Source organism: Streptomyces sp. HNM0574 (assembly GCF_012726235.1).
Lineage (GTDB): Bacteria > Actinomycetota > Actinomycetes > Streptomycetales > Streptomycetaceae > Streptomyces.
Window position 1 is genome coordinate 1 of the sequence record NZ_JAASAH010000024.1, and the last position, 56,850, is coordinate 56,850.

Annotated in this window: 49 protein-coding genes (1 of these 49 only partly in view); 15 read left to right on the plus strand and 34 right to left on the minus strand. The window is 73.8% G+C overall.

Features of this window, described 5'->3' with window-relative positions; all coding sequences use genetic code 11:
- The coding region (locus HCC30_RS27065) for a serine/threonine-protein kinase (RefSeq protein ID WP_346776833.1) at positions 1-1,021 on the minus strand (1,021 nt) is incomplete at its 3' end.
- Between the two features lie 320 nt (positions 1,022-1,341).
- Complete coding sequence (locus tag HCC30_RS27070) at positions 1,342-2,139, minus strand: VOC family protein (RefSeq protein WP_169445545.1); 798 nt, start codon at positions 2,137-2,139, stop codon at positions 1,342-1,344.
- Positions 2,140-2,399: 260 nt separating this feature from the next.
- Between HCC30_RS27070 and HCC30_RS27075 the strand changes: the two genes are divergently transcribed.
- On the plus strand, positions 2,400-3,047 hold the full coding sequence (locus HCC30_RS27075; protein ID WP_169445546.1) for a TetR family transcriptional regulator: 648 nt from the start codon (positions 2,400-2,402) through the stop codon (positions 3,045-3,047).
- A 78-nt stretch (positions 3,048-3,125) separates the two neighbouring features.
- Here the strand turns inward: HCC30_RS27075 and HCC30_RS27080 are convergent, their stop codons facing one another.
- Positions 3,126-3,596: a nitroreductase/quinone reductase family protein gene (locus HCC30_RS27080; RefSeq protein WP_206324388.1), complete on the minus strand. Its 471-nt coding sequence runs from the start codon at positions 3,594-3,596 to the stop codon at positions 3,126-3,128.
- On the minus strand, positions 3,596-4,849 hold the full coding sequence (locus HCC30_RS27085) for an acyl-CoA dehydrogenase family protein (protein ID WP_169445547.1): 1,254 nt from the start codon (positions 4,847-4,849) through the stop codon (positions 3,596-3,598). The genes HCC30_RS27080 and HCC30_RS27085 overlap by 1 nt, the downstream gene beginning before the upstream one ends.
- Positions 4,850-4,995: 146 nt before the next feature.
- Here HCC30_RS27085 and HCC30_RS27090 point away from each other — a divergent pair, with 146 nt between their 5' ends.
- A complete protein-coding gene (locus tag HCC30_RS27090) occupies positions 4,996-6,171 on the plus strand; it encodes an acetyl-CoA acetyltransferase (RefSeq protein WP_169445548.1) in 1,176 nt (391 codons plus the stop codon).
- Between the two features lie 88 nt (positions 6,172-6,259).
- On the opposite strand, the gene HCC30_RS27095 is transcribed toward HCC30_RS27090, so the two are convergent.
- Both HCC30_RS27095 and HCC30_RS27100 read right to left on the minus strand, forming a co-directional pair.
- Positions 6,260-6,667: a Zn-ribbon domain-containing OB-fold protein gene (locus HCC30_RS27095; protein WP_169445549.1), complete on the minus strand. Its 408-nt coding sequence runs from the start codon at positions 6,665-6,667 to the stop codon at positions 6,260-6,262.
- A complete protein-coding gene (locus tag HCC30_RS27100; RefSeq protein WP_169445550.1) occupies positions 6,667-7,116 on the minus strand; it encodes a DoxX family membrane protein in 450 nt (149 codons plus the stop codon). The genes HCC30_RS27095 and HCC30_RS27100 overlap by 1 nt, the downstream gene beginning before the upstream one ends.
- 101 nt (positions 7,117-7,217) lie before the next feature.
- Here HCC30_RS27100 and HCC30_RS27105 point away from each other — a divergent pair, with 101 nt between their 5' ends.
- From HCC30_RS27105 to HCC30_RS27115, 3 genes are all read left to right on the plus strand, one after another.
- Positions 7,218-8,360: an NAD(P)/FAD-dependent oxidoreductase gene (locus HCC30_RS27105; protein ID WP_169445551.1), complete on the plus strand. Its 1,143-nt coding sequence runs from the start codon at positions 7,218-7,220 to the stop codon at positions 8,358-8,360.
- Positions 8,361-8,523: 163 nt separating this feature from the next.
- Positions 8,524-10,746, plus strand: coding sequence for an acetate--CoA ligase family protein (locus HCC30_RS27110; RefSeq protein WP_169445552.1), 2,223 nt, complete (start codon positions 8,524-8,526; stop codon positions 10,744-10,746).
- 50 nt (positions 10,747-10,796) lie between these two features.
- Complete coding sequence (locus tag HCC30_RS27115) at positions 10,797-11,576, plus strand: enoyl-CoA hydratase (RefSeq protein WP_169445592.1); 780 nt, start codon at positions 10,797-10,799, stop codon at positions 11,574-11,576.
- A 41-nt stretch (positions 11,577-11,617) separates the two neighbouring features.
- On the opposite strand, the gene HCC30_RS27120 is transcribed toward HCC30_RS27115, so the two are convergent.
- Positions 11,618-12,025 carry a hypothetical protein gene (locus HCC30_RS27120; protein ID WP_169445553.1) on the minus strand — a complete coding sequence of 136 codons (408 nt, stop codon included), beginning with the start codon at positions 12,023-12,025 and terminating at the stop codon, positions 11,618-11,620.
- Positions 12,026-12,175: 150 nt separating this feature from the next.
- Here HCC30_RS27120 and HCC30_RS27125 point away from each other — a divergent pair, with 150 nt between their 5' ends.
- Complete coding sequence (locus HCC30_RS27125; RefSeq protein ID WP_169445554.1) at positions 12,176-12,826, plus strand: flavin reductase family protein; 651 nt, start codon at positions 12,176-12,178, stop codon at positions 12,824-12,826.
- Here the strand turns inward: HCC30_RS27125 and HCC30_RS27130 are convergent.
- Complete coding sequence (locus HCC30_RS27130; protein WP_169445555.1) at positions 12,779-13,603, minus strand: NAD(P)H-dependent oxidoreductase; 825 nt, start codon at positions 13,601-13,603, stop codon at positions 12,779-12,781. The genes HCC30_RS27125 and HCC30_RS27130 overlap by 48 nt on opposite strands.
- Positions 13,604-13,674: 71 nt before the next feature.
- On the opposite strand from HCC30_RS27130, the gene HCC30_RS27135 reads away from it, so the two are divergent.
- Entirely contained in the window at positions 13,675-14,703 is a 1,029-nt protein-coding gene (locus tag HCC30_RS27135) for a helix-turn-helix domain-containing protein (RefSeq protein WP_169445556.1), read from the plus strand.
- Here the strand turns inward: HCC30_RS27135 and HCC30_RS27140 are convergent.
- The 4 genes from HCC30_RS27140 to HCC30_RS27155 are packed head-to-tail and all read right to left on the minus strand — an operon-like array spanning position 14,693 to position 19,432.
- Positions 14,693-15,775, minus strand: coding sequence for an alcohol dehydrogenase catalytic domain-containing protein (locus tag HCC30_RS27140; protein WP_169445557.1), 1,083 nt, complete (start codon positions 15,773-15,775; stop codon positions 14,693-14,695). The genes HCC30_RS27135 and HCC30_RS27140 overlap by 11 nt on opposite strands.
- Before the next feature lie 34 nt (positions 15,776-15,809).
- Positions 15,810-17,300, minus strand: coding sequence for an aldehyde dehydrogenase family protein (locus HCC30_RS27145; RefSeq protein WP_169445558.1), 1,491 nt, complete (start codon positions 17,298-17,300; stop codon positions 15,810-15,812).
- A complete protein-coding gene (locus tag HCC30_RS27150; RefSeq protein WP_169445559.1) occupies positions 17,297-18,490 on the minus strand; it encodes an acyl-CoA dehydrogenase family protein in 1,194 nt (397 codons plus the stop codon). Before HCC30_RS27150 ends, HCC30_RS27145 begins: the two co-directional genes overlap by 4 nt.
- A gap of 30 nt (positions 18,491-18,520) precedes the next feature.
- The gene (locus HCC30_RS27155) at positions 18,521-19,432 is read right to left on the minus strand and encodes an SDR family oxidoreductase (RefSeq protein WP_169445560.1); all 912 of its coding nucleotides are present in this window, start codon (positions 19,430-19,432) and stop codon (positions 18,521-18,523) included.
- A gap of 153 nt (positions 19,433-19,585) precedes the next feature.
- On the opposite strand from HCC30_RS27155, the gene HCC30_RS27160 reads away from it, so the two are divergent.
- A complete protein-coding gene (locus HCC30_RS27160; RefSeq protein ID WP_169445561.1) occupies positions 19,586-20,539 on the plus strand; it encodes a cyclase family protein in 954 nt (317 codons plus the stop codon).
- A gap of 301 nt (positions 20,540-20,840) precedes the next feature.
- Here the strand turns inward: HCC30_RS27160 and HCC30_RS27165 are convergent, their stop codons facing one another.
- The 4 genes from HCC30_RS27165 to HCC30_RS27180 all read right to left on the minus strand — a co-directional run bounded on the left by HCC30_RS27165 (position 20,841) and on the right by HCC30_RS27180 (position 25,112).
- A complete protein-coding gene (locus HCC30_RS27165) occupies positions 20,841-21,332 on the minus strand; it encodes an ATP-binding protein (RefSeq protein ID WP_346776834.1) in 492 nt (163 codons plus the stop codon).
- Positions 21,333-21,781: 449 nt separating this feature from the next.
- Positions 21,782-22,747: an acyl-CoA dehydrogenase family protein gene (locus HCC30_RS27170; protein WP_169445562.1), complete on the minus strand. Its 966-nt coding sequence runs from the start codon at positions 22,745-22,747 to the stop codon at positions 21,782-21,784.
- 5 nt (positions 22,748-22,752) lie between these two features.
- Entirely contained in the window at positions 22,753-23,922 is a 1,170-nt protein-coding gene (locus HCC30_RS27175; protein WP_169445563.1) for an acyl-CoA dehydrogenase family protein, read from the minus strand.
- Positions 23,922-25,112, minus strand: coding sequence for an amidohydrolase family protein (locus HCC30_RS27180; protein WP_169445564.1), 1,191 nt, complete (start codon positions 25,110-25,112; stop codon positions 23,922-23,924). Before HCC30_RS27180 ends, HCC30_RS27175 begins: the two co-directional genes overlap by 1 nt.
- A 148-nt stretch (positions 25,113-25,260) precedes the next feature.
- Between HCC30_RS27180 and HCC30_RS27185 the strand changes: the two genes are divergently transcribed.
- Positions 25,261-26,859, plus strand: coding sequence for an AMP-binding protein (locus tag HCC30_RS27185; RefSeq protein ID WP_169445565.1), 1,599 nt, complete (start codon positions 25,261-25,263; stop codon positions 26,857-26,859).
- 26 nt (positions 26,860-26,885) lie between these two features.
- On the opposite strand, the gene HCC30_RS27190 is transcribed toward HCC30_RS27185, so the two are convergent.
- On the minus strand, positions 26,886-27,269 hold the full coding sequence (locus HCC30_RS27190) for an STAS domain-containing protein (protein ID WP_346776835.1): 384 nt from the start codon (positions 27,267-27,269) through the stop codon (positions 26,886-26,888).
- A gap of 432 nt (positions 27,270-27,701) precedes the next feature.
- On the opposite strand from HCC30_RS27190, the gene HCC30_RS27195 reads away from it, so the two are divergent.
- Positions 27,702-28,277 carry a sigma-70 family RNA polymerase sigma factor gene (locus HCC30_RS27195; RefSeq protein WP_169445566.1) on the plus strand — a complete coding sequence of 192 codons (576 nt, stop codon included), beginning with the start codon at positions 27,702-27,704 and terminating at the stop codon, positions 28,275-28,277.
- Entirely contained in the window at positions 28,274-29,653 is a 1,380-nt protein-coding gene (locus HCC30_RS27200) for a zf-HC2 domain-containing protein (protein WP_169445567.1), read from the plus strand. Before HCC30_RS27195 ends, HCC30_RS27200 begins: the two co-directional genes overlap by 4 nt.
- A 23-nt stretch (positions 29,654-29,676) precedes the next feature.
- Here the strand turns inward: HCC30_RS27200 and purU are convergent, their stop codons facing one another.
- Both purU and HCC30_RS27210 read right to left on the minus strand, forming a co-directional pair.
- Positions 29,677-30,558, minus strand: coding sequence for a formyltetrahydrofolate deformylase (gene purU, locus HCC30_RS27205; RefSeq protein ID WP_169445568.1), 882 nt, complete (start codon positions 30,556-30,558; stop codon positions 29,677-29,679).
- A gap of 87 nt (positions 30,559-30,645) precedes the next feature.
- Positions 30,646-31,143 (minus strand): hypothetical protein, encoded by a 498-nt coding sequence (locus tag HCC30_RS27210; RefSeq protein ID WP_169445569.1) that lies wholly within the window; start codon positions 31,141-31,143, stop codon positions 30,646-30,648.
- A 123-nt stretch (positions 31,144-31,266) separates the two neighbouring features.
- Between HCC30_RS27210 and HCC30_RS27215 the strand changes: the two genes are divergently transcribed.
- On the plus strand, positions 31,267-32,607 hold the full coding sequence (locus HCC30_RS27215; RefSeq protein ID WP_169445570.1) for an ABC transporter substrate-binding protein: 1,341 nt from the start codon (positions 31,267-31,269) through the stop codon (positions 32,605-32,607).
- A gap of 37 nt (positions 32,608-32,644) precedes the next feature.
- On the opposite strand, the gene HCC30_RS27220 is transcribed toward HCC30_RS27215, so the two are convergent.
- Complete coding sequence (locus HCC30_RS27220) at positions 32,645-34,981, minus strand: hypothetical protein (RefSeq protein WP_169445571.1); 2,337 nt, start codon at positions 34,979-34,981, stop codon at positions 32,645-32,647.
- A 133-nt stretch (positions 34,982-35,114) separates the two neighbouring features.
- Complete coding sequence (locus HCC30_RS27225; RefSeq protein WP_169445572.1) at positions 35,115-36,506, minus strand: transcriptional regulator; 1,392 nt, start codon at positions 36,504-36,506, stop codon at positions 35,115-35,117.
- Between the two features lie 261 nt (positions 36,507-36,767).
- Between HCC30_RS27225 and HCC30_RS27230 the strand changes: the two genes are divergently transcribed.
- Positions 36,768-37,448: a bifunctional DNA primase/polymerase gene (locus HCC30_RS27230; protein WP_169445573.1), complete on the plus strand. Its 681-nt coding sequence runs from the start codon at positions 36,768-36,770 to the stop codon at positions 37,446-37,448.
- Between the two features lie 78 nt (positions 37,449-37,526).
- On the opposite strand, the gene HCC30_RS27235 is transcribed toward HCC30_RS27230, so the two are convergent.
- The gene (locus HCC30_RS27235; protein WP_169445574.1) at positions 37,527-38,450 is read right to left on the minus strand and encodes an alpha/beta hydrolase; all 924 of its coding nucleotides are present in this window, start codon (positions 38,448-38,450) and stop codon (positions 37,527-37,529) included.
- 513 nt (positions 38,451-38,963) lie between these two features.
- Entirely contained in the window at positions 38,964-39,659 is a 696-nt protein-coding gene (locus HCC30_RS27240; RefSeq protein WP_169445575.1) for a metal-dependent transcriptional regulator, read from the minus strand.
- A 197-nt stretch (positions 39,660-39,856) separates the two neighbouring features.
- Here HCC30_RS27240 and HCC30_RS27245 point away from each other — a divergent pair, with 197 nt between their 5' ends.
- Positions 39,857-40,609 carry an SIS domain-containing protein gene (locus HCC30_RS27245; protein WP_169445576.1) on the plus strand — a complete coding sequence of 251 codons (753 nt, stop codon included), beginning with the start codon at positions 39,857-39,859 and terminating at the stop codon, positions 40,607-40,609.
- On the opposite strand, the gene HCC30_RS27250 is transcribed toward HCC30_RS27245, so the two are convergent.
- Positions 40,600-42,060 carry a PAS domain-containing protein gene (locus HCC30_RS27250; protein ID WP_277348093.1) on the minus strand — a complete coding sequence of 487 codons (1,461 nt, stop codon included), beginning with the start codon at positions 42,058-42,060 and terminating at the stop codon, positions 40,600-40,602. The genes HCC30_RS27245 and HCC30_RS27250 overlap by 10 nt on opposite strands.
- Positions 42,061-42,571: 511 nt before the next feature.
- A complete protein-coding gene (gene pdxH / locus HCC30_RS27255) occupies positions 42,572-43,195 on the minus strand; it encodes a pyridoxamine 5'-phosphate oxidase (protein ID WP_169445595.1) in 624 nt (207 codons plus the stop codon).
- 816 nt (positions 43,196-44,011) lie between these two features.
- Between pdxH and HCC30_RS27260 the strand changes: the two genes are divergently transcribed.
- On the plus strand, positions 44,012-45,112 hold the full coding sequence (locus HCC30_RS27260; protein ID WP_169445578.1) for a citrate synthase 2: 1,101 nt from the start codon (positions 44,012-44,014) through the stop codon (positions 45,110-45,112).
- A 131-nt stretch (positions 45,113-45,243) separates the two neighbouring features.
- On the opposite strand, the gene HCC30_RS27265 is transcribed toward HCC30_RS27260, so the two are convergent.
- The 9 genes from HCC30_RS27265 to HCC30_RS27305 all read right to left on the minus strand — a co-directional run.
- Complete coding sequence (locus tag HCC30_RS27265) at positions 45,244-45,846, minus strand: TetR/AcrR family transcriptional regulator (protein WP_169445579.1); 603 nt, start codon at positions 45,844-45,846, stop codon at positions 45,244-45,246.
- A complete protein-coding gene (locus HCC30_RS27270; RefSeq protein WP_169445580.1) occupies positions 45,834-46,592 on the minus strand; it encodes an enoyl-CoA hydratase family protein in 759 nt (252 codons plus the stop codon). The genes HCC30_RS27265 and HCC30_RS27270 overlap by 13 nt, the downstream gene beginning before the upstream one ends.
- Positions 46,593-46,669: 77 nt before the next feature.
- Entirely contained in the window at positions 46,670-48,409 is a 1,740-nt protein-coding gene (locus tag HCC30_RS27275) for an AMP-binding protein (protein ID WP_169445596.1), read from the minus strand.
- A gap of 132 nt (positions 48,410-48,541) precedes the next feature.
- Positions 48,542-49,705 (minus strand): acyl-CoA dehydrogenase family protein, encoded by a 1,164-nt coding sequence (locus tag HCC30_RS27280; protein WP_169445581.1) that lies wholly within the window; start codon positions 49,703-49,705, stop codon positions 48,542-48,544.
- 48 nt (positions 49,706-49,753) lie between these two features.
- Positions 49,754-51,712, minus strand: a complete 1,959-nt coding sequence (locus HCC30_RS27285; protein ID WP_169445582.1) for a biotin carboxylase N-terminal domain-containing protein — start codon at positions 51,710-51,712, stop codon at positions 49,754-49,756.
- Positions 51,713-51,768: 56 nt separating this feature from the next.
- A complete protein-coding gene (locus HCC30_RS27290) occupies positions 51,769-53,385 on the minus strand; it encodes a carboxyl transferase domain-containing protein (protein WP_346776836.1) in 1,617 nt (538 codons plus the stop codon).
- On the minus strand, positions 53,382-55,115 hold the full coding sequence (locus HCC30_RS27295; RefSeq protein ID WP_346776837.1) for an acyclic terpene utilization AtuA family protein: 1,734 nt from the start codon (positions 55,113-55,115) through the stop codon (positions 53,382-53,384). The genes HCC30_RS27290 and HCC30_RS27295 overlap by 4 nt, the downstream gene beginning before the upstream one ends.
- The gene (locus HCC30_RS27300) at positions 55,112-55,912 is read right to left on the minus strand and encodes a TIGR03084 family metal-binding protein (RefSeq protein WP_169445584.1); all 801 of its coding nucleotides are present in this window, start codon (positions 55,910-55,912) and stop codon (positions 55,112-55,114) included. The genes HCC30_RS27295 and HCC30_RS27300 overlap by 4 nt, the downstream gene beginning before the upstream one ends.
- A gap of 336 nt (positions 55,913-56,248) precedes the next feature.
- A protein-coding gene (locus HCC30_RS27305) for an FAD-binding and (Fe-S)-binding domain-containing protein (protein WP_169445585.1) crosses the window boundary here: on the minus strand, positions 56,249-56,850 show its 3' end. 2,242 nt of this gene lie beyond the right edge of the window; only the last 602 of its 2,844 coding nucleotides appear in the window; its start codon lies beyond the right edge, outside the window; the stop codon is at positions 56,249-56,251.

Below are 56,850 nucleotides of genomic sequence, written 5' to 3' on the forward strand. Positions count from 1 at the left end.
CGGGCGCCTGCCCGCCGGGGCCGGGGGCGTGCGCGCCGGGCCCGGCGGCCCACGACTGCCCGCCCGCGCGTGCCGGTGCGCCGTCGGGGTGTGCGGACTGGTCGGCGGGGCGCTTGGGGACGGGCCGTACGCCGCGCTTGCGCTCGATGAGCGCGACGGCGCCGCCGGGCAGCCAGGCGGAGGCGGTGCCGCTGTCGTCGCTCCCGGAGGAGAACAGGTGCGGCGCGAGCTGCGACTGGAGGTCGGCGGGGCTGGGGCGTTCGTCGGCCTCCATCCGCATGCAGGACTCGATCAGGGAGCGCAGGTCCTCGGGCATCCCGCTGAGGTCGGGTCCCTCGCGCAGCAGCATGAACACCGTCTCGACGGGGTTCGCTCCGTGGAAGGGCGCGTGCCCGGTGGCGGCGAAGACGAGGGTGGAGGCGAGGGAGAAGATGTCGCTCGCGCCGGTGACGCTGCGGGAGTCGCGGGCCTGTTCCGGCGACATGTAGGCGGGTGTGCCGACGGCCACGTTGGTCATCGTCAGGCGGGTGTTGGAGGCACCGGAGGCGATGCCGAAGTCGATGACGCGGGGGCCGTCCTCGACGACGAGGACGTTGGACGGCTTCAGGTCACGGTGCACGAGTCCGGCGCCGTGGATGGACTGCAGGGCCTCGGCCACGCCCGCCGCGAGCCAGCGCACCGCCTGCACCGGCAGCGGACCGCACTCGTTGACTATTTCCTCGAGCGAGGGGGCGGGGACGAAGGCGGTCGCCAGCCACGGCACCGCGGCGCGCGGGTCGGCGTCGACGACGGCCGCCGTGTAGAAGCCGCTGACGGCCCGTGCGGCCTCCACCTCGCGCGTGAACCGGACCCGGAACAGCTGGTCCTCGGCGAGCTCGGTCCGCACGGTCTTGATCGCCACCCGGCGTCCGGACGCGGACCGTGCGAGATAGACCAGTCCCATGCCACCGGCGCCGAGTCGGCCGAGCACCTCGAACGGGCCGATCCGCCGCGGATCGTGCTGCGTCAGCTGCTCCACCACTTGCCTGCCACCTCCCCGTAGGGGCTCGTCGACTTCCGCCCCGTGCAGCTTCTCACTGCCGTGCCGGACCCGAGGTCCAGAGGTTGATTCTTCCTGGCGGAGCCGCCGGTTGCGAACCCGGGGGCTGTACCGACGTGTCTCGGTCCTCCCGGTCGGCACGCCAACAGCGGATAATCCGGATAAAACCCCCACCCCGTACGGCAGTGCCGCGCCGCTGTCCCGGCCGCCTCCGTCACGCCTGCCCGCGCTTGACCCACCTGACCCCTCTCCTCGGGCTCCCGGGGCCGCCTCCTGCCACACTCCGGCGTGACGCTCCGGCCTCACACCTCGGCGGCCCCCGCTGCTCCGAGGACGGCGAAAGTGGCTCCCTGGTTGTCCGAGAGCACCGCGATCCTTCCGTACTGCCCGTCCTCGGGCTCCCGCTGGACGCGGCCGCCGAGCCGCACGGCGGTGCGGACGGTGGCGTCGCAGTCGGTCACGGCGAAGTACGTGAGGAAATGCGCGGGGAGTTCGGCCGGGGCGTCGGGGCCGATGACGTCGCGGCCGCCGATGGCGTGGGCGTCGTCGCGCGGTTCACCCTTCGGGGTCCACACCGTGAAGTCCAGCCCGTTGTCGCGCAGATCACGCATTCCGTAGCCGAACACCTCGGCGTAGAAGATGTCGACGTCCTCCTTGTCGCGGGTGCGGACCTCGGCCCACACGTACGCTCCCGCGCGGTCGCGGGCGCCGAATCCGCTGACCTCTCCGGGCTGCCACAGTCCGAACACGGCGCCGCCCGGGTCGGCGGCCATGGCGCTCACCCCGAGGGCGTCGACGTCCATGGGGCTCATGAGGACCTGGCCGCCCGCCTCCGCGATGCGTTCGGCCGTCGACGGGGCGTCCTCGGTGGCCAGATAGACGGTCCAGACGGTGGGGAGCCTGCCGTCCGGTTTGGCGAACAGCCCGGCGACGGGCCTGCCGTCGAGGTAGGCGGTCACATAGCCGTCGCCCTCGGCGGGCGGACCGAAGCTCCAGTCGAAGAGCTCCCCGTAGAACCGCCGGCCCGCCTCCACGTCGGACAGCATGACGTCGACCCAGCAGGGCTCTCCCTCGGCGAATCCGAGACTGTGCAGGTCCATGTCCCCATACCTCCAGGGCGTCGCGGTCCCTACAGGCACGCTAAGTCCGCCGCCCCGCTCCCGCTCTTCCGGCGGCGCACGGCGGGAGGGACGGGGCGGCGGCGAAGTTGGCCGGAACTGTGCGCCCCTGCGGGGCCGGAAGGGGCGCGCGGGCGGGCGTACGACGGGCGCGGGGCCGCGCCGGAGCGGGCGTGCGCGGCGCTCACCCCGTTTGCAGGCGGCCGAATCGCGCGGCTATTCGGCCTCGGTAAGCTGACGGCATGACAGGACAAGTTCGAACCGTCGACGGCCGAGTAGCCGGGCGCCGTGGGCAGGCGACGCGGCAGAAGCTGCTCGACTGCCTCAGCGAAATGCTCAGCTCGTCGCCGTATCGCGACGTCAAGGTCATCGATGTCGCGCGGAAGGCGGGCACGTCTCCGGCGACCTTCTACCAGTACTTCCCGGACGTCGAGGGCGCGGTCCTGGAGCTCGCCGAGTCGATGGCGAAGGAGGGCGCCGGGCTCACCGAGCTGGTCGAGGGGCGCTCCTGGTCCGGCAAGTCCGGGTGGCAGACGGCAGAGGAACTGGTAGACGGTTTCCTGTCGTTCTGGCGCCGGAACGACGCCATCCTGCGCGTCGTCGACCTGGGTGCGGCGGAGGGCGACAAGCGCTTCTACAAGATCCGCATGAAGGTCCTCAACTCGGTCAACAACTCCCTGACGGACTCCATCAAGGAGCTCCAGTCGAAGGGGAGGGTCGACAAGGACGTCAACGCGGCTGCCATGGCGGGGTCGTTGGTGGCGATGCTGGCCTCGGTCGCCGGCCACCAGAAGGGCTTCCAGAGCTGGGGCGTGAAGCAGTCCGAGCTGAAGCCGAGCCTCGCCCTGCTGGTGCACCTCGGTGTGACCGGCAAGAAACCCACCAAATAGTCCCCGCCAAGTCGTCGCCCCCACCGGCCACTTGGCGGGTCGCACACCGGGCGGGACCGGCTCACCGGCGCGGCGTCGTCACCGCCGCTCCAGGCGGAAGAGCCGGATCTCCCGTTCCACGCGGGCCTGGTAGGCCGCGTACGGCGGCCAGAACTTCAGCGCCGCCGCCCACGCCTCCTCTCTCTCCTTTCCGGTCAACTGCCGTGCCCTGACGGGGATGTCCCGCCCGCGCCAGCTGATCTCGGCGTCCGGATGGTGCCGCAGGTTCGCCGTCCAGGCGGGGTGCCCCGGTCTGCCGAAGTTGCTGCCGATCAGCAGCCAGCTGTCGCGTTCCCGTTCCGGCATGCAGGCCAGCGGGGTGCGCCGGGGCAGCCCCGATTTCGCGCCGGTGGCCGTCAGCACCACTCCGGGCAGCATGCGGTCGCTGACCATCACGCGTCCGCGGGTGAGCCGGTGCACCACGCTGTCCAGCCGGGGGATGACGTGCGGGGCGACCCGGGCGAACCCCTTGGTGGACGACACCTTCTGGACGAGCCTCATGCCGCGCATCAGACGGTCACCTCTCCCCTGCTGCCCGTACCGTTCACCTGCGCCGTCTCCCCCTGTGCGCCGAACAGTCCGGCGCGGAGGGCGGCGTGTTCCCTGAGCCGGTGCACGGGGCCGAAGAGCAGCTCGTCCCCGGCCGCGCGCTTGAAGTAGAGGTGCGCCTCGTGTTCCCAGGTGAAGCCGACGCCGCCGTGCAGCTGCACCGCCTCCCCCGCGGCCAGCCGCAGCGCCTCCAGCGCCTGCGCCAGCGCGACGCCCCCGGAGACGCCGTGCCCGCCCTCCGGTCCGCAGGCGGCCTCCCATGCCGCGTAGTACGCGGCGGAGCGCGCGGACTGCACCTGCACGTACACGTCCGCCAGCCGGTGCTGCACGGCCTGGAAGGAGCCGATGGGGCGCCCGAACTGCTCGCGCAGCGTGACGTATTCGACGGTCCGCTCCAGTGCGCTGTCCGCGGCGCCGACGGCCTCGGCTGCGATCAGCGCGGCGGCCCCCGCGCCCGTGCGGGCGAGTGCCGCGGTGACGTCCGCGTCCTCGTCCTCGCCGAGGAGCGTGGCGGGGGTGTCCCGCAGTTCGACGCGGCCGACGGCGCGGGTCTCGTCGAGCGCCGTCTGGCGGGCCCGGACGAGCCCTTCGGCGCCGGCCTCGACGAGGAAGAGCAGGGTGCGGCTGCGGGCGTAGCCGCCGGCGTGCGCGGCGACCAGCAGCAGTCCGGCGCTGTGCGCGGCGAGGGCCTGCCCGGCTTCGCCGTAGAGCCGCCACCCGCCGGCGCCGTCCGGTCCGGCCTGGATGCCGCCCGCGCGTCCTCCGCCCGCCCAGTCGGCGGCCGGCGTCCCGGGCTCCCCGGTGAGGCCGAGGGCGAGGGGCAGGGTGCCCTCGGGCAGGACGAGGGACGCGGTGAGCGCGCCGGTGGCGAGGCGGGGCAGGTGGGCCGCGCGCTGCGCGGGGGTGCCGAGGGCGAGCAGCAGCGGGGCGCAGAGTGCGCCGCCGGCGAGGAGGGGTGAGGGCAGCAGGGCCCGTCCGGTCTCCTCGTGGGCCAGTGCCTGCTCGACGAGGGTGCAGCCGGTGCCCGCGTACTCCTCGGGCAGGGCGAGGCCGGGGAGGCCCAGGGTGCCGCCGAGCCGCTGCCACAGGTCCTCGTCGTATCCGGGTCCGGTGAGGACGGCGGTGCGGACGGCGTCCGGGGTGCAGTGTTTGTGCAGCAGCTCGCGTACGGTGCGCCGGATCGCGTCCTGTTCGCCGGTGAGCGCTGTGTCCATGTGTGCCGACTCCCCTCACTTCTGACGGGGCGTCATGTTAGGGACGCGGGGGCGAGATGCACAGAGGTGCGCGGCAGGCTCCGCGGGTTCACCGGCCCGCTTCCGACCCGTACGCAGAACCAGGTATCTGATGTACCGTCAGATTCATGTCTGCTGCTGGTCACCGCAAGGTCGCCGTCGCCGGGGTCGCACTGTCCGACACAGGGCGCGTGGACGAGGCGACACCGTACGCACTGCACGCGCAGGCGGCCCGGAGGGCGCTCGCCGACTCGGGCCTGGACCGCTCCGTGATCGACGGCTTCGCCTCCGCCGGGCTGGGCACGCTCGCCCCCGTGGAGGTCGCCGAGTACCTGGGCCTGCGCCCCACCTGGGTGGACTCCACCGCGGTCGGCGGCTCCACCTGGGAGGTCATGGCCGCGCACGCCGCCGACGCCATCGCCGCCGGCCACGCCAACGCCGTCCTGCTCGTCTACGGTTCGACGGCGCGGGCCGACATCAAGGCCCGGCGGCGCACCTCCAACCTGTCCTTCGGCGCGCGCGGCCCGCTCCAGTTCGAGGTGCCGTACGGGCACACGCTGATCGCCAAGTACGCGATGGCGGCCCGCCGTCACATGCACGAGTACGGCACGACGCCGGCACAGCTCGCCGAGGTGGCCGTCCAGGCGCGCGCCAACGCGGCCGCCAATCCGGACGCGATGTACCGCACGCCCGTCACCGTCGACGAGGTCCTCTCGGGGCCGATGATCGCCGACCCGTTCACCAAACTGCACTGCTGCATCCGCAGCGACGGGGGCTGCGCCGTGCTGCTCGTCGCGGAGGACCTGCTGCCCGACACCGCCAAGTCGCCGGTGTGGGTGCTGGGTTCGGGCACGGCCGTCTCGCACACCACCATGTCGGAGTGGGACGACTTCACCGTCTCCCCGGCCGCGGCGTCCGGGCGGGACGCGTTCGCGCGCGCGGGCGTCTCCCCCGCCGAGATCGACGTCGCGGAGATCTACGACGCCTTCACCTACATGACGCTGGTGACGCTGGAGGACCTCGGCTTCTGCAAGAAGGGCGAGGGAGGCGACTTCGTCGCCGACGGGCGGCTCACGCTGACCGGCGGCCTGCCCACCAACACCGACGGCGGCGGCCTCTCGGCCTGCCACCCCGGCATGCGCGGCCTCTTCCTCCTCGTCGAGGCCGTACGGCAGTTGCGGGGCGAGGCGGGCGAGGGGCGCCAGGTGCGCACCCGCGACGGCGGGACGCCCCGGCTGGCCGTCGCCTCCGGCACGGGCGGCTGGTTCTGCTCCTCGGGCACCGTCGTCCTGGGGCGCGACTGAACGGTGCCTCAACTCGCCCGGGAGGACTGCCGGCCGGGGAGGGGAGGGCCGGCCGGTGGACGCGCGTCCACCGGCCGGCGCCATGCGGTCAGGCTCCCGCCGGGCGGAAGACGGGGACCGTCACGTCCTCCTCCGCGCGGAAGGTCACCCTCAGCTCCATTCCGACACTCAGGTCGCGCTCCGGGCAGTCGACGACCTCCGTCATCATGCGCGGCCCCTCGGGCAGGTCGACCACGGCGGCCACGTAGGGCACCCGCTCCCCGAAGGGCGGGAGGTCGTTGCGGTGCACCACCGACCAGGTGTAGAGCCGCGCGCTTCCGCTCGCCTCGGCCCACTCCCCGTCCTCGCTCCAGCAGTGCGGGCAGAACTCGCGCGGATAGTGGTGCGTCCGCCCGCAGCCGGCGGCGCGGCAGCGGCGGAGCAGGAGGCGGCCGTCCGCCGCGGCGTCCCAGTAGGGGCGGGTGAAGGTGTCGACGTCCGGGGTGTTCGCCGCCATCAGAAGACCCCCCACAGGCTGTCGAGCGACCAGGTCTGCCAGCTCATCGCGAGGAGGGCGACGAGGGAGATGAGCGCCATCATGGCGTTCTGCCCCTGCTCGGCCCAGTCGTGGATCATCAGCACCAGGTAGAGCAGGTTGAGCAGCAGCCCGCCGACGAGGGCGACGGGTGTGAGGAATCCGAGCACCAGCCCGAGCCCCAGGGCGAGTTCGGCGTAGACCACCGTGTAGGCCATGAGCCTGGGGCGTGGCGCGACGACGGCGTTGAAGCCCTTGGTGACCGCCCGCCACCGGTGCTTGCCCGCAACGTCCGTCGCCCAGGCGATGCCGGTGCCGCGCTCGAACCACCCCTTCCTGTCCTTGTGCCGCCAGCTCTCCAGCCACCACAGCCCCAGTCCGATGCGCAGCACGGCGAGCCACTCCGCGCCCGTGAGCCAGACGGTGTTCATGGGTGCACACCCTTCCCCAGCCGTTATCTGACGAGCCGTCAGTTCAGCGGATGGTCCCGTCTGCACGCAAGAGGCGGCGGTGAGTTACTACGCTCGTTGTCATGCCCGTATCCGACGAGGGAACCCCCGTCCACGTCATCGGCGCGGGGCCGGCAGGACTGGCCACGGCGGCGGCGCTGCGCGAACGCCGGATCAGCTCCGTGGTCCTGGAGAAGTCCCCTTCGGTGGGGGCGACATGGCGCGCACAGTACGACCGGCTGCGGCTGCACACCACCCGCCGCTGGTCCGCGCTCCCCGGCCTCCCGATACCCCGCCCGGCCGGCCGGTGGGTGCACCGGGACGACTTCGTCGCCTACCTGGAGCGCTACACGGAGCACCACGGCATCGAGGTGGCCACCGGCGTCGAGGTCGACACCGTGGAGCGCCGGGGCGAGCGGTGGACGCTGCACGCCAACGGCGGCCGGCGGCTCACCGCACCCGTCGTCGTGATCGCCACCGGGCACAGCCACACGGCGCACCTGCCGCCGTGGCCGGGCCGCGAGAGCTTCACCGGCGACCTGCTGCACGCCTCCCGCTACCGCTCCCCCGGGCCGTACGCGGACCGGGACGTCCTGGTCGTCGGGGCCGGGAACACCGGCACGGAGCTGGCGCTCGACCTCGCGGAGGGCGGCGCGTCACGGGTCCGGCTGGCGGTCCGTACGCCACCGCACCTCACCCGGCGGTCCACCCTCGGCTGGCCCGCACAGGCGAGCGGCGTCCTGTGCCGCCGCCTGCCCGCAGCCCTCGCGGACGGGCTCGCCGCGCGGGCGCCCCGCTCCTCGGCCACCGACCTGTCGGCGCACGGACTGCCCCGGCCCGGGACGGGGCCGTACACGCGCGCCGGACAGGGGGCCCATCCGGTGCGGGACACCGGTTTCGTCCGGGCGGTGCGGGAGGGGCGCGTCGAAGTCGTCGCCGCCGTCGAGTCGTTCGAGGGGCCGGCCGTGCGGCTCGCGGACGGTGAGGAGATCAAGCCGGACACCGTCGTGGCGGCGACCGGCTACCGCAGCGGCCTGGAGGAGCTGGTCGGCCACCTGGGCGTGCTCGGCGACGACGGGCTCCCGCTGCGTCCCGGCCCGCGCGCCCACCCGGCCGCGCCCGGACTGTTCTTCACCGGGTTCACCCACCCCGTGAGCGGCCTCCTGCGCGAGATCGCCCGTACGGCGCCCCGCGTGGCCCGCGCCATCGACCGGGCGACGGCTTAGCCCCCGGGACAGTGGGCCGGTTTCGGTCCGGACAGCGGGGCGGTACGGGCCGGACAATGCGAGGCGTGCGGGTGCGTGCACACCTCTTCCTGACACATCGTCAGTTCAGTAATCTGACAGTGCGTCAGTTGTGTTGGCCACCACACAGGAGTGGGCGAGATCGATGCTTGGATCAACTCACGGCAGCCTGACCACCACCCTCGCCCCGGCCCGCGTCGTGGCCTGCGGGGAACCCGGCGCACCCGCCGTGCACGGCCGCGCCGAGGAGCACGATCCGGACGTCGGCGGACGCCCTCTGTACGCGCCGGTGCCCGACCTGGACCGGTTCTTCCGGCCCGAATCCGTCGCCGTCGTCGGCGCCTCGGACAGCGAGGGGCGCCCCAACACGGGGATCACCCGCCAGCTGATGGCGTGGGCGGAACGCGTCGGCGCGCGGCTCCACCCCGTGCACCCCACCCGGGAGACCGTCTTCGGCCTGCCCTGCGCACGCACCGTGACGGAGCTGCCCGAGACGGTCGACCTGGCCGTGCTGCTCGTCGCCGACCCGCTGCCCGTGATCGAGCAACTCGGCGAGACCAAGACGCCGTTCGCCGTCGCCTTCGCCTCCGGCTTCGCCGAGACCGGCGAGAGCGGGGCCGAGGCACAGGCCCGGCTCGCGGAGGCGGTACGCCGCTCCGGGCTGCGGCTACTGGGCCCCAACACCAACCTCAACGCCTTCGAGCACTTCCGCGACGACCTGGAGGGCCCCGCGGTCGCCCTGATCACGCAGTCCGGCCACCAGGGGCGCCCCGTCTTCGCCATGCAGGAGCTCGGCGTCCGGCTCTCCCACTGGGCGCCCACCGGCAACGAGGCCGATCTGGACACCGCCGACTTCCTCTCCTACTTCGCGGGGCGCCCCGAGGTCGGCGCCGTCGCCGCGTACGTGGAGGGGCTGAAGGACGGCCGCGGGTTCCTGCTGGCCGCCGACCGCGCCGCCCGCAACAAGGTGCCCGTGGTGGCCGTCAAGGTGGGCCGCACCGAGACCGGCGCGCGCACCGCGGCCTCGCACACGGGGAAGCTCACCGGCGCCGACGCGACCGTGGACGCCGCGATGCGGCAGTTCGGTGTGATCCGCGTCGACGGGCTGGACGAGCTCCAGGACACCTCCGCGCTGCTCGCCCGGGCCCGCCCGCCGCTGGCCGAGGGCGTCGCCGTGTACTCCATCTCCGGCGGAACCGGCGCCCATTTCGCCGACCTGGCCACCGCGTCCGGACTGCGGCTCCCCACCCTCGGCGGGGAGAAACAAGCGGAGCTGCACCAGTGGATACCCGACTACCTGAACGTCTCCAATCCCGTGGACAGCGGCGGCCATCCGGTCGGTGACTGGCGCGGCCGGAAGATCATCGACGCGATCCTCGCCGACCCCGACGTCGGCGTCCTGATCTGCCCGATCACCGGCCCCTTCCCGCCGATGAGCGACAAGCTCGCGCGGGACCTCGTGGAGGCGGCCGAGGAGACCGACAAGCTGGTGTGCGTCGTGTGGGGCTCCCCCGTCGGCGACGAGGACGCGTACCGGCAGACCCTGCTGGGCTCCTCCCGGGTGGCCACCTTCCGCACCTTCGCGAACTGTGTCACCGCGGTCAGCGCCTATCTGCGCCACCACCGCTTCGTCCGCGACTACCGCTCACCCTTCGACGACGCGCCCCGCACTCCCTCGCCCTCCGCGCACAAGGCCAGGGGGCTGCTGCGGGAGGGCAGGCAGCTGAGCGAGCACGCGGGCAAGCAGCTGCTGCGCGCGTACGGCATCCGCGTCCCGCGTGAGCAGCTGGTCAACAGCGCCGCCGGGGCCGTGCGGGCCGCCGCGCAGGTCGGCTACCCGGTGGTGATGAAGGCGTCGGCGCCGCAGCTGGCGCACAAGTCCGAACTCGGCCTGGTCAAGCTGAACCTGACCTCCGCCAGCCAGGTCCGGGACGCCTACCGCGAGCTGACCGACATCGCGCACGACGAGGGCGTCGAACTGGACGGGGTCCTGGTCTGCCAGATGGTGCGCCAGGGCGTCGAAATGGTGGTCGGCATGACCCAGGACGCGCTCTTCGGGCCCACCGTCACCGTCGGGCTCGGCGGCGTCCTCGTCGAGGTGCTCCAGGACGCCGCGGTACGCGTCCCGCCCTTCGGCGAGGAGCAGGCGCACGCGATGCTCGACGAGCTGCGCGGCCGCGCCCTGCTCGACGGGGTACGCGGGATGCCGGCCGCCGACACGGACGCGCTCGTCGAGACCGTCCTCCGCGTCCAGCGGATGGCGCTCGAACTGGGCGACGATCTGGCCGAGTTGGACATCAACCCGCTGGTGGTGCTGCCCAGGGGTCAGGGCGCCGTCGCGCTCGACGCGCTGGCGGTGTGCCGGTGACCCCGGCCGGGCCGGAGCGGGCCGACGCCCCGGACGAGAGCCCCGAGCACGTGGTGCGGCACCGCACGGAGGGCGGGACGGCGTGGATCACGCTCGACCGGCCGCACGCCATGAACGCGCTCACCTGGGACCACCGCGAGCACCTCATCGCCCTCCTGGACGGCTTCTCCGCCGACCCCGGCGTCCGCGCCGTCGTCCTGACCGCGACCGGGCGGGGCTTCTGCGCGGGCGCGGACCTGAAGGGCGGCGGGGGCGGCGGGGAACGCGTCCCCGGCGATGTGGCCCGTACGATCCGGCGGGGTGCGCAGCGGCTCGTCTCCGCCGTGCTGGACTGCGAGAAGCCGGTCGTGGCCGCCGTGAACGGCACCGCGGCCGGGATCGGCTCCCATCTCGCGCTGGCCTGCGATCTGGTGATCGCCTCGGACCGGGCGAAGTTCACCGAGGTGTTCGTGCGCCGCGGGCTCGTGCCGGACGGCGGCGGGGCCTATCTGCTGCCCCGGCTGGTCGGCCCGCAGAAGGCCAAGGAGCTGATGTTCTTCGGCGACTCGCTGCCCGCCGCAGAGGCGGAGCGCATGGGCCTGGTGAACCGCGTCGTCCCGGCCGACGAGCTGGAGAAGACGGCACGCGAGTGGGCGGACCGGCTGGCCTCCGGGCCGACGCGGGCCCTCGCGCTGACCAAGCGGCTGGTCAACGACTCGCTGGACGGCGGCCGTTCGGGCGCCTTCGAGGCGGAGGCGCAGGCCCAGGAGATCAACATGACGACGGCGGACGCCGCCGAGGGCGTCACCGCCTTCGTGGAACGGCGCGCTCCCCACTACCGCGGACGGTAGCGGGGAGCGGCCGGGCGTGGTGCGTCGTACCCGGGAGGGCGTCAGCAGTCCGGGATGCCCTCGATCTTCTCGCCGCCGACCAGGTCGACGTTGCTGATGAACAGGGTGTCGCTGCCCTGGGGCAGGTTGGCGTACGTCCACCAGTCGCTCTTGCCCCGCCCGGGCTGATCGACCATGTCGCCCTTCTTCTGGCAGTGGCCCTCCAGCGTGCCCGGGCCGAAGGACGCGGGCGAGTGCGCGTTGAGCCTCGGCTCGACGCGGAGCGGCGCGTTGGCCGCCCAGACCTCGACGGGCTTGCTGAAGCTCGCGGAGGGGCCGGCGGCCTTCGGCGCGGCGTCCTGCGCGCCGGCGCCGGCCGGGGCCGCCAGGGCGAGCCCGGCGACGGCGGCCGTGGTGAACGCGAGGCGGGCGGTCCTGCCCGCCGTCCTCCGTGTGCGGGTGCTCTTCATGTCACTACCCCCGTAGTGGTTCGCTTCGGTTGGCCGTGCGGGGAGTACACGCACGGGGGCGCGGTCTCGTATGACACCGCGTCCGGACGATTTCCGCAGGGGCCCGCACCCGCCGCACAGGGCTTCAAAACTGACGCTGCATCAGATTCAATGGGGAGCATGATGGGACACGCGGGCATGGCAGCGGCGGCGGTGCGCTATCTGCGGTCGGCCGGGGCACCGACCTCCTCGGCCCCGGCCGCCCCGGCGTACGAACCGCACCCCCGGCCCGACCTGCGGGCGGTGCGGGAGGACGAGCGGGCGCCCGTCGACCCGGCGGAATTCCGGCGCGTACTGGGCTCGTTCGCGTCCGGAGTCACGGTGATCACGGCCATGAGCCCCCCGGAGGGCGACGAGGAGGCGCGGCCCGTGGGCTTCGCCTGCCAGTCGTTCGCCTCGCTGTCCCTCGATCCGCCGCTGGTCACCTTCATGGTGTCCCGCACCTCGACGACCTGGCCGCACATCGCCCGCGCCGGACGCTTCTGCGTGAACGTGCTGGGGGCCGGACAGGGGGAGATGTGCCGCGGGTTCGCGGTCAGCGGCGGCGACAAGTTCGCCGGAGTGCCGCACCGTCCGGCACCCGTGACCGGCTCACCGCTCCTGGACGGGGTGCCCGCGTGGGCCGACTGCACGATGCACGCCGTGCACCCGGGAGGCGACCACCTGATCGTCGTCGGCCGCGTCCGCGCGCTCGACGCGCGCGAGGACGGCGGCTCACCCCTCCTGTTCCACAAGGGGACGTTCGGCACGCTCGCGGACTGAGCACCCCTCGCCCGCGAGGTGGAGCGAGGGTCCCGCACCCCGCCGCGCCAGGTGCGGCTTGAGCACCAGATCGTCGTCGTAGTCGCCGCCCCGCTCCGTCCGGTACGGGACGGGGCGCTCCTCGGGGAGGCCGCGGAGGCGCTGCCCCAACTCGTGGGCGCGGTGGGCGTATTCCGTGTCCGTCAGCCGGTCGGCGCCGTAGACGACGAAGGGCTCCAGGGGCGCCATTCCGGTGTACCAGAAGGTGCCGTGCTGGAGCGGGAACAGGATGTCGTCGATGTGCCCGTGGATGCCGCCGGGCCCGAACGACGCCTCCCGCGCGCCGACCGAGGTGACGATCAGGGAGCGCTTTCCGGCCAGGCCACCGTCCCCGTACCGGCGGGCGCGGCCCTCGGCGTCCTTGACGCCGAAGGCGAAGCCCTTGGTGAAGACCCGGTCGAACCAGCCCTTGAGGACGGCGGGCGGACCGTGCCACCACAGCGGGAAGTGCAGCACCACACCGTCCGCCCAGCGGAGCTTGTCCTGCTCGGCGCGGATGTCGGCGCCGAGCTCCCCGGCGTCCCAAGCGCGCTCCTGTTCGTCGCCGAGGTACAGGCGGCGGTCCGAGGGGGTGCGGCGGACGTCGGGAGCGTCGAGCACCGGGTTCCAGCCCATGGCGTACAGGTCGCTCACGCGGGTGTCGTGGCCCTCACCGGCCAGGACGCGCAGTCCGTCGGCCATGAGGGAGGCGTTGAGGGAGCGCTGTTCGGGGTGCGCGAATACCCAGAGGATCTTCATGCCTCCGATGCTCCTGCGCGCCGGACGCTCCGCCCAGTGGCCGGATGGCCATGACGTGAAAGAATCTGGCCATGGGACATTCCGCCGTCTTCTCCCGCCCCGGGGCACACCGGGTCGCCGTGCTCGCCCGGCACGGCGTGCTGCCGCTGGAACTCGGCCTCGTGCACCAGCTGTTCGGCTCCGCCGCCGGCCGGGACGGCGCCCCGCTGTACGAGGTCGTCACCTGCGCGACGGAGCCGGGGCCGGTACGGACGGACGCCGACTTCGCCGTCCACGTCACGCACAGTGCGTGGCAGGCGCTGGCCGAGGCGGACACCGTGCTCGTCCCGGCCAGCCACGAGGAGGACGTCCCGGAGGCCGGCGGGTACCTCGCCCCGCCCCTCCGGGACGCGCTTGCCGCAGCGCTCCGCTCCGGGAAGCGGATCGCCTCCGTCTGCACCGGCGCCTTCGTGCTGGCCGCCGCCGGGCTGCTGGACGGCCGGCGGGCCACGACGCACTGGCGGTCGGCCGAGGGGTTCCGGCGGCTCTTCCCCTCCGTGGCGCTCGACGCCGACGTGCTCTACACCGAGGACGGCGGCGTGCTGACCTCGGCGGGGGAGGCCGCGGGCATCGACCTGTGCCTCCACATGATCCGCCGCGACTTCGGTGCCGCGGTGGCCAACGAGGTCGCCCGCGCGACCGTCGTCCCGCCCCACCGGGAGGGCGGGCAGGCCCAGTTCATCCGGCGGCCCGTCCCCCGCGCCGAGACGGCGTCCTCCACCTCGGCGGCCCGCGCCTGGGCGCTGGAGCATCTGGATCAGCCACTCAGCCTCCGGCAGCTGGCGGCCCTGGAGTCCATGAGCGTACGGACCTTCACCCGCCGGTTCCGCGAGGAGGCCGGGGTCACGCCCGTGCAGTGGCTCACCCGGCAACGTGTCGCCAGGGCACAGCAGTTGCTGGAGGAGACGGACCTTCCCGTCGACCGGGTCGCCGCCGCCGCGGGCTTCGGCACGGGTGCCTCGCTGCGGCAGCACATGCAGGCGTCGATCGGCGTCTCCCCCAGCGCGTACCGGGCCACCTTCCGTGGCGCGGACGGGCCGGACGGTTCCGTCAGAAGGTGAGGACGGCGCGGGCGACCCGGCCCCGGTGGGCGTCCTCGGCCGCCTTCGCGAAGTCCTCCACCGGGTAGACCCGGGTGACGAGTTCGTCCAGCAGCAGCCGGCCGTCGCGGTACAGGTCCGCGTAGAGGGCGATGTCGCGCTGCGGGCGGGAGGAGCCGTAGCGGCAGCCGAGGATCGCCTTGTCCAGGTACATGGCGGAGACCTGGAAGGACGCCTCCGCCTCGGCCGGGGGCACGCCCAGCAGCACCGCCTGCCCGTGCCGGTCCAGCAGGTCGACGGCGAGCCGGATCAGTCCGGTGCTGCCGACGCACTCGAAGGCGTGGTCGGCGCCGTCCGGGAGGATCTCCCGGACGGCGGCGGCGGTGGCCGCGGCGTCCGCCGTGGCGGAGGCGTCGACGAAGTGGGTGGCGCCGAACGCGCGGGCCGTCTCCTCCTTCGCCGGGTTGGCGTCGACGGCGACGACCGTGCCCGCGCCCGCGATGCGCGCGCCCTGGAGCACGTTGAGGCCCACTCCGCCCGCGCCGATGACGACGACGGTCTCGCCCTGCGCCACCCGCGCGCGGTTGAGCACGGCGCCGACGCCGGTGACCACGCCGCAGCCCATCAGGCAGGCCGAGGTGAACGGGATGTCCTCCGGTATCGCCACGGCCTGCACGGCCTTGACGACGGTCCGTTCGGCGAACGCCGAGTTGGAGGCGAAGTTGTACAGCTTCCCGCCCGTCCCCGCACGCGAGAAGGGGGTGCCGGGGCGGCCGATGGCCTTGCGGCACATGGTGGGACGGCCGCGGTCGCACTGTGCGCAGGTTCCGCAGTTGGCGAGCGTGGACAGGGCCACGTGGTCGCCGGGTGCCACGTGGGTTACGCCCTCGCCGACCGCCTCCACCACGCCCGCGCCCTCGTGCCCCAGCACGACGGGCCGCGGATAGGGGATCGTTCCGTCGGCGACGGACAGGTCGCTGTGGCACAGTCCGGCGGCCCGTATCCCGACCAGCACCTCGCCGGCCCCGGGACCGCGCACCCGGAGGTCGTCGACGACCTCGGGCCGCTGTCCCTCCAGGACGACACCTCTCATCATCGCTCTCCTCGCTGCTTCGAAGCGGACCGGTTCAGGACGGCCAGACGACGGACTGGAGCTCGCTGTACGCGTGCAGCCCGAACGACCCGCCGTCCCGGCCGACTCCGGACTCCTTGAAGCCGCCGAACGGCGTCTCCGGGTGCCGCTGCGCTGTGTTGATGCCGACGTTGCCGCTGCGCAGCCGGGAGGCGAGGGCCCAGGCGTGCCCGGCGTCCGCGCCGAAGACGTAGTCGTAGAGGCCGTACGGCGTCCCGTTGGCGATCCGGACGGCGTCCTCCTCGTCCTCGTACGGGAGGGCCACGACGACGGGGCCGAAGATCTCCTCCCGCGCGACGGTCATCTCCGGGGTGACGTCGGCGAGGAGCGTCGGTGCCACGTAGTGGCCCGGCTTCAGGTCGGGGCGCGTGCCGCCGGTGACGACGCGGGCGCCCTGTTCGCGTGCCCCGGCGACGTACCGCTCCACCCGGTCGCGCTGTGCCGCGGAGACGAGGGGGCCGACGACGGTGGCGCGGTCCGTGGGGTCGCCGACGGTCATCGCGCCCGCCAACTGCGCGAGCCGCTCGACGACTTCCTCGTAGCGGGAGCGCTGCACCAGGACCCGGGTGGGGGCGGTGCAGATCTGGCCGCTGTGGAACGCCCAGGTGGAGGCCACGGCGCCCAGGCAACGGGTGAGCGCGGCCTCGTCGGCGTCCGCCAGGAGGATCGCGGCGCCCTTCCCGCCGAGTTCCATGAGGGTGCGTTTCATGCCGCGCCCGGCGGTCTCGGCGATCCGTTTGCCCACGGCGGTGGAGCCGGTGAAGCTCACCATGCCGACCCCGTCGTGCTCGACGAGGGCCTCCCCGGCGGCCGGGCCCGAGCCGGTGACGACGTGGAACAGCCCGTCGGGCAGCCCGGCCTCGCTCAGCAGCGGACCGAGCTCCAGACAGGTCAGCGGGTCCTGCGGCGCGGGCTTGCACACCACCGCGTTGCCCATGGCGAGCGCCGGTGCCACCTTGCCCGCCAGGTTGGCGACGGGGAAGTTGTACGAGGTGATGCAGCCGACGACGCCGAGCGGCCGGCGTACGGCGGCGCCGCCGATCAGGCCACCCGGCGCCAGCGCGCTCGCCCGGACGGGCTGCGGCGCGAGCGGGACGGTGTCCGGTTCCACGGCGCCGCGCGCGTACCGGCGGAACCGGTCGGCGGCCGGGGGCAGTTGCATGCCCCTGGCCACCTTGGTGGTGGCGCCGGTCTCCGCCTGGAGCAGCGGGACGAGGTCCGGGGTGCGTTCCTCCAGCAGCGCTGCCACGCGCTCCAGGACGGCGGCCCGTTCGGCGGGCGCCGTGCGGGCCCACTCCTCCTGTGCGGCGCCGGCGGCGCGTACGGCGGCGTCCACGTCCGCGCGGCCGCCCTCCGGGGCGAGGCCGACCCGCTCCTCCGTCGCCGGGTCGGTGACGGGATAGTGGCCGCCCTCCGGTTCCCGCCACTCACCTCCCGCCCACAGTCCGTACGCGCCCCTGCCCGCCGGACGGTCGGTTCCGCTCATGCGCGTCGCTCCTTCGGGAGGCCCAGCACCCGCTGGGCGAGGATGGTGCGCTGGATCTCGTCCGAGCCGCCGTACACGGTGTCGGCCCGGGTGAAGAGGAACAGGCGTTGCAGCGCGTCGAGTTCGTAGGGGTTCTCGGGGGTCCAGTCGTGCGGTCCGAGTGCGGCCGCCGCGCCGCGTACCCGCATGGCCAGTTCGCCCAGCCGCTGGTGCCAGCCGCCCCACAGCAGCTTCGCCACGCTGGGCGCCCCCGGGTCGCCGGTGCCGCCGAGGGTGCGCAGGGCGTTCCACCGCATGGTGCGTAACTCGGCCCAGGCGCGCACCAGTTGCTGCCGCAGCACGGGATCGGCTCCCGCGCCCTCGCGCAGGGCGAGGGCCACCACGTCGGACAGTTCGGCGGCGAAGCCGATCTGCTGCACCAGGGTGGACACGCCGCGCTCCAGCGCGAGCAGCCCCATGGCGACGCGCCAGCCGTCGCCCTCGGCGCCCACCCGGTGCTCCGCGCGGGCCACCGCCCCGTCGAAGAAGACCTCGTTGAACTCCGAGGTGCCGGACATCTGCCGGATGGGCCGCACGTCCACCCGCCCCGGCTGGTCCATGGGGACGAGCAGGAAGGAGAGCCCCTCGTGGCGGGCCGACGCGGCGTCCGTCCTGGCCAGGACGAAGCACCAGTCGGCGTCCTGCGCGAGGGAGGTCCAGATCTTCTGTCCGGTGACGCGGTAGCCGTCGCCGTCGCGGACGGCGGCGGTGCGCACGGCCGCGAGGTCGGAGCCGGCGCCGGGTTCGCTGTAGCCCTGGCACCACAGTTCGTCACCGCGGGCGACGGCGGGGAGGAAGCGCTTGCGCTGTTCCTCGTCGCCGTACGTGAGCAGGGTGGGGGCGAGCAGGTTCTCGCCGATGTGGCCGACCCGGGCCGGTGCGCCGGCCCGCGCGAACTCCTCGGCCCAGACGACCTGTTGGGTGAGGCTCGCGCGGCGGTTGCCGTAGCCCCCGGCCTCCCAGCCGAGGCCGATCCAGCCGTCCCGGCCGAGCTCCCGCTCCCACTCCCGGCGTACGGGGCCGGCCTCGTGCTCGCTGCCCGGGCCGCCCTGCCCGGCGGCCCGGGCGAACTCGCCGGTCAGGTGCGCCCGCAGCCAGGTGCGCGCCTCCCGGCGGAACGCCTCGTCCTCGGGCCCGAAGCCGAAGTCCACGTCACTCTCCTCTCGGGGTCACGGGCGGTCTCAGGCGTTCGGGCGGTCCTTCCTGGCGGCCGCCTCGGCCATCTCCTTGAGCTTCCCGAGCATCGGCATCGGGTCCTGGCCCACGCCGCCGGGCAGCGATTCGGCGATGCTCTCGGGCGTCCACGCGCCGTCGGCGTACGCGCTGCGCAGTTCGCGCGGCTGCGCCCACACGGCGATCTTCGGTCCGGCGACGGTGTAGACCTGCCCGGTGATCTCCTGCTCCTTGGCCTGGTCGCTGAGCAGGTAGACCACCATCGGCGCCACGTCCTCCGGCTCGCCCATCTCCGCGAGTTCCATGGGGACGTTGGCGGACATCCGGGTACGCGCGACGGGCGCCACGCAGTTGGCCGTCACGCCGTACTTGTTGAGGCCGAGCGCGGCGCTGCGGACGAGGGAGATGATTCCGCCCTTCGCGGAGGCGTAGTTGGCCTGCGCGACGGATCCCTGGTGGTTGCCGCTGGTGAACCCGATGAGGGTGCCGGACTTCTGCTTGCGCATCACGGCGGCGGCGGCGCGGAAGACGGTGAAGGTGCCCTTGAGGTGGGTGGCGACGACCGGGTCCCACTCCTCCTCGCTCATGTTGAACAGCATCCGCTCGCGCAGGATTCCGGCCACGCACACGACGCCGTCCAGCCGTCCGTACTCGGCCAGTGCGGTGTCGACGATGCGCTGTCCTCCGGCCATGGTGGACACGTCGTCCGCGACGGCGACGGCCGAACCGCCCTCCGCCACGATCTCCTTGACGACGCCCTCGGCTATCCCGCTCCGCGGCTCGCCGCCCTCCATGGAGACGCCGTAGTCGTTGACGACGACCTTCGCCCCCTCGTGCGCACAGGCGAGGGCGACGGCACGTCCGATGCCGCGCCCGGCACCGGTCACGGCGACCACCTTGCCGGCCAAGAAGTTCCCCACGTCGGCCCCTTCCCGCAGTTTCTGACGGACCGTTAGATTTTTGAGCACGCGGGAGACGAACACAAGACCCGTACGCCATTCCGTCCGCCGAACCGCCCGCCCCCGCGCCCCGTACCCCCGCACAGTCCGTACGCCCACCGCGAGGAGACCCGGATGACCCTGCCAGCGGAGTTCCAGAAGCTCGCCGAACGCGTCAACAACTGGGGACGCTGGGGCCCGGACGACGAGAGGGGCACCCTCAACCTGATCACCGACGCGGTGGTGCGGGACGCCGCCGCGGGCGTGCGCACCGGCCGCCGCGTCCCCCTGGCCCTGCCGCTGCGCCACGACGGGGTGCAGACCGGGATGATCCCCGGACGCGTCAACCCGCTGCGCACGATGGTCGCCCTCAACCTGGAGCTGTTCGGCCCCGGCACCGTCGCCACCAGCGACGACGCGGTGACGATGGGCCTCCAGGCCGGCACCCACTGGGACGGCCTCACCCACGTCTCCCACTCGGGCAGGCTCTACAACGGCCGCCCCGCCGACACCGTCACCGCACACGGCGGCGCCGCCTTCAGCGGCATCGAGAAGGCCACCCACGTGGTCTCCCGCGGCGTCCTGCTCGACGTGGCCCGCGTCCACCAGCTGCGGAACGGGACGGCGGACGAGGACACCGAGGCCCTGCCCGGCGGGCACGCGGTGACGCCCGAAGACCTGGAGGCGGCCGAGGAGTTGGCGGGCACCCGGGTCCGCGCGGGCGACATCGTGCTCGTGCGGACGGGCCAGGTGCGGCACTACCTCGGCGGCGACCGGGAGCGCTACGCGCACCCCTCGCCCGGACTGTCGATCCGGACGCCGGAGTGGTTCCACGCGCGGGACGTCGCCGCCGTCGCGAACGACACCCTCACCTTCGAGGTCTTCCCGCCGGAGATCGACAACCTGTGGCTGCCCGTGCACGCCCTCCATCTCGTCGAGATGGGGATGCTCCAGGGTCAGAACTGGAATCTGGAGGAACTGTCCGCCGCCTGCGCCGAGGAGGAGCGCTGGACGTTCCTGCTGTCGGCCACGCCCGAGCCGTTCACCGGAGGGGCGGGAGCGCCCGTGGCCCCGGTGGCCGTGCTCTGAGCGGCCCCAGTCGGGTGGCGGTGCGCTCATGCGCACCCCGAGCACGGCACGGCGACCGCCACCCGGCTCCGGTGCTCAGGCCCTGCCTCGCACGGAGGCTGACACCGGACGACGATCCGCACTCGCCGAGGCGCCTCACGGCCCTCGACGTCCCCTCACAGCGAATCGCCCCACCCAAGGGTGATCACCCAGACACGAGACGTCAACACCTGGTCTGGACTTAGGGAGGTGTGCGGCTGTGGTGTGCGTCTCCGCCGCGCGCCTCGCGCGCACCGCACGCGCCCGAGCCCTCCGCGGGGGGTCAGCCGAGAGCGCCGACGGCTCCCATGGCCAGCTTGCCGCCGCGTGCCTCCGTGAACGACTCACCGTGACGGCCCGCTCTCGCGACGGGCGGCGCCGCGCGGTCGAGTTCGCACCAGATGCTCTTGCCGGTGCCCTCGCGCTGCCAGCCCCAGCGGTCGGCCAGTCCGGAGACGAGCTCCAGCCCCCGGCCGTTGGTGTCCTCGCCGTCCGCGCGCCGCTGGCGCGGCGGGCGGTGACTGGCGTCCGCGACCTCGACCCGCACGGCCCCCGGAGCGTGCCGCTCCGGCAGCCGCATCCGCAGCACCGCCGGGCAGCCCGTGTGCAGGACCGCGTTGGTGACGAGCTCCGAGATCAGCAGAATCAACGTTTCCGTCAGCTGTTCGTCGTCGCCGACCCCGGACCCGGCGAGCCTCGACCGGGCCCAACGCCTGGCGCGGCCAACCTCCATGGGGTCGGTCCCGATCTCCATCTGCACCTGAAGTACCTGCACTGCTCACACCGTCCGAACTGGCAGACACATCGCCTCGCGTCGTGACGAGATCACGGACTGTGATCCCGACGCGGAACAGCATGGTTGACGCATAGTCACGACAACAAGCGCTTCAGGCATATTCCGACGCAAAGGAGTAGACGTACTGCATACTGTGCGACCGCCGCTCGGCGGGCAGGTACGGACGTCGCATCAGGCTCGGGAGCCGCGTTTGTCACGCCCGGGTACCACTCGCACCCACAGGAGCGTACCCGAGCGGATTCATCTCACTCCGGCGACCTGAGTCACATCCGGGACACAACCCGATATCGACCCTGCGTGATGACGCAAGGGCGGATCGGCCCACGGATCAGGGCACAACGGCGCTGTTCACCGCAGACGTACGGGCCTCCGGGCCGACTCCCAAGTGGTCACCCCGCGTAGGCAGTACGCGACAGTTCCGGACCGGCTCACAGCGCCGCCGCCAGCCGCTCCTCCAGCTCCTCGCGCGCGGGCGGGACGCGCTCCAGCACCCACGCCCGCTTCAGATGGAGATGGACGTCCGCCTCCCAGGTGAACCCCATGCCGCCGTGCACCTGGAGACAGTCCCGCGCATTACGCACCGCTGCCTCGTCGGCCAGCAACTTCGCGGTGGCGCAGTCACTCTCCGTGCCGGTCACCGCTGCCGCGTACACCGCGGCGCGGGCCGTCTCCAGCCGGACGAGCATCTCCGCGCACAGGTGCTTGACCGCCTGGAAGGCGCCCACGGGGGAGCCGAACTGCTCCCGGTGGCGCGCGTGTTCCACGGCCGTCTCCACCGTCCGTCCCGCGCTGCCGAGTTGCTGTGCGGCGGTCAGCACCGCGGCCTCGCGGCGCAGCCGCCGCGCGTCCGCCCCGTCGAGCACCGGGCCGTCCGCCACGGCGTCCGCGTCCACCCGGTGCAGCGGTGTGGCCGGGTCGACGGAGCGCAGCGGCCCGGCGGCGACGCCGGTGGTGTGCGGCGCCCGTACCGTGCCCGCGCCGTCCTCGTCGTCGAGGCGCAGGAGCCGGTGCGCGGCGGGGAGATGGGCGACCAGGGCCGTGCGCTCCCCCGGCGGGAAGCCGGCCTCCGTGACGACGCAGGTGCCCTCGGCCGCGCCGGGGACGAGGCCGGCCGCGAGGTGGGTGGCCACCAACGGGCCGGGGACGAGGGCGCGTCCGGCCTCCTCGAAGAGGAGGGCCGCCTCGGGCAGGCCGAGCCCCACCCCGCCCTCCTCCTCCGGGAGGCGCAGGGCGAACAGCCCGGCCTCCGCCAGCTCCTTCCAGAGCGGGGCGTCCCACGGCGGGCCGGTGCCGTCGGCGGCGCGGCGGAGTCCCTCGCGGCCGAAGCGGCCCTCCAGGAGGGCGCGCATGCCGTCGCGGAGCGCGGTCTGCTCGTCGGTGAGCCGGAAGTCCACGGCTCTCACCGTCCCTTCGGCAGGCCGAGCACCCGCTCGGCGACGATGTTCCGCTGGATCTGGGACGTCCCGGCGGCGATGGTGTACGACAGCGACGAGAGCCGGTCGGCCGTCCATTCCTCGCCGGTGTCCAGCGCGCCGGGGCCGAGCACGTCGGCGGCGGTGTCGAAGAGTTCCTGCCGGGCGTGCGAGTAGCGGAGCTTGAAGACGGAGCCGCCGACGCCGGGGACGCCGGTGCCGCCCGCGGCCAGGTCGCCCTCGGCCTGGCCGACGTTCCACTGGGTGAGCCGCCACAGTGCGGTGAACTCGGCGTTCAGCCGCCCGAGGCGGCGGCGGAGCACGGCGTCGTCCCAGGTGCCGTTGGCCCGTGCGGTGCGGGCGAGTTCGCCCAGGACGCGCCGGCAGGCGACGACCTCGCCGACGAAGGCGGTGCCCCGCTCGAAGGAGAGGGTCACCATGGTGACGCGCCAGCCGTCGTTCTCCGCCCCCACCCGGTTGGCGACGGGGACGCGCACCTCGTCGAGGAAGACCTCGGCGAACTCGGTGGAGCCGGCCAGCGTGCGCAGCGGCCGCACGGTGACGCCCGGCGCGTCCATCGGCATGGCGAGCCAGCTGATCCCCCGGTGCCGGGGCGCGTCCGGGTCGGTGCGGACGAGCAGTTCGCACCAGTCGGCGACCTCGGCGTGCGAGGTCCAGATCTTCGTCCCGGTGACCACGTACGCGTCGCCGTCCCGTACCGCGCGGGTGCGGAGCGCGGCGAGGTCGGAGCCGGCCTCCGGTTCGCTGAAGCCCTGGCACCACACCTCCTCGCCGCGCAGCACGGGAGGGAGCCAGCGGCGGCGCTGCTCCGCGGTCCCCTCGGCGGCGATGGTGGGTCCCGCGTGCAGCAGGCCGACGAAGTTGGCGCCGACGTAGGGGGCGCCGGCCCGTTCGGTCTCCTCCAGGAAGATCAGGTGCTGGGTGGGGGTGGCGCCGCCGCCGCCCGCGTCGGCGGGCCAGTGCAGCCCGGCGTAGCCCGCGTCGTACAGCGCGCGCTGCCAGCCGAGGTCGTAGGCCCGGCGCCCCGGCCAGTCGAGCGGGTCGGGGCGGGGCGGCAGCTTCGGCAGGGTCTCGCTCAGCCAGGCGCGCAGTCCGTGGCGGAACGCGTCCTCCTCTGCGGTGCCGGAGAGGTCCATCAGACGAGGTCCAGTCCGAGCATCCGGATGGCGTTGCCCCGCATCAGCTTGTGCACGGTCTCGTCGTCGAGCCCCTGGACGTGCTCCAGGGCGACGTCCTTGGTGTGCGGGAAGGTGGAGTCGACGTGCGGGTAGTCGGTCTCGAAGGTGGCGTTGTCGCGTCCCACCGCGTCCAGCGCGCTGACGCCGTGCTTGTCGCGGAAGAAGCAGCAGAAGATCTGCCGGTAGTAGTAGCTGGAGGGCGGTTCGGGGACGAGGTCGCGGACGCCGCCCCAGGCGCGGTGCTCCTCCCACACGTCGTCCGCGCGCTCCAGCGCGTACGGGATCCAGCCCATCTGGCCCTCGCTGTAGGCCAGTTTCAGCCGGGGGAACTTGACCAGGACGCCGCTGAAGAGGAAGTCCATCATGGAGGCCATCGCGTTGTTGAAGGACAGCGACGCCTGGACGGCGGGCGGTGCGTCCGGGGACGCGGCGGGCATCTGGGACGAGGACCCGATGTGCATGTTGACGACCGTCCCGGTCTCCTCGCACACGGCGAAGAACGGGTCCCAGTAGCCGGTGTGGATGCTGGGGAGCCCCAGGTGGGTGGGGATCTCGCTGAACGTCACCGCGCGGACGCCGCGTGCGGCGTTCCGCCGGATCTCGGCGACGGCCAGGTCGATGTCCCACAGCGGGATGATGCACAGCGGGATCAGCCGGCCGCCGCTGTCACCGCACCATTCCTCCACCATCCAGTCGTTGTAGGCGCGGACGCAGGCGAGTGCGACCTCCTTGTCGTGCGCCTCGGCGAAGGTCTGTCCGCAGAAGCGCGGGAAGGTGGGGAAGCACAGGGACGCCTCCACGTGGTTGAGGTCCATGTCCCGCAGGCGCTCCTTGGGGTCCCAGCACCCGCGCCGCATCTCCTCGCGGGTGATGCCCTCCAGCGTCATGTCGTCGCGGTCGAAGCCGACGGCGGCGATGTTGCGCTTGTACGGGAACTTGAGGTCCTCGTAGATCCACCAGTCGGCCAGTGGCCCGTCGGGGTCCATGGAGATGCGGTACTTGCCGCCGACGTACTCGAGCTCGCCGATGCCGGTGGTGAGCGGCTTCGGGCCGCGGTCGCGGTACTTGTGCGGCAGCCAGGTCTCGAAGAGGTGCGCGGGCTCGATCACATGGTCGTCGACGCTGATGATGCGCGGCAGTTCCGTCACCGGAGTGTCCCCTCAGCCGTATCTGATGCCCCGTCAGAAAAAGGCTAGACCCGGCACCTCTGGACCGACAAGGCGTCGCGCCCTACGCTTCCCGCTCGAACTGACGCTTCGTCAGGGCGAGTCGGACGCGTCCGGGTGCGGAGGCCACATGAGAGACACCGCGCACAGCGAGCTCCCGCACCACGACGGCACGCTCTGGGAGCTGCTGTGCCGCAGGGTGCGCCGCACCCCCGGGGCGACCGCGCTCGTCCAGGCGGGCGGCACCCCGGCCGCCGACCGGCGCACCGGCTTCGCCGCGCTCCACGACCTGGCGCTGCGCATCGCCGCCGGACTGCACGAGCGCGGAGTGCGCCCCGGCGACACCGTCGTGTGGCAACTGCCCACGCGCACCGGCACGGTCGCCCTCTCGCTCGCGCTCGCGCGCCTCGGCGCCGTGCAGTCGCCGCTCATCCCCACCTGCCGCGACCGGGACGTCGGCCTCGCGCTGCGGCGGACGGACGCCGCGTGCTTCGTCCACCCCGGCGTGTGGCGGGGGTTCGACCACGCGGAGATGGCCCGGCGGCTGCTGCCCGGCCTCCGCCGCACCCCGCTGCTGCTGGACGACGCCTCCCTGCCGGACGGCGACCCGGCCCGGCTGCCCCCGCCGCCCACCGACCCGGACGCCGTGCGCTGGATCTACTGGACCTCGGGCACCACCGCCGAACCGCGCGGGGTGCTCCACACCGACCGCAGCCTCCTCGCGGGCGGCGGCGCGCTGCTGCGCGCGCTGCGGCTCACCGCGGACGACGTGGGCTCGATCGCCTTCCCGTACGCGCACATCGGCGGCGCCGACTATCTCGTGATGCTGCTGCTCCGCGGCTTCCCCGCCGTCCTCTTCGAGAAGTTCGCGCTCCCCGGCGACCTGGCGGCGCTGCGGCGGCTCGGGGTGACCACGGCCGGCGGCTCGACCGCGTTCTACCGGATGTTCCTCGCCGAGCAGCGCAAACGGCCCGGCGGCAGGCTCCTGCCGTCACTGCGGCTGCTGGCCGGCGGCGGGGCACCGCTCCCCGACGAGCTGCACGAGGCCGTCGTCGGCGAACTGGGCTGCGCCCTCGCGCACGGCTACGCGATGACCGAGGCACCGATGGTCACCATGAGCGACCCGCGGGGGCCGGGCCCCGGCACGCCCCGGACGGAGGGCCGCCCGCCGCCCGGGATGGAGATCCGGGTCACCGACGGACGCGGCGTCCGCCTGCCGCCGGGCGCGGACGGCGAGGTGCGGCTGCGGGGCGCGGCGGTGTGCCGCGGCTACCTGCGGGCCGAGGACGACGCGGAGGCGTTCGACGCCGAGGGGTGGCTGCGCACCGGGGACCGCGGGCGGCTGACCACGGACGGGGAGCTCGTCCTCACCGGCCGTATCAAGGACGTGATCATCCGCAAGGGGGAGAACATCTCGGCGCAGGAGATCGAGCTGCTGCTGCACACCCACCCGGCCGTCGGCGACGTGGCGGTGATCGGGCTGCCGGACGGGGAGCGGGGCGAGCGGGTGTGCGCGGTGGTGGAACCGCCGCACACCGCGCGGGGCACGGAGCGCGCGACGGGGGCGCTCACGCTGACGGGCGCCGTCGCGTACCTGCGGGAGCGGGGAGTGGCAGCGCACAAGCTGCCCGAACAGCTGGAGATCGTCGCGGAGCTGCCGCGCAACGACACGCTGCGGAAAGTGCTCAAGCACGAACTGCGGGAGCGTTTCTCACCACGGTCCCCATGACCGGAACGCTCGGCGGCCGCGGAGGCTCAGGCGGAGAGCGGGCCCGCCGCGGGGGCGGCCTGCTGGGTGGCCGCGTCGAGATCGGGATAGCAGTCGAAGAGGCGGCGGACGCCCAGCGCGGCGAGCACGCGGTTGACGTGCGAGCCGTCCTCGGCGCCGCGTGCGGGCAGGATGAGGCGCAGCTCGCCCGCGCAGGAGCGCATCAGGCGGCGCGAGGCGATCAGCACGCCGACGCCGCTGGAATCGCAGAACAACACCTCCGAGAGGTCCAGGACCAGACTGCGGCGCCCCTCGGCGACCGCGTCGTGGACGTGCTGGCGTACCGCGGGAGAGGTGACCAGGTCCATCTCACCGGAGACCCGGAGGACGGCCCACTCCCCCCGCACTTCATCCCACACCTTCAACGACACGTCCTCGCATCCCCTTCCCTCACTTCGGTGCGCATGGCGACCCTTCCGGCGGAAGAGATCCTTCCTGCCTCGGCTGCCCTGCCACTCACGGTCAAAACTGACCCGGGGCGAACCCGGAGCGAACCGGCTCCGCCGACGAGCCTATGTGGTAGCCGGTCGGATTTCCCCCATAGTGCCGGTCACGCCCCCATAACTCCTGCGCATTCTGCCCCTCGGGACAGGTGCACGCACGGCGACCGTGCGCGGCACCACTCCGCGATGACCCGTGTGTGACCAACTGACCACCCTGCGCGACCGATTCGGCTTTCCGCCCTGCGCTACCGAAGGGGCGCACTTCGCGGTAAAGGGGCGTGCGCCACCCCTCCTTCGCACTACATTCGACGGACGACGCGTGTGACGGTGCGGGACGTATGTGCAGGGACTGGGAGCCAGATGGCGAATGACACACCACCTCGCTGGGACCGGAAGATGCAGCAGCGCCTGGCCCGTGGCGAGGCCGCGGCCCTCGGCGAGCTGTACGACAGGTTCGCCTCCCTCGTGCACAGCCTCGCGAACCGGGTCCTCGGGGACGAGGACGCCGCCGACGTCATCACGCGTGAAGTCTTCACCCACGTATGGGAGAACCCGGAGGCGTACGACCCCAAGGAGGGCTCGATGCGCTCCTGGATCGCCGGCATCACCCAGCGGCGGGCGACCGCACGGCTGCGCAGGGAACACCGGGAGGACGGTTCGCAGTCAGCGGAAGCGCTCGAACAGATCGAGGAAAAGGTCCGGGCGGCATCGACAGCGGCCCGCGCGGACTACATCGTGACCTCCATGCCCGCATCGCTCCGCGCCGCCCTCGAACTCGCGTACTTCCAGCGCCACGACTACCGCCAGACCGCCACCAAACTCGGCGTGACGGAGGACGAGGCGCGCCGACGCCTGCGTCTCGGGCTGCAGTTGCTCTCCTCCGCCATGACGCGCCCCGCGCCGCACCGGCCGCGCGGACTCGGACCCGTGCGATGACCGGCGATCGGGGGAAGGGACCGGAGGGGCAGGGCCCCGGCGGCGCGAACGGCGTCCCCGGCGACGGCGCTCCCGGCCGGAGCGAGGCGCAGCCGCCGCGTATACCGCCGCCACGGTCCGCCGCGGACGACGCGGTGGCACCGCCCGCCGTACCGCCGCAGCGCGAGCCGGTGCAGCGTGAACCGGCACCGGAGCAGCCGGTGCGGAGCGAGCCCGTGAGCGGGGCGCGGGAGGAGCGGCCCGGGTACGAGCACCGGGTGCTCAAGTCCCTGCTGGGCGCCTGGGCGTTGGCCGCCTGCTCGCCCGAGGAGGAGCGGGCCGTCCAGGACCACATCACCGGGTGCCCCGGCTGCGCCGAGGAGGCGTCGCGGCTCCGTGCCGCCGTCGGACTGCTGCACCCCGAGGACAGCCTGGACCTCGACCCCGGGCTCCGCTCCCACGTGCTGGAGGGCTGCCTCGGCCGCCGCCCGGCACGCGTCCCGGTGCCGCCGTGGGCCGCGCCGTACGAGGCGGAGACGGCGCGACTGGACGCGCTGCTGCGGGACATGGCGGCCGACGAGTGGACGGCGCCGGTGCGGCTGCGCTGGTTCGACGGCACCGCGCACACCGCGCGGGACACCACCGTCGCCGGCGTGATCGCCCATCTGCTCGCCGTGGACGGCCTGGTGGCCAGGGCGCTGGGGCTCTCCGACCCGCTGGTGTCCGCCTCCTCCACCGGACTGCCCGCGCCTCCGGGCGGCGGCCCGTCCGGTCCGGTGGAGCGGACGGAGGTGCTGTGGAAGCCGGAGAACCCGCTGCTGCGGCCGCTGCGCGCCCGCAACCCGTGGCGCGAGCAGAGCCGCACCATGGTGCGCTCCGCCTCCTTCACGGCGGAGGACGTGCACGAACGGGACGTCGACTACGGCGCGTTCACGCTGCCGGTCGCCGACGCCCTGGTGGAGCGCGCCTTCGAGACCTGGGTGCACGCGGGCGACATCGCCGAGGCCGTCGACTATCCGTACGGCCCGCCGGCCGGTGAGCATCTGCACCGCATGCTCGACTACGCGGCGCGGATGCTGCCCGACGCCCTCGCCGGGCGGCAACGGGCCGGACTGGCCACCTCCGCGCCGCGGCTCACCACGGCGGGCGCCCCGGGACGCACGCTCCACCTGGAGATCGAGGGCACGGGCGGCGGCGACTGGTACATCCCGCTGGACTCGCCCGGCGCCGAGCCGTCACGCGAGAACGAGGTCGCGCACGTGGCCCTGGACGGCGTGGAGTTCTGCCAGCTCGCCGCGGGCCACATCCCGCCCGCCGAGGCGGCCGCCGGACTGGACGGCGACCGGGACGCCGTCCACGACGTGCTGTTCGCGGCCGCTTCCCTGTCCCGGCTCTGAGGCCGGGACAGGCGCCGGGCCGCTCAGGTGAAGACGACGGTGCGGGTGCCGTTCAGCAGGACGCGGCGCTCGCTGTGCCACTTCACGGCGCGGGCGAGGGCCTGGCACTCGACGTCCCGGCCGATGGCGACCAGCTGGTCCGGGGAGACCCGGTGGCCGACGCGCTCGACCTCCTGCTCGATGATCGGGCCCTCGTCGAGGTCGGCCGTCACGTAGTGCGCCGTCGCGCCGATGAGCTTCACACCGCGGGCGTGCGCCTGGTGGTAGGGCTTGGCGCCCTTGAAGCTCGGCAGGAAGGAGTGGTGGATGTTGATGATCCGGCCGGAGAGCTGCTTGCAAAGGTTGTCGGAGAGCACCTGCATGTAGCGGGCGAGGACGACGAGTTCGACCTCTTCCTCCTCGACGAGGCGCAGCAGCCGCGCCTCCGCCTCCTCCTTGGTGTCCTTCGTCACAGGGATGTGGTGGAAGGGGACGCCGTAGGACTCGGCCAGCTCGGAGAAGTCCGGGTGGTTGGAGACGACGGCGGCGATCTCCACCGGCAGGGCACCGATCCGGGCGCGGAACAGCAGGTCGTTGAGGCAGTGCCCGAACTTGCTGACCATCAGCACCACGCGCATCTTCTCGTCCGCGCGGTGGATCGCCCAGTCCATCTGGAAGGAGGTGCCGACGGCGGAGAAGCTGGCCCGCAGCTTCTCGACGGTGACCGACTCCTCGGCGGAGAAGTGGACCCGCAGGAAGAACAGTCCCGTGTCGCGGTCCCCGAACTGCTGGCTGTCCTCGATGTTGCAGCCGGTCATGAAGAGATAACTCGACACGGCGTGCACGATGCCCTTCTGATCCGGGCACGAGAGCGTGAGGACGTACTGTTCCGGGCTGGCCGGCTGATCGGGGTGCGACTGGCTCATGACGTCAAGGTTGGCACATCCGCGCCGGTGCTCCGCGCACAGCTCTCACCAGCGGCTGCGCGCGGAGCGGAGCCGGGGTTGCGCGCGTCACACGGCGCGCAGCGCGAGCTCCAGGGCGTCGAGGGACCGGGGGCGTTCGTCCGGGTCGTCCCCGTCGTTCGCGGCCATCAGGACGTGCGCCTCGCGCGCCGCGTGCACGGCGTCCGGCCAGCCCGCGTTCTCCATGTAGGAGGCGACCGGGGCGTCGGCGCCGACCTGGTGCATGATCCGCAGGGTGCGGAGCACGGCGGCGTCGACGAGGGACGCCTCCTGCGCGTCGCGGAAGATCGTGCCGACGTACCGGTCCGCCGACCAGTTGTCGAGCCAGGTGTCCTCGACCAGGCGGTAGACGGCGTCGGTGACGTCTCCATAACCTTGCGCGCCGGCCGCCCAGCAGTCCTGATGGAACACCGGGTCGGAGAGCATGTGCAGCGCCGAGCGCACGTTGGCGCGCCAGCGCCACCAGGGCATGTCAGTGACGGGCATGCCGTCCATGGTGGTGGACCGACGGCCGCGACGGGAAGACTTCACGGAACCTTGCTGCATAGGCACCGACCCTACGTTCCCCTCGGGCACGCGGGGCCGGACCCCCGGTGTTCACGCTGACGTCACCTCCCGTTGACCGGGTATCACTGACGAGTTACGGGTCACGCGGCATCGTCCGGGCACATGACTGCACGGCGTCGCACCGGCCGCCCCGGCCGCCCCCGTACGTTCCGCCGCGCCACCCGGGCCGTCGCCGTGACGGCGGCCTCCGCCACGCTCCTGAGCGGCTGCGGCACGCTCGGCGGCGGCACCGCGGAAGCCGACGAGCCGATCACGGTGATGACCTGGGCACCGCAGGACACCCAGGCGACGAACATGCCCGGCATGCCGGCGATGGCGCAGGCGTACGCGCGCTGGGTCAACGCGGAGGGCGGCATCAACGGCCATCCGCTGCGGGTCGTCACCTGCAACGACCACAACGAGACGGTGCACGCGGCACGTTGCGCCTCCCGCGCCGAGGACGAGGGCGCGGTCGCCGTCGTCGGCTCCTACAGCCAGCACGGCAGGTCTTTCATGTCCTCGCTGGAGAGCTCCGGAATCCCCTACATCGGCGGGTACGGCATCGCCGACGAGGAGTTCACCAGCCCGCTGTCCTACCCGGTGCACGGCGGCATCCCCGCGCTCGTCGCGGGCAACGGCAGGCAGCTGGCGGCCGGGCACTGCGCGCGCGTCTCGCTGGTGCGGCCCGACACCATCGCGGGCGACCAGATGCCCTCGCTGCTCAACTCCGGCCTCGCGGACGGCGACGTGCGGCCCGCCGCCGACGTCCGCGCCCCGGAGGGCGCCTCCGACTACACCGAGCACGCGCGCACGGCCCTGCGGGAGGCCGGTGCGGACAGCGAGCGGTACGGCGTCGCCGCGTACGGGGGCAAGGCCGAGGGCGCCTGCGTGACCGCGATGCTCGGCGGCCGCACGGGCACCTTCTTCGACTCCTTCCGGCGGCTCCAGCACGACAACCCGCAGGTGCGCACCGCCTCCGTGCTGGGCAGCGTGGAGCAGTCCCTGGTGGACCGCTCGGGCGGCACCGACAGCCCGCTGGAGGGCGCGTACGCGACGGGCTGGTACCCGGCGGCGAACGACCCGCGCTGGGAGCCGATGAAGAAGGTGGTGAGCGAGCACGCCTTCGGCGACAACCGGATCGACACGGCCGACTCCGGCGTCCAGACCACCTGGGTCGCCTACACCGTGCTGCGGCACGTGCTGGAGGCCGTCACTGCCGACGGCCAGGGCCCCGTCACCGCCAAGACCGTCCGCAGCGCACTCGACAACGGGACCCCCGTCGACACCGGCGGGCTCACACCCGAGCTGAGCTGGGCGTTCGACGACATGCTCGCCGCGCGCGACTTCCCCCGCATCGTGAACACGATGGTCACCTACCAGCGGGTCCGCGAGGGCAGGCTCGTCGCCGTACGGGACGGCTTCGTGGACGTCGAGCGGACCCTGGAGGGCGGGAGCGAAGCCTGAACGGGGCGCGGGCGGGCGCCCGTTCACGACGTGCCGGTCAGAGCTGGGAGAACTGGCGCTGCTTGAGGCCGTACTTCTGGGCCGTCGGGTTCCACAGCTTGGCGGCCTCCTTCTTGGCCGTGGTCGCCTCGCCGCTGGCCTTGTTGCCCGCCGCCGTGGCCTTGGTGGAACGGGCCTTGCCCTTGTGGCACACCTTCTTGCTCTTGGCCGCGTCCGCCCAGGCCGCGTAGTGCGCGTCCGCCGAGGCCGAGGACTTCCAGGAGCGCTCCAGCGCGGTCTTCAGCTCCGCGCTGCCGGGGACCTTGTCGATGGTGAGCTCGTTCAGCCGGGTGACCAGGCCGTTGCGCTGCTCCGCCGCGGCACGCAGATCGCTCGCCGCCTTGTCGAGCTTCTGGCACGCCTTGATGTTCTCCACCGAACGGATCACCGTGGCGCGGCTGTTGTTGCTGTCGTTGAGCAGCAGGTCCAGCTGCTTCGCCTGGCCCTCGACCGGGTCGGGCGCCGGGGAGGACTGCTTCGGGCTCGGCGGGGCCGACTTCTTCGTCTCGGTCTTCTTCCCGTCGTCACCCGTCGCGCTGAGCGCCCCCGCCGTCACACCGACGACGGCGACGACGGCGATCCCGGCGCCGACGAGCACCCGGGGCGACACCTTGGAACGGCCGTTCCCGCGGCCGCCGTTGCCACCGCCGTGCCCGCCGCCCGGGCCCTTGCCGAAGCCGTTGCCGCCGGGACCGCCCGGGCCGGCGGCGTGCGCCTGGCTGCCGAAGGCGGGCATGCTCTGCGTGGAGCCCGCGTCGCCCGCCGCCGGGGGCGGGCCGCTCGGCTCCTCGCGGAAGAGGTTCTCGAAACCGGCGGGCGGCCGACGGTCCCCGCCCTGCGCGCCCGGCGCCGGCTGGGGCGGGGGCATCGCGCCGGGGGCCTGCGGGCCGCCCCGCGCCGACTCGGGCGGCAGCGGCGAACGCAGCATCTGCGTCGAGTCGTTGTCCTGCCCGTTCTGCGGGGGCAGCATCTGCGTCGCCTCGGCGTCGCCGGTCTGCGGGGGCAGCATCTGGGTGGCCTCCGCGTCGCCGGTCTGCGGCGGCAGCATCTGCGTGGCCTCGCTGTCCGGCATCGGCTGAGCCTGCGGACGCGTCAGCCGCTCGGGCAGCCGGTCGTTGCCCGCGGGCGCGTCCGCCACCGGCGGCAGGTACTGCGTGGCCTCCGAGTCCGCACCGGGCTGCGGCTGCTGCGCCTCGGGCTGCGGCATGGCTTCCGGCTGCGGCATCGCCTGCGGCGCCGACCGCGGGACGGGCAGCGACTGGGCGGAATCGGGCTGCGCGGCGGGGTGTTGAGCACCGGCGGCCTGCTGGGCACCGGGCTGCGGCTGCGCGGCCTGCGGCTGCTGGGCGGCAGGCTGCTGCGGCTGCGCGTACGGCTGCCGGCCCGGCTGCGGCTGGGCGTACGGCGGTGCGGCGGCGTACGGCTGCTCGCCGGGGTACGGCTGCTGGGCCTGCGGCTGCTCGGGAGTGAACTGCGGCTGGGCGGGCGGCTGTTCGGCCGCGTACGGCTGCTGTCCGCCCGCGTAGGGCTGCTGAGCCGACGGCTGCTCGGGAGTGAACTGCGGCTGGGCAGGCGGCTGTTCGCCCGTGTGCGGCTGCTGGGGACCCGGCTGCGGGGGTGCGGCCGGCATCGGTCCGGGCCCGCCGGTCTGGGGCTGCGCTCCGGGCGCCGACTGCGGGGGCGCGGGCGGCTGTTGGGGCGGCACGGGCGCCGCGTACGGCTGCTGCGGCTGGGCGTACGGGCCGGGCTGCGGCGGGGCCTGGGCCTCGGGCTGCTGCCAGGGGGACGCGGCTGGCTGCTGCGGGTAGCCGTAGCCGGGCTGGGGCTGGGCGGCGGCCTGCTGCGGGTAGTCGTAGCCGGGCTGGGCGCTGTACGGGTTGGGGGCTGCGCCGTAACCGGGGCCGCCCTGGCCGTCGTACGGGCCGGGTGCGGACGGGTACCCGGGCTGCGGCGCCGCGTACGGCGAGCCGCCGGACGGGGGTGCACCGTACGGCGTCCCGCCCGGCTGCTGCGCGCCGTACGGGGACGCCTGCGGTGCGCCGTACCCGGGTGCGGGCTGGTCGTAGGCCGGTGCGCTCCCGAACTGCGGTGCGTCGGCCGGTGGCAGGTCGGCGGGCGTGTGCGGCGGCTGCGGCGGGGGTGCCGGGGCCTGGGCCACGGCCTCGGAGTCCGGCCCCCAGGGCTGGCCCCAGGGCTGGCCCTGCGGGGGCCGTACCTGGGACCGGTCAGCGGCTTCGCGCTGCTGCTCGGGCGTCCACGGCTCGCCGTTCGACGGCAGCACGACTCCCTCGTAGAGGGGCTGGTCGCCCTGTCCACCACCGTTCTGCGCTGTCACCGGGACTCCTCGATCAACCTGTCTGCCGGAACCGTCGGCTCACGCTACCGGGTCGCTCGTATGGTCGACCACGCCCCTGATGGGGGTACACCGACCCGTCACCTACGAAATGGGGCAAAGGTTCACGGTTCGCTCAGGCCACGGCCATCTCCTCGATGCGCTCGGCGAAGTCACGGACGGCGGACTCCTGCTCGTACGGCTCCAGCCTGCGGCGGAAGTCCTCCAGGTACTCGGCGCCCCGGTCGGACCTGAGCCCCGCCAGGAGCTCCACGCCCTGCTCGGCGTAGTGGCACGCGTGCTCAAGCTCACGCTGCTCGACCTGGGCCGAGGCGAGCAGGAAACAGCCGATGGCACGCCGCCGCACCCGGCGCTCGGGATGCCCGGCGAGGGAGTCCTGGGCGTGCACGGCGGAGCCCGAGGGCTGGTGCAGGTCCCGGTGGCAGTGGGCGAGTTCGTCTGCCAGGTAGGCACGGTCGAAATGGGCGATCCATACCGGATCGTCGCCCGATTCCTTGTTGCTCTCCGCGCGGTCCATCGCGTCCACGGCCACGGCGGACAGCCGTCGGAAGGCGGGACCGTCCCCCATCAGCGCGTGCCCGCGCGCCTCCGCCGCCGCGAACATCGCCTCCGCGCGCGGGGTCACGCACCCGCGCGCCCCCTCCTGCGCGACGCGGGCCAACTGCGCGATCTCGCGCGGGTTTCCGAGCGAGGCCGCGAGATGGCTCATCCCAGCGGCCAGCACGTACCCGCCGTACGCGCGGTCGTCCGCGGCCTGCGCCAGGCGCAGCGCCTGGATGTAGTACCGCTGCGCCAGCCCGTGCTGCCCGGTGTCGACGGCCATGTACCCGGCGAGCTCCGTGAGCCGGGCCACCGCGCCGAACAGCGCGCGCCCCACGGCGTCCGAGTAGGAGCCCGCGAGCAGCCCGGAGACGACGCTGTTGAGGTAGTGCGCCACCACGGGACGGATGTGGCCGCTGCCGTAGGTGTGGTCAAGGCCGGACAGCGCGTCGGTGGTGGCCGTGACGGCGGCGACGTCGGACATCCCGACCCGTGGCCCCGCCGTGCGGGACACCTGCGCGTCCGGTGCGGTGATGAGCCAGTCCCGGCTGGGCTCCACCAGCGCGGAGGCGGCGACGGAGGAGCCGGAGAGGAAGTCGCTCCGTCCCACGTCGCTGCGCCACAGCTCGCAGACCTGCTCCACGGCGGCGGCGGGCCCCGGCGCGAACTGGAGCCCCACCCCCGGTGTGAGGTTCCGGCCGCCCGCCATCCCGATCTCGTCGACCGAGACCGTACGGCCCAGCTTGCGGCCGAGGGCGTCGGCGATGAGCGCGGGCGCCCGGCCGCGCGGCTGCTGTCCGCGCAGCCACCTGGCGACCGAGGTCTTGTCGTAGCGCAGGTCGAGACCGGCTTCCGCGCCGCACACGTTGACCCGCCGGGCCAGTCCGGCGTGGGAGCAGTCGGCTTCCTGAATGAGTGTCTGCAGCCTGTCGTTGGGCTGCTTGACGGTGAGCGGCCTCCCGGCCATGCGATCCCCCCTGTTCAAGGCGACGGATGATCACTGCCCAGTGCATATGACCCTGATTCCGAAGAAAAGGCTCCCTTGGTCAGTAATGCACTGGAGAGTGAACTACCCCCTGGGGCAGCCCCCTCCGGCGCGCGCCCCCGCACATGCCCCCGTGCGCCCTCGTCCCTCCGTCGTCCGCCCCCGCGGCACCCCTGCGCCGGCGCGCCGCGAAGCGCGTTCCCCGGCCCGTAACCCCCTGTGGGAAGGGGAGTTGAGATCTGCGTGGAAGAGAGCATCGGAGTCACCCCAGGAGTCACGGAACGCGCGCACGTCCCCCGGCAGCCCGCCGGATCGCCGCTCGACCACGCGGTGCGGTACACGCAGGACCGCCACTGGGACGTCGTCCCCGGCACCCGGCTGGAGACCGTCGCGGGGATGCCCCGGTGCAGCTGCGGCGACTTGGGCTGCGCGGCCCCCGGCGCCCACCCCGCCGGCCGCGACTGGGCCGCCGGGGCCACGGGCAGCGCCTCGGCCGCGCGCCGGATGTGGACGGAGGACCCGGAGGCCGCCGTACTGCTGCCGACGGGGCGCACCTTCGACGTGCTGGACGCTCCCGAGACCGCGGGCCTCCTCGCGCTGGCCCGGGCGGAACGGCTCGGGCTCTCGCCCGGCCCCGTGATCAGCGCCCCGCACGGGCGGCTGCTCTTCCTCGTCCTGCCGGGCGGCGCCGCCAAGTGCCCCGATCTGGTGCGCGGGTTGGGCTGGTCGCCGGACGCGCTGGACCTCGCCGCGCACGGCGAGGGCGGCTGGGTCGCCGCGCCGCCGACCCGGTGGGGAGCGCGCGGGTGCGTGCAGTGGGCGCGCAGGCCGGGCGCCGCGAACCGCTGGCTCCCGGACGCCGGGGACCTGCTCCCCGCGCTGGCCTACGCCTGCGGCCGCGAGGCGGCCCTCCGGCGCGCCTGAACTCCCCCTCCGCGCAAGCGGAAAGCCTCGCCGGACGCACAGGAGCGTGCGTCCGGCGAGGTGCGTCAGGGGTGCCGGTCAGGCGGCGGGTATGACGGCCTGGAGGAAGGGTTCGACGACGCGGCGCCAGCCGTCCGGCTGGTCGAAGTGCAACAGGTGTCCCGCGTCCGGGACTTCGGCGTAGATGCCACGGGGCAGCACCCGCACCATCTCCTGCGCCTCGGCCCGGCCGAGGTCCCCGTCGATGCCGCGGACGACGAGGGTGGGGCAGCGGACGTGCGAGAGCTCGTCCCAGTGCGCGTCGTGCACCCACGCCTCGCGCACCCGGAGCATCTGCGGGCAGGAGAAGACCGGTTCCCAGCCGCCGTCGCCCTCGGTCATGACCTCGGCGAAGAAGTCGCCCCGGGTGGGCCGCGGCCGGTCGAGGGCCGGATCGTCCTCGCCGAACCACCTGCGGACGTCGGCCAGCGTCGCGAAGGGGACCGGCCAGGAGGAGAACCACTCCGCCCATTCGCGCTGCGAACGCTCCCCCAGCGCCGAGGCCTTCATGTCGCAGATGACCAGGGCCTGGACGAGATCGGGGCGCTTGGCCGCGAGTTCCCAGGCGGTGAGCGCGCCCATCGAGTGCCCGACGAGGGCGAGCGGGGCGAGGCCGAGCTGTTCGATGGCGGCCTCGACGTCGGCGACGAACGCCGCGCGGTCGTACGGGCCGTGCTCCGGTTTCTCGCTGCGTCCGTGTCCGCGCTGGTCGAGCGCGACGGCGCGATAGCGGCCCGAGAGCCAGCGCGCCGTTCCCGCCCAGTGCGCCGCGCGTCCCATCAGGCCGTGCAGCAGGAGCACTCCGGGCGGTTCGGCTGCGTTCTCGCCGGCGGGCCCGTCGTCCCTGAGCAGTTCGGCTCCGGCGCCCGCGTCCTTCTCGTGGCTCCCCTTCGGCGGGTCGGCGAACTCCCAGGCGGCGAGCTGGACTCCGTCGGCCCCCGTCACGTCGATACGTCGCACCATGCGCCGTGCACCCCCATTCCCACTACCGCTGCGTCACGCTATCGAACTTCTATTCGAACAGGCGGGAGTACGGCGTAACTCCCCACTTTCGAGTGACCGCGCCCCAGGGTTCGCCGACGTCCCCGCGGGGAGACAGCTACCGGGAAGGGGACCGACCCGGGGAGCTCGGGGCTCCGGGTCACCTCTGGGGGACATGGGGAGGCGAGGCCCCGGCCGCACCGGCCGGGGCCTTGTGCATGCCCGACGGCCTGCGGACACCCCGCTGTCGACTGCGCCCGGCCCACCCATCGACGGCTCTCCCCTCCGCCCGCGTGCGCACCGGAACAGCGTGGCACGGCGGGTGTGCGGTCGCTCGGATTCCGGCAACTCTGATGGCAACGACACCATTTGGGAAGACGCCCCGGCCCGGCGCTTCGTTCCCCGGCCGGCCGCGGCCCGCCCCGTACGCGGGCACGACGGCGCCCCGTCCGGCGCCGGGAGGCGCGGGGGACGGAGCGAACTGCCGGGCCGGCGTCAGCGCTTGGCGACGAAGACGTGCTGCGCGATGTCGGACTCCAGCTCGGCCGCCTCGCCGCTGCTGCCGACCTGGATGGCACCGGCCGAACCGTTGGTGACGCTGACGACCGCGCCCGGCTGCACGCCCGCCCTGCGGAGCGTGTACATCAACTGCGCGTCCATCTGGATCGGCTCACCGATGCGGCGGACGACGACCGTCTTGCCGTCGGCGCCCGGGTCCAGCTCGCCGAGGCTCACCATGCCCTCGTCCAGGAACGGGTCGGCCTGGGCCTTCTCCCCGAGCTCCTCCAGACCGGGGATCGGGTTGCCGTACGGCGACTCCGTCGGGTGCCGCAGCAGCTCCAGCACGCGGAGCTCGACCGCCTCGCTCATCACGTGCTCCCAGCGGCAGGCCTCGGCGTGCACCTGCTCCCACTCCAGGCCGATGACGTCGACTAGCAGGCACTCGGCGAGCCGGTGCTTGCGCATGACCCGGCGGGCCAGCCTGCGGCCCTCGTCCGTCAGCTCCAGGTGCCGGTCGCCGGCGACCGTGACCAGGCCGTCGCGCTCCATGCGGGCCACCGTCTGGCTGACCGTCGGACCGCTCTGGTCGAGGCGTTCCGCGATCCGGGCACGCATGGGCACCACACCTTCCTCCTCCAGCTCCAGGATGGTGCGGAGATACATCTCCGTGGTGTCGATCAGTCCGGACATGCGTGCCCCTAGTCAGCTCGTGCGGTGGCCCTGTGCTCAATTCTGACGCATCGCGCCGACAACCGTGCCCTCCCGGCGGCTGCGCACCCTTGACAGGCCACTGGTCCAGACCTCACCGTGATCGCGGCGATACGCCGGGCAGCGCCGCCCCACCGGCTGCCCCTCCCCCGCACGAGTCCCGACGCGAGAGGCCGCGCATGAGTGCGAACACGCCAGCCGGTGATTTCCTCGACGCAGCGATCGGGCTGCTGCGGCAGGTCAGGGACGGTGAGGGCGGGAACATCGCCGCGGCCGCCACCGCCGTCGCGGACGCCGTCGCCGGCGAGGGCCGGGTCTTCGCCTACGGCGCCGGGCACTCCTCGCTGCCCGCGCAGGACGTCGTCTACCGCGCGGGCGGCCTGGCCGTGATGAACCTGCTGACCGTCCCCGGCGTCGTCGGGGTGGACGTCCGCCCCGCCACTCTGGGCAGCGCGCTGGAGCGCGTCGACGGGCTGGCCGCGACGGTGCTCGACTGCAGCCCCGTGCGCGCGGGCGACGTGCTGTTCGTCATCTCCCTCTCCGGCCGCAACCCGCTGCCCGTCGAGATGGCGATGAACGCGCGGGCCCTGGGCGTGACCGTCGTCGGCGTCACCTCGGCCGCGTACGCGGAGGCCACCAAGTCCCGGCACCGGACGGGGACTTTCCTCAAGGACCACTGCGACGTGGTGATCGACAGCCGGATCGCGGTGGGCGACGCCGAGCTCACCTCGGACGGCATCGCCGCCCCCTACGCACCCGCCTCCACCGTCGTGACCAGCGCCCTCATGCAGGCGGTCGTGGCCACCGCGGCGCGGGAGCTCACCGAGCGCGGCATCGACCCGCCGCTGCTCCGCTCCGGCAACGTCGACGGCGGCCACGAGTGGAACGACCACGTGATGACCACCTACGCGGACCGGATCTTCTACCGCTGATCCGGTCGGTCGGCCGGGTGGGCGCGGGCCAGGTCGACGGCGGCCGCCACCCGGACGGCGACGTCCTCCGCGTACGCCGTGTCCCGGCGGTCGAAGGGGCGGCGGGCCGGGCCGCGCAGGAAGGTGACCACGCCCAGCGTCCGGCCCCGGCTGCGCAGCACCGCGCACAGTCCGTGCACCGTGCCCTCCGGCCACTTCCGCGCCGCCGCCCAGCCCGGCGCCGTCCGCGCCTCCTGCCCGCTGCCCGGGCTCGCGCCGGAGCGGACGGAGGTGCCGCGCTCGGCGGCCAGCAGCGCCGGGTGCCCCTGCCCGTAGCCGACGGGGATGCCGCCGCACACGCCGGAACCGGTCACCGGCGACGCGGCGCCCGGCGCGGCCGCAGGCGTCGCCACCGCGCGCACCAGCCGGGACGCGCCCGCGCCGGGCAGCGTGAGGTCGAGCAGCGCGTGGTCGGCGAAGCCGGCGAGCGCGAAGTCGAGGTGGACCGTCGCCGCCTCCATCGGGTCCTCGCACTCGGCGGCCGCCCGGGCCGCGCGGTGCAGCTGGTTGTCGCGGAAGCGGAGCCGCGCGGTCTCCTGTTCGGCCTGCTTGGCGTCCGTGACGTCCTGGAAGAGCCAGGCCACGCCGAGCGGAACCGGCTCCTCCGACAGCGGGGAGGCCAGCCGCAGGAAGCCGCTGCGCCAGCAGCGCCGCCCGCCCTCGGGCGCGGGGCCTTCGTCCGCCGCGCCCTGTCCTCCGGCGCGCGCACCGGAGCGGCCGCGGCGCCGTGCCTCGCCGCCGCGGGGCTGCCCGGTCCGGCCGCGCGGGGCTTCGGGGTCCTCGGCTGAGGGGTCGGCCGCGGGCAGGGTCAGCCAGAGCTCGGCGGGGGCCGGCGGGGCGCCCTCGGCCAGGACGTGCTGGAGCGCGCCCTCCAGCTCCTCCCGCCCCTGGCCGAAGAGTTCACCGAGCGGCTGCCCCAGCAGCTCGGTCCTGGTGCGGCGGAAGGCGCGTACCGCGTGCGCGTTGGCGACGACGGGGCGCAGGTCGGCGTCGACGACGACCACGCCCCAGGGCGCGTCCTCCAGCAGCGCCTCGCTGAGCGCGACGGAACGCTCCAGATCGGTCTGCGCGTGGATGTCGCTGAAGGCGCAGTAGACGCCGTGCGCGCCGCCGTCTGCGCCGGCGACCCCGGCCGACTGGACCCGGACGAGCACCCGGCCGCCGTCCTTCGTCAGCAGCGCGGCCTCGTGCACCTCGCGGCCGCTGGTGCCCAGGGCGCCGAGCAGGCGGGCCTCGGTCTCCTCCGCGTCGGCGGGGCGTACGGCCCAGCCCGCGAGGCCCTTGCGGCCCACGGCGTCGTCGGCCGTCCAGCCGAGGATGCGTTCCGCCTCGCGGTTCCAGTGCGTGACGACGCCGTCCGCGTCGAAGGCGCACAGGGCCGCGTCCATGCCGTCGAGGAGGGCGGCGAGCAGGAGTCCGTCGTCGGGCCCGTCCCGCTCGCCGGATTCCTCCCGGCCGTCGGGCCCGCCGCCTTCGGCTCCGCTGCCGTCGCCCTCGGAGGACGACTGTGCGTGTGTTCTGGGTCGCGTGGTCACCTGTGGCACCCCCTGCGCACAACGCGCTGCGTACTGCGGCTTGTTGCTGCCCTCGCGGCCGTCCGGCCGCATCCGTATTCAACGCGAACGTGACCCAGTGCACAGCGCGTTCAACCAAATCGTTGCCGCCCCGAAATTCGCTTGCGGCCGCTTCGGCACCTGCCTAGCGTCGGGGGTACACGGGAAAGGAGGTGATCCGGCTGATGAAGAACGACCGGACGCGTGAGGTGGCTGCGGCCTAGAGCCGTCGACGCCACTGTGTGACGCCGGTTCGCCGGCCGAATTTCCAGCAGTCACCCGGCCCGCGGGCTCGTCGGACTCGTCCGACCGGCGCCCCTCGCACCAGGCGAGGGGAGCAGCCCGCGGGCCGTTTCCGTGTCTTCTCCCGTTACGGGCAGAGACGTTCCGTGCGCCAGCCGTCGTCACCGCGGACATAGCGGAGCCGGTCGTGCAGCCGGTTCTCCCGGCCCTGCCAGAACTCCACCGTCTCCGGCGCCACCCGGAAGCCGCCCCAGGCCGGCGGCGCGGGCACGTCCTCGCCCTCCGGGTAGCGCGCGACGAGGTCCGCGTAGAGGCGGTCCAGTTCCTCGCGGGAGGAGAGGACGGCGGACTGGTCGCTGGCCCAGGCCCCGAGCTGGGAGCCGTGCGGGCGGGTGCGGAAGTAGGCGGCCGTCTCGTCCCTGCCGGTCTTCTCCACCCGGCCCGAGATGATCACTTGGCGGGCGATGCCGTGCCAGGGGAAGAGCAGCGAGGCGTACGGGTTGGCCTCCAGCTCGCGGCCCTTGCGGGAGCCGTAGTTCGTGAAGAAGACGAAGCCGCGCTCGTCGTACTGCTTGAGCAGCACGGTGCGGGAGCTGGGGCGGCCCTCGGCGTCGGCCGTGGAGACGACCATCGCGTTGGGCTCGTGCAGACCGCTCCCGGTGGCGTCCGCGAGCCAGCGCGCGAACTGGGCGTACGGGTCGGGGGCGAGGTCCGCCTCCAGGAGCCCGTCCGCGCGGTAACTGGCGCGCATGGTGGCCGGGTCGAGGGTGGTTCCGGCAGGCGGGGTGCCGGGGGTGGTGCCGCGCGGAGCGGCGGAGGACGAGCGGGGGTGGGCGTCGCGGGGACCGGTGCGGGCGGCGTCGTCAGCGTGGGGCACGCGCACATCTTGCAGCATCCGCGGAGGGCCACGGGCGATCATCAGCTGATGTGCGCCCGCGGACCAGCGGCTGTTCCGCCCGGCTTCACCGCTCGGTCCGCGGCCCGTTCACCGGCCGCCCGCGCGGGGCCGGGGCACGGCGGCGGACGGAGCGCGGGGCGATCCGGCAGGAAACCAGACAGAAGGCCGTGCTCAGCCGCCGGACGGGAGGCCCGAGGGGTGGTGACGGCGGCTCGGGAGCGCCCTGCGGTGCGGCCTGATCCCTGTCCGAAAGCAACCGGATCGTGCCGCGGAATGTGCCCGATCTCACGCGCGTCCCGCATGTGGCGAACCCGGTGAAATCACCTTCAGCGCTGCCGTGACCTGCTCGCATGCGGGGTTATCGTCGCCGGGAGCGGGCCGGATGACTTCCGGCCGCACGGGGCATGACCCGAGTGACGGCACGGTCCGCGAGCACGGGATTCCGAGCGCGATCCGACAGCGGAGTCGGTGGGCGTTCGAGAAGTCCACGAGCCGGGGAACCGTTCCGGCACAGTCCTTGAAGCAGCATTCGGCAGCAGACCCGGCCGCGCGAGGCCCTGGATCCCCTCCAGCGGACCCCGCGGGCCGCCCGTCGTCCGCACGCGGTGGGGCCGTCCCCTCGCCCGCACGCGGGTGGGGCTGCCGTCAACTACACGAGGGAGCCGCCTGATGTCCGACTTCGTACCCGGGCTCGAGGGAGTCGTCGCGTTCGAGACGGAGATCGCCGAACCCGACAAGGAAGGCGGCTCGCTCCGCTACCGAGGCGTGGACATCGAGGATCTGGTGGGCCACGTCTCCTTCGGGAACGTGTGGGGCCTGCTGGTGGACGGCGGGTTCAACCCGGGCCTGCCGCCCGCCGAACCGTTCCCCATTCCCGTGCACTCCGGGGACATCCGGGTGGACGTCCAGTCGGCGCTGGCGATGCTGGCCCCCGTCTGGGGCCTCCGGCCGCTCCTCGACATCGACGAGCAGCAGGCGCGCGACGACCTGGCGCGCGCCGCGGTGATGGCCCTGAGCTACGTCGCGCAGTCGGCGCGCGGGCAGGGGCTGCCGATGGTGCCGCAGCGGGAGATCGACAAGGCGGACACCGTCGTCGAGCGGTTCATGCGGCGCTGGCGGGGCGAGCCCGACCCGAAGCACGTCGCCGCGGTGGACGCGTACTGGACGTCAGCCGCCGAGCACGGCATGAACGCCTCCACCTTCACCGCGCGGGTGATCGCCTCCACCGGGGCGGACGTGGCGGCCGCGCTGTCCGGCGCGGTCGGCGCGATGTCGGGGCCGCTGCACGGCGGGGCGCCCTCCCGGGTGCTCGGGATGATCGAGGAGATCGAGCGGACCGGGGACGCCAAGGCGTTCGTGAAGCGGCAACTGGACCGGGGCGAGCGGCTGATGGGCTTCGGGCACCGGGTGTACCGCGCGGAGGACCCGCGCGCCCGGGTGCTGCGGCGCACCGCGAAGGAGCTGGGCGCCCCGCGTTACGAGGTGGCCGAGGCGCTGGAGCAGGCGGCGCTGGAGGAGCTGCACAACCGGCGTCCCGACCGGGTGCTGGCGACGAACGTGGAGTTCTGGGCGGCGATCACGCTGGACTTCGCGGAGGTCCCGGCGCACATGTTCACGTCGATGTTCACCTGCGCCCGCACCGCCGGCTGGTCCGCGCACATCCTGGAACAGAAGCGCACCGGCCGCCTGGTACGCCCCTCGGCCCGCTACACCGGCCCCGGCACCCGCGACCCCCGCGACATCGAGGGCTACGGCACCGCCCACCACTGACGCGCCCCACAAGGGGCGCGGGGAACTGCGCGAACGACCCCGACGCTCCGGCGGTCGGAGACGTACGGGAAGGGGCAGCACAGCCCCCGGTGCAGAACAGGCACCCCGCACCGGGGGCTGGCGAGCGCCGGCTAAGCGTGTGGCGACAGGACCTGTTCGACCGTCCGCGCCCACGCGTCCAGGACGCGTTCCCGCCGGGCGCTGTCGTCCGTGAGGAGGTTGGCCAGGCCCAGCCCGCGCGCCATGTCGAGCAGCCCCTGCACCGTCTCCCGCACCCCGGGCACCCCCTCGTCCGCGCCGAGCAGTTCGACCGCCATGCGGTGCGTCTCGCGGCCGATCCTGGCCTCCAAAGCGGTCACCCGCGGCCCCAGTTGGGGCTCGTGGGACGCCGCCACCCACAGCTGGAGCGCCGCCCGGAACAGTGGCCCGGTGTAGAGGCCGACGAGGATGCCGACCGCGGACCGGGTGCCTTGGGGCTGCGGCAGGGCCAGCAGCGCCTTGGACCGCTCCTCCGCCACGTACTCGACGGCGGCGGTGAACAGGTCCTCGCGGGTGGGGAAATGGTGCTGTGCCGCGCCGCGCGAGACCCCGGCGTGCTCGGCGACGACCGTCACCGTGCTGCCGGTCCATCCGTGCTCGGCCAGGCAGGTCACCGCCGACTCCAGCAGCCGCCGTCGGGTGGCCCTGCTGCGGTCCTGCCGGGGCGGGCCGCCGCGCACGTTCACTGCACCCATGCGGGATCCCGTCGTTCGAGGAATGCGGTCATGCCCTCGCGGGCCTCCTCGGAGGCGAACAGCCGCGCGGACAGTTCCGCGAGGTTACCGGTGTCCCGGTCGAAGCCCGCCAGCACCTCCCTGGTCACCAGCCGTTTCGAGGCCGCGAGGCCCTGCGGCGAACCGCGCCGCAGGCCGTCCAGCACGGGTGCCAGGAGCGCGTCCGGGTCCTCGCCCGCGAGGGTCACCAGCCCGATGCGGGCCGCCTCGGCCGCGTCGAAGCGCTCGCCCGTGAGGTAGTAGCGGGCGGCGGCGCGGGGTTCCAGGCGGGGCAGCAGCGGGAGGGAGATGACGGCGGGCGCGACGCCGATCCGGGCCTCGGTGAACGCGAAGGTGGCCCCCGGTCCGGCGACGGAGATGTCGCAGGCCCCGAGCAGCCCGGTGCCCCCGGCGCGTACGTGTCCTGTGGTGCGGCCGATGACGGGCTTGGGGAGTTCCACGACGGCGCGGAGCAGCGCGGCGAGGTCCTCGGGGGTGCCGCTGCCCTCGCGCAGGTCGGCGCCCGCGCAGAAGGTGTTGCCGGTGTGGGTGAGCAGGACCGCGCGGACGGTGTCGTCCTCGGCGGCGGTGCGCAGCGCGGTGTGGAGCTCGGCGACGAGACGGGCGGAGAGCGCGTTCCGGTTGTGCGGCGAGTCCAGCGTCAGGGTGGTGACGCCGCGCGCGTGCCCGGTGCGTACCAGCGGCTGCTCGTCCTGGGTCTCCGTCACGTCCTGGGTCCTCTCGTGGGGTGCGTGAGCGCCGGGGCGGGGTGCGGGACGGGCCCGCACCCCGCGTCCGGTTCCGGTCAGTGGGTGTGGCGGGACGCGGCCTCCCGGTCGCGCAGTTCGCGGCGGAGGATCTTGCCGCTGGCCGCGCGCGGCACGGCGTCGACGAACTCCACCAGGCGCACCTTCTTGTACGGGGCGACCCTGGCGGCGACGTACTCCAGGACGTCGGCCGCGCCGAGCGGGGGACCGTCCGTCCCGGCGGCGCCGCGGACCACGAACGCCTTGGGCACCTCGTTGCCCTCGGCGTCCTGGACCCCGATGACGGCCGCGTCCGCGATCTCCCGGTGGGTGAGCAGCACGGCCTCCAGGTCGGCGGGCGCCACCTGGTAGCCCTTGTACTTGATCAGCTCCTTGACCCGGTCGACGACGAACAGCCAGCCGTCCTCGTCGACGCGTCCCACGTCGCCGGTGCGCAGCCAGCCGTCCTCGTCGACCATGGCGGCGGTCTCCCCCGCGCGGCCCAGGTAGCCCTTCATCACCTGCGGCCCGCGGAAGAGGAGTTCGCCCTCCTCGCCGGGGCCGAGGTCGCGGCGCGCGGGTCCTGCGGACGGCTCGCCGGGCTGCCCGGCGTGGTCGGTGACGAGGTCGCCGGCGAGGTCGAGCCCCGGGTCGCGGGCGAGGACGCTGTCGCCGAGCACCCCGGAGCGCACGGCACCGTCCTCCGCCACGGCGACGACCCGCATCTCGGTGCCGGGCAGCAGCTTGCCGACGGTTCCGGGCGGCGGGTTCTCCGCCGCGCGCGGGACGACGTGGGTGCCGGGCGACAGTTCCGTCATGCCGTACGCCTGCAGGACGGTCTTCAGGCCGAGGCGCCGCGCGCAGGCCCCGGCCAGTCCGGCGTCCAGCGGCGCGGCGGCGCTCACCAGGTACTCCAGTGAGGACAGGTCGTAGCGGTCGACGGCGGCGTGCTTGGCGAGGGCCAGCACGATGGGCGGTGCCACGTAGACGGCGTTCACCCGGTGCTGCTCGATCGCGCCGAGGAAGGTGTCCAGGTCGAAGCTGGGCAGGACGACGACCGTGGCGCCGGTGCGCAGCGGCGCGTTCATCAGCGCCGTGAGCCCGTAGATGTGGAAGAAGGGCAGCACCGCGAGCACCGTGTCGCCGGGGCCGCTGGGGACGAGGGGCTCCAGCTGGGCCAGGTTGGTGGCGATGCTGCGGTGGGTGAGCATCACGCCCTTGGGCGCTGCGGTGGTCCCCGAGGAGTACGGCAGCACGGCCACCTCGCCCGGGTCGACGGCGAGTCGGGGCACGGGCGCGGTGGACTCCCACAGGTCGCGCACGGACCGGTACCCCTCGGCCCGGTCGCAGACGAAGATCTCCCGGATGCCGGACGGCGCCCCGCCGCGCCCGCCCTCCGCCGTCGCGGCACGGACGGTGTCGAGCAGCGGCGAGACGGTGACGATCCAGCGGGCGCCCGAGTCGCCCAGCTGGCGGGCGAGTTCGCCGGGTGTGGCCAGCGGGTGGACGAGGGTGACGACGGCGCCGGCGCGGGTCGCGCCGTAGAACACGGCGGGGAAGTCGGTGGAGTTGGGGCTGTGCAGGGCGAGGACGTCGCCCCGCTCCAGGCCGGCCTCGGTCAGCGCGGCGGCGATCCGGCGTGCGCGGTCGTCGAGTTGCGCGTAGCTGACGCTCGTCCCGTCGCGGCCGTCGACCAGCGCGGGCCGGGTACCGTGCTCGGCCGCCGACCTGCCGAGCACGGCCTCGTGGATGGGCAGGTCGACGACGGGGACGTCGGCGTACTCACTGCGGAACACCATCTCGCTGCGGATCACCATGCGAACCTCCCGGGGGAAGACGACGGACGGGGGACGAGCGGCTGCGGCGTGCGCGGGTGCCGCAGTGGTGAGGTGATGCCCACTCTCCGGCCGCCGACAGCCCCCGGGAGACGGTCAGTAGGACTTGGGGAGTCCGAGCGTCTGGTGCGAGACGTAGTTGAGGATCATTTCCCGGCTGACGGGGGCGATCCGGGCCACCCGCGCCGCCGTGATCATCCGGGCCAGCCCGTGCTCCCGGGTGAGGCCGTTGCCGCCGAGGGTGTGCACGGCCTGGTCGACGGCCTTCACGCACGCCTCACCGGCCGCGTACTTCGCCATGTTGGCCGCCTCGCCCGCGCCCGCGTCGTCGCCCAGGTCGTACAGCCGGGCCGCCTTGCCCGTCATCAGCCGGGCCAGTTCCAGGTCGATGTGGGCCTGCGCGAGCGGGTGGGCGATGGCCTGGTGGGCGCCGATGGGCTCCTTCCACACCTGGCGGGTGCGGGCGTAGTCGACGGCCTGTTCCAGCGCGTAGCGGCCCATGCCGAGCGCGAAGGCGGCGGTCATGACGCGTTCCGGGTTGAGGCCGGCGAACAGCTGGAGCAGGCCCGCGTCCTCGTCGCCGACGAGCGCCCCGGCGGGCAGCCTGACGTCGTCCAGGACGAGTTCGAACTGCTTCTCCGGGGCGTTGACCTCCATGTCGATGCGGTTGCGGGCGAAGCCCTCGGCGTCCCGGTCCACGATGAACAGGCAGGGCTTGAGCCTGCCGGTGCGGGCGTCCTCGGTGCGGCCGACGATCAGGGTGGCGTCGGCGATGTCGACGCCGGAGACGAAGACCTTGCGGCCGGTCAGCAGCCAGTCGGTGCCGTCCCTGCGGGCGGTGGTGGTGATGCGGTGCGAGTTGGAGCCCGCGTCCGGTTCGGTGATGCCGAAGGCCATCTTGCGGCTGCCGTCGGCCAGTCCGGGCAGCCAGGTCCGCTTCTGTTCCTCGGTGCCGAAGCGGGCGATGACGGTGCCGCAGATCGCGGGCGAGACGACGAGCATCAGCAACGGGCAGCCCGCGGCGCCCAGTTCCTCCAGGACGATGGAGAGCTCGGTGATGCCGCTGCCGCCGCCCCCGTACGCCTCGGGCAGGTTGACGCCGAGGTAGCCGAGCTCGGCCGCCTCCCGCCACAGCGCGTCGGTGTGCTTGCCGTCCTCGACGACGCCCTCGAAGTAGGTGCGTCCGTACCGCGCGCCCAGGGCCGCGACGGCCGCGCGCAGGGCGCGCTGTTCCTCGGTCTCCAGCGGGGCAGTGCTCATGCCGACTCCTTCGGTGACGGTGGGGATTCCGTGCTGTGCCGGGGCTGTTCAGCCCTGCGCGCCGTCCTCCGTGACGACGGCGAGGAGGGTGCCGAGTTCGACCTGGCGGCCCGGGACGGCCTCCAGGGCGGTGAGGGTGCCGGAGGCGGGGGCGACGACCTTGTGCTCCATCTTCATCGCCTCCAGCCAGAGCAGCGGTTGGCCCGCGCGCACGGCGTCCCCGACGGTCAGCCCCTCGGCGACGCGGACGACGGTGCCCGGCATGGGCGCCAGCAGCGACCCGGGTTCGGTGGCGGCGCCGGGCTCCCGGAGCCGGGGCAGCGCGGTGAACGCGTGCGCCCCGAGCGCCGAGTCCACGTGCACGCGCTCTTCCCCGCGCCCCGGCGCCGGGTAGCGCGCGACGGTGAACTCACGGCGTACGCCGTCCAGTTCGCAGACCACCCGCTCCGGGGTGGACTCCAGCAGCCGTACGCCGGGCAGCCCTTCGGCGTGCAGGCCGTCCCGGGTCAGCCAGTAGCGGACCTCCGTCTCCTCGCCGTCGGGCTCCGTCCGGTAGGTCTTCACCTGCGGCTGGGAGGGCACGTTCCGGAAGCCGCCGAAGCGGCCGGCCGGGGTGGCACGGCGCGCGGCCGCGTCCGCGAGCGCCGCCGCGAGCGCCGACGCCTCCCGCGCGCGGCCGCCCGACCGGTCGGCTGGAGCGGTGAGTTCGGCGAGGTGGCGGTCGTAGAAGCCGGTGTCGACACGCCCTGCGGCGAAGTCGGGGTGCCGCAGGGAGCGCAACAGCAGCTCGCGGTTGGTGACGGGGCCGTGGATGCGGGCGGTCTCCAGGGCGTGCGCCAGGGAGCGGACGGCCTCGGCGCGGGTGGGTGCCCAGGAGACGAGCTTGGCGAGCATCGGGTCGTAGTGCGGGGTGATCTCGTCACCGCCGGTGACGCCGCTGTCGAGCCGGACGTCGCCGGGGACGTCGAGCAGGTGCAGGGTGCCGGTCTGCGGCTGCCAGTCGCGCGCGGGGTCCTCGGCGTACAGCCGGACCTCGACGGCGTGGCCGCGCGGCCCGGGCGGCCCGGCCGGGTCCAGCGGGGCGCCTTCCGCGACGCGGATCTGCTCGGCGACCAGGTCCAGCCCGTACACCCGCTCCGTGACGGGGTGTTCGACCTGGAGGCGGGTGTTCATCTCCAGGAAGTACGCGGCGTCGCCGGTGACCAGGAACTCGACCGTGCCCGCGCCCCGGTAGTCCACGGCGCGCGCCGCCTGCACGGCGGCCTCGTGCAGGGTGGTGCGCAGTCCGGCGGCGAGGCCGGGGGCCGGGGCCTCCTCGACGACCTTCTGGTGACGGCGTTGCAGCGAGCAGTCGCGGGTGCCCAGCGCCCACACGGTGCCCTGCCCGTCCGCGAGGACCTGCACCTCGACGTGCCTGCCGCGCTCCACGTACGGCTCGACGAAGACCTCGCCGTCGCCGAAGGCGGACGCGGCCTCGGCGCGGGCCGCCGCGATCTCGCCCTCCAGCAGGCCGAGTTCGCGGACCACCCGCATCCCGCGCCCGCCGCCGCCGGAGGCCGCCTTGACCAGCAGCGGGAGCTGCGCGGCCGTGACCTCCCCGGGGCGCACGGGCTCCAGCAGCGGAACCCCGGCACCGGCCATGATCCGCTTGGCGCGGGTCTTGGACGCCATGGCCTCGATCGCCTCGGGGGACGGGCCGATCCACACCAGCCCCGCCTCCTGGACGGCGCGCGCGAAGCCGGCGTTCTCGGAGAGGAAGCCGTACCCGGGGTGCACGGCGTCGGCCCCGGCCTCCAGCGCGGCCTTCACCACCAGGTCGCCGCGCAGATAGGTGTCGGCGGGCGCGTCGCCGGGGAGCCGGACGGCCGCGTCGGCCTCGCGTACGTGGGCCGCGGTGGCGTCGGCGTCCGAGTGGACGGCGACGGTGGCGATGCCCATGCGCCGGCAGGTGGTGAAGACGCGCCGGGCGATCTCGCCCCGGTTGGCGACCAGTACGGAATGGATCATGCGTAGCCCCTCGTCCCGCCCCGTTCCCGCTGCTGTGTGCCGCGTCATCTCCCGCCTCACATCCGGAAGATGCCGAAGCCGCCGCGCGCGCCCTCGACGGGTGCGGTGTGGACGGCGGAGAGGCACAGGCCGAGGACGGTGCGGGTGTCGCGCGGGTCGATGACGCCGTCGTCGTAGAGCCGTCCGGAGAGGAAGGCGGGCAGGGACTCGGCCTCGATCTGCTCCTCGACCATGGCCCGCAGTCCGGCGTCGGCCTCCTCGTCGAAGGGTTTGCCCTTCGCGGCCGCCGACTCCCGCATCACGATCGACAGGACCCCGGCCAGTTGCTGCGGCCCCATGACAGCCGACTTGGCGCTCGGCCAGGCGAACAGGAAGCGCGGGTCGTAGGCCCGTCCGCACATGCCGTAGTGGCCCGCGCCGTAGCTGGCGCCCATCAGGACGGAGAGGTGCGGCACCTTCGAGTTGGAGACCGCGTTGATCATCATCGAGCCGTGCTTGATGATGCCGCCCTGCTCGTACTCCGTGCCGACCATGTAGCCGGTCGTGTTGTGCAGGAACAGCAGCGGGACGTCCCGCTGGTTCGCCAGCTGGATGAACTGGGTGGCCTTCTGCGACTCCTGGCTGAACAGCACGCCCTGCGCGTTGGCCAGGATGCCCACGGGGTAGCCGTGCAGCCGGGCCCAGCCGGTCACCAGGCTCGCCCCGTACAGCGGCTTGAACTCGTCGAAGTCCGAGCCGTCGACGATGCGGGCGATGACCTCGCGCGGGTCGAAGGGGACCTTCAGGTCGCCGGGGACGATCCCGAGCAGCTCCTCCTCGTCGTACAGCGGCGGCTGGACGCCGGCCGGGTCCGGATCGGGCTGCGCCTTGCGCCAGTTGAGCCGGGAGACGACCCGGCGGGCCTGGCGCAGCGCGTCCGGCTCGTCCTGCGCGAAGTAGTCGGCGAGCCCGGAGGTGCGGGCGTGCATCCCGGCGCCGCCCAGCTCCTCGTCGTCGGCCTCCTCGCCGGTGGCCATCTTCACCAGCGGCGGCCCGCCGAGGAAGACCTTGGCGCGCTCCTTGACCATGATCACGTGGTCGGACATGCCGGGGATGTACGCGCCGCCCGCCGTGGAGTTCCCGAACACCACGGCCAGCGTGGGGATTCCGGCCTCCGACAGCCGGGTGATGTCCCGGAACAGGGCACCGCCCGGAATGAAGATCTCCTTCTGGCTGGGCAGGTCCGCGCCGCCGGACTCGACGAGACTGATGCACGGCAGCCGGTTCGCGTACGCGATCTCGTTCGCGCGCAGCGCCTTCTTCAGCGTCCACGGATTGCTCGCGCCGCCCCGGACGGTGGGATCGTTCGCGGTGATCAGGCACTCGACGCCCGCCACCACCCCGATGCCCGTCACCAGCGAGGCGCCGACGGTGTAGTCGCTCCCCCAGCCCGCGAGCGGCGAGAGCTCCAGGAACGGCGTGTCCGGGTCGAGCAGGAGCTCGATCCGCTCCCGCGCGGTCAGCTTCCCGCGCCCCCGGTGCCGCTCGACGTACTTCTCGCCGCCGCCCGCGACCGCCTTCCGGTGCTCCGTCTCCAGCTCGTCGAGCCGGGCGAGCATCGACGCGCGGTGCGCGGTGAAGTCCTCGGCCGCATCAGCCCGTCCGGCATCCAGTTCCGACCGCAGCACGGTCACAGCAACAACCCCTCCGGTATGTCGGCATGGCGGGAGCGCAGCCACTCCCCCAGCGCCTTGGCCTGCGGATCGAAACGGGCCTGCGCGGCGACGCCCTCGCCCAGCAGCCCCTCGACGACGAAGTTCAGCGCCCGCAGCCCCGGCAGGACGTGCCGGGTGACGGGCAGGCCGGCCGTCTCGGGCAGCAGCAGGCGCAGCCGGTCGACGGTCAGCTCGTGCACCAGCCAGCGCCACACGTCCTCGTCGCCGTCCCGCGCCCACACCCCGACGTTCGCGCTGCCGCCCTTGTCCCCGCTGCGGGCCCCGGCCACCTCACCGAGCGGCGCCCGCCGCGTCCTGCCGGGCGGCAGAGGCTCCGGCAGCGCGGGCTCCGGCACCTCCGCGAGCCGCCTGGTCTCCTTCACGGGCAGGACGTCGATCCGCGCACCGTCCGGCAGCACCGCCGTGTGCGGCACCTCGGCCGCGTCCAGCCGGTGCGCCTCGAACACGCCGTACGGGGCGCCCTTCGCGGGCGGCGCGGTGACGTGGAAGCCCGGGATGCTGGCCAGCGCGAGCTCCACCGCCGCGCCGCTGACGGTGCGGCCCACCGTCTCCTGGTCGGCGTCCCGCACCACCATCCGGAGCAGCGCACCGGCCTCCTCCTGGACGTCGGCGTCGCTCCGCCCGGTACGGGCCAGGTCCCAGCGCACCTCGCGGGGACGGCGCTCCGCGCGCTCGAACGCGTCCTCCATCTGCTGCCGCAACAGGTCCGCCTTGGCGTCGATGTCCAGACCCGTCAGCACGAACACGACCTCGTTGCGCCAGCCGCCCAGCCGGGTGCAGCCCACCTTCAGCTCGGGCGGCGGCGCCTCGCCCCGCGTCCCCTCGATCCGCACCCGGTCGGGCCCCTCCTGCGCGAGCCGTACGGTGTCCAGCCGCGCCGTCACGTCCGGGCCCGGGTAGCGCGCGCCGCCCGTCTCGTACAGCAGCTGCGCGGTGACCGTGCCGACGGTGACGGCGCCGCCCGTCCCGGGGTGCTTGGTGACGACGCAGGAGCCGTCGGCGGCGATCTCGGCGAGGGGGAAGCCGGGACGGCGGACGTCCACGCCGTCCCGCACGAACAGCGCGTAGTTGCCGCCCGTCGCCTGCGCCCCGCACTCCAGCACGTGCCCGGCGACGACGGCGCCCGCCAGCGCGTCCCGGCCCGCCGGATCGTCCGGGCTCCAGCCGAAGTGCGCCGCGGCCGCGCCCGTGACCAGCGCCGCGTCCGTCACCCGCCCCGTCACGACGACGTCGGCGCCGGCGCGCAGACAGGCGGTGATGCCGCCGCCGCCCAGATAGGCGTTCGCGGTCAGGACGCCCTCGCCCCACGCGCCGCGGCCGAGCACGTCGTCGCCCTCCACGTGCGCCACCCGCGCGGGCACACCGACCCGCTCGCTCAACTCCCGTACGGCCTCCGCGAGTCCGGCCGGATTCAGACCGCCCGCGTTGACGACGAGCGCGACGCCGCGGTCCCGGGCCAGCCCGAGGGAGGTCTCCAGCTGCCGCAGGAAGGTGCGCGCATAGCCGCGCGCCGGGTCCTTCAGCCGGTCCCGGCCGAGGATCAGCATCGTCAGCTCGGCCAGGTAGTCACCGGTCAGCACGTCCAGCGGGCCGCCGGTGAGCATCTCCTCCATGGCACTGAAACGGTCACCGTAGAAGCCGGAACAGTTGCCGACGCGCAGGGTTTCCGCCTGGACCGGGGCGCTCACGCGGCGTCCCCCTCGGCGGGCCGGCGGCCCTCGCCGGGCGGTCCGGCGAACGCCTGGGCGAGGGTCAGCCACTGCTCGGCCTGGGGCCCCTCGGCGCGGAGGTGTGCGTCGGCGCGGTGCAGGCGCTGGGTGACCAGGCGGCAGAAGTCGGCGCCCTCACCCGTCACCCGCTGCTCCGCGTCCTCCGGCCCGTACGTCCACAACCCGCCGTCCGGAGCGGTGAGTTCCACCCGGAACGGGGCCGCGGGCGGCTCCAGGCCGTGCACGCCGAAGGCGAAGTCACGGGTCCGCACCCCGAGCCGGGCCACATGCCGCAGCCGGACGGTCGGCGCGCGCCGTACGCCCAGCGCGGCGGCGACGTCCTCGCCGTGCGCCCAGGTCTCCATCAGGCGCGCGGTCGCCATCGAGACGGCGCTCATCGGCGGCCCGTACCAGGGGAGCTTGCCGTCGAAGTGCGCCAGCACGTCCGCCAGTTCACGGCGGCCGTGACGCCAACGCGCGAGCAGCTCGTGCGCCGGGAGCGCGGCGAGGCGCTCCGCGCCCTCGTCCACGAAGGTGTGCGGTGCGCGGGCCGCGTGCTCCAGACCGCGCCGGAACGCGGGTTCGTCGGTGGCGGCCAGGAGCGCCTGCTCGTCCGTCCACAGCAGGTGGGCGATCTGGTGCGCGACGGTCCAGCGCGGCGCCGGGGTCGGCAGGCGCCAGCCCTTCCCGTCCAACCCGCCCACGAGCCCGTCGAGTTCCGCACCCTCGTCCCGGAGATCCGCCAGTACGGCCTCCGTCACCCCGGCGTCCGCCATGCCGCGCTCCCGTCATCCGTCACGCTCGTGCCGACGAGAGTGGCAGCACACCGAAAAACAAGCAAGCATGCTTGCACGATAATTTCCGGCCAGAGGACGGGAGTTGGGGCGCCCGGCGCCCCGAAAAGGGGCGCGGGGAACTGCGCGAACGGCCACGGCGGTGGGGTGGCCCGGTGACGGCATGGAGCACCCCGCGCCGGGGCTGAGGCGCTGCGCTTGCCAGCCCTGCGCCTAAGGCGCAGACCTCCCAAGCGGGGCGAGCCCGCGAAAAGGGGCGCGGGGAACTGCGCAAAACCCCGGCCACGAAGCACCCGCACCCCGAGAAGCGGGGCGCCCCTACCCCTCCAGCCCGTCGGCCAGCAGCTCCGCCAGGTGGCGCGCGGAGGCGCCGCCGAGCTGGTGGAGCTGGGTGCGGCAGGAGTACCCGTCGGCGAGGAGCCGAACGGCAGGATCAGAGGCGCGTGCCGCGCGCACCGCCGGGAGGAGCTGGTCCTCGGCGCAGGCGGCGGAGACCTCGTAGTGGCCGGCCTCGAAGCCGAAGTTGCCCGCGAGCCCGCAGCAGCCCTTGGTCAACTCACCGGAGAGTCCGGCCCGTTCACGCAGCCGCCGGTCCGCGTCCTCGCCGAGGACGGCGTGCTGGTGGCAGTGCAGCTGCCCGGCGACGGACGCGTCGATCCGGGGCGGCTCCCAGTCGGGCGCGTGCTCCTCCAGGGTCTCCGCGAAGGTCCGCACGGAGTCGGCGAGCCGCCGGGCGCGCGGGTCGTCGCCGAGGAGTTCGGGCAGGTCCGTCTTGAGCGCGGCGGCGCACGGGGGTTCCAGGACGGAGACGGGGAGCCCGGCATCGAGCGCGGGCTCGATGCGGTCGAGGGTGCGGCGCATGACCGTGCGCGCCTGGTCGAGCTGCCCCGTGGAGACGTACGTCAGGCCGCAGCACACCT

Coding starts and splice junctions, on each gene's coding strand:
- HCC30_RS27070 (WP_169445545.1), bottom strand. CDS start 2,139: ATGGACCTGCACAGTCTCGGATTCGCCGAGGGAGAGCCCTGCTGGGTC.
- HCC30_RS27075 (WP_169445546.1), top strand. CDS start 2,400: ATGACAGGACAAGTTCGAACCGTCGACGGCCGAGTAGCCGGGCGCCGT.
- HCC30_RS27080 (WP_206324388.1), bottom strand. CDS start 3,596: ATGCGCGGCATGAGGCTCGTCCAGAAGGTGTCGTCCACCAAGGGGTTC.
- HCC30_RS27085 (WP_169445547.1), bottom strand. CDS start 4,849: ATGGACACAGCGCTCACCGGCGAACAGGACGCGATCCGGCGCACCGTA.
- HCC30_RS27090 (WP_169445548.1), top strand. CDS start 4,996: ATGTCTGCTGCTGGTCACCGCAAGGTCGCCGTCGCCGGGGTCGCACTG.
- HCC30_RS27095 (WP_169445549.1), bottom strand. CDS start 6,667: ATGGCGGCGAACACCCCGGACGTCGACACCTTCACCCGCCCCTACTGG.
- HCC30_RS27100 (WP_169445550.1), bottom strand. CDS start 7,116: ATGAACACCGTCTGGCTCACGGGCGCGGAGTGGCTCGCCGTGCTGCGC.
- HCC30_RS27105 (WP_169445551.1), top strand. CDS start 7,218: ATGCCCGTATCCGACGAGGGAACCCCCGTCCACGTCATCGGCGCGGGG.
- HCC30_RS27110 (WP_169445552.1), top strand. CDS start 8,524: ATGCTTGGATCAACTCACGGCAGCCTGACCACCACCCTCGCCCCGGCC.
- HCC30_RS27120 (WP_169445553.1), bottom strand. CDS start 12,025: ATGAAGAGCACCCGCACACGGAGGACGGCGGGCAGGACCGCCCGCCTC.
- HCC30_RS27125 (WP_169445554.1), top strand. CDS start 12,176: ATGGGGAGCATGATGGGACACGCGGGCATGGCAGCGGCGGCGGTGCGC.
- HCC30_RS27130 (WP_169445555.1), bottom strand. CDS start 13,603: ATGAAGATCCTCTGGGTATTCGCGCACCCCGAACAGCGCTCCCTCAAC.
- HCC30_RS27135 (WP_169445556.1), top strand. CDS start 13,675: ATGGGACATTCCGCCGTCTTCTCCCGCCCCGGGGCACACCGGGTCGCC.
- HCC30_RS27140 (WP_169445557.1), bottom strand. CDS start 15,775: ATGAGAGGTGTCGTCCTGGAGGGACAGCGGCCCGAGGTCGTCGACGAC.
- HCC30_RS27145 (WP_169445558.1), bottom strand. CDS start 17,300: ATGAGCGGAACCGACCGTCCGGCGGGCAGGGGCGCGTACGGACTGTGG.
- HCC30_RS27160 (WP_169445561.1), top strand. CDS start 19,586: ATGACCCTGCCAGCGGAGTTCCAGAAGCTCGCCGAACGCGTCAACAAC.
- HCC30_RS27175 (WP_169445563.1), bottom strand. CDS start 23,922: ATGGACCTCTCCGGCACCGCAGAGGAGGACGCGTTCCGCCACGGACTG.
- HCC30_RS27185 (WP_169445565.1), top strand. CDS start 25,261: ATGAGAGACACCGCGCACAGCGAGCTCCCGCACCACGACGGCACGCTC.
- HCC30_RS27195 (WP_169445566.1), top strand. CDS start 27,702: ATGGCGAATGACACACCACCTCGCTGGGACCGGAAGATGCAGCAGCGC.
- HCC30_RS27200 (WP_169445567.1), top strand. CDS start 28,274: ATGACCGGCGATCGGGGGAAGGGACCGGAGGGGCAGGGCCCCGGCGGC.
- purU (WP_169445568.1), bottom strand. CDS start 30,558: ATGAGCCAGTCGCACCCCGATCAGCCGGCCAGCCCGGAACAGTACGTC.
- HCC30_RS27210 (WP_169445569.1), bottom strand. CDS start 31,143: ATGCAGCAAGGTTCCGTGAAGTCTTCCCGTCGCGGCCGTCGGTCCACC.
- HCC30_RS27215 (WP_169445570.1), top strand. CDS start 31,267: ATGACTGCACGGCGTCGCACCGGCCGCCCCGGCCGCCCCCGTACGTTC.
- HCC30_RS27225 (WP_169445572.1), bottom strand. CDS start 36,506: ATGGCCGGGAGGCCGCTCACCGTCAAGCAGCCCAACGACAGGCTGCAG.
- HCC30_RS27235 (WP_169445574.1), bottom strand. CDS start 38,450: ATGGTGCGACGTATCGACGTGACGGGGGCCGACGGAGTCCAGCTCGCC.
- HCC30_RS27240 (WP_169445575.1), bottom strand. CDS start 39,659: ATGTCCGGACTGATCGACACCACGGAGATGTATCTCCGCACCATCCTG.
- HCC30_RS27245 (WP_169445576.1), top strand. CDS start 39,857: ATGAGTGCGAACACGCCAGCCGGTGATTTCCTCGACGCAGCGATCGGG.
- pdxH (WP_169445595.1), bottom strand. CDS start 43,195: ATGCGCGCCAGTTACCGCGCGGACGGGCTCCTGGAGGCGGACCTCGCC.
- HCC30_RS27260 (WP_169445578.1), top strand. CDS start 44,012: ATGTCCGACTTCGTACCCGGGCTCGAGGGAGTCGTCGCGTTCGAGACG.
- HCC30_RS27265 (WP_169445579.1), bottom strand. CDS start 45,846: ATGGGTGCAGTGAACGTGCGCGGCGGCCCGCCCCGGCAGGACCGCAGC.
- HCC30_RS27275 (WP_169445596.1), bottom strand. CDS start 48,409: ATGGTGTTCCGCAGTGAGTACGCCGACGTCCCCGTCGTCGACCTGCCC.
- HCC30_RS27280 (WP_169445581.1), bottom strand. CDS start 49,705: ATGAGCACTGCCCCGCTGGAGACCGAGGAACAGCGCGCCCTGCGCGCG.
- HCC30_RS27285 (WP_169445582.1), bottom strand. CDS start 51,712: ATGATCCATTCCGTACTGGTCGCCAACCGGGGCGAGATCGCCCGGCGC.
- HCC30_RS27300 (WP_169445584.1), bottom strand. CDS start 55,912: ATGGCGGACGCCGGGGTGACGGAGGCCGTACTGGCGGATCTCCGGGAC.